Source organism: Prochlorococcus sp. MIT2309, assembly GCF_059772305.1.
In genome coordinates this window covers 1,433,697-1,491,367 of sequence record NZ_CM186282.1, presented here as the reverse complement: position 1 = coordinate 1,491,367, position 57,671 = coordinate 1,433,697, and the positions used below count along the sequence as shown (strand labels likewise).

The window sequence follows — 57,671 nt, the reverse complement described above, 5'->3', positions numbered from 1 at the left end:
TGAGAGAATTTGTAGTGATTTTAAAAGATGGATCTGTTCACCTAAAAAAACAAACTCACCAATGAAAGATCTTGAGCCTGAAGAAGCTGGGAAAATTCTTTTAAAAAGTATTTGGGAAAAAATACCAAAAAACATAAAAGTAAAGAGACTTGTTTTAACAGCCCCAGTTGAGACTTATCGTGAATATCGAAAATGGTTAGTCAATTCATGCTCTGAGCTTGAAGTTGATGAAATTGCATTAGTTGATGAACCAACAGCAGCCGCAATGGGTGCAGGACTCTTGCCAGGTTCAAAGTTATTGGTTGTTGATATTGGTGGAAGTACTATCGACATGTCTTTAGTAGCACTTGAGGGAGGTCAAGGCAAGGCTGAGCCAGTTGCTCAACTTTTGAGGTTCAATGGTAATGATTTATCAAATAAAACAAATCAAATTTTACGATGTGCAAAGGTTCTTGGGAAAGCAGGGGGTAAAATTGGGGGTCGAGATATTGATAGATGGATTCTTAATTACCTTTGCCCTGAATGCGAGGTAAATGAAACTTCTTTGAATGCTGCTGAAAGACTAAAATGCAAATTAAGCAATGATAATGAAAAAGAGTCCAAAGTTTTGTATGAAGAAATAAATATCGGTGACGATCAAGAAAACATTAGACTTCGTCTCTCGAGATTAGATCTGGAAACTTTATTAAAAGAAAAAGGATTAATTAAAACATTGAACTCACTTTTCAAGCACACTCTTGAGAGCGCAAGCGTAAATGGTTGCAGCCTTGAACAACTTGATAAAATTGTTCTTGTAGGCGGGGGGTCAAGAATACCACTTATCAGAAAATGGCTTCAGGATCAATGCAAGCCAGTTGAATTACTTTTACCTCCTTCAATTGAGGCTGTGGTAATTGGAGCACTCCATCTCACTCCTGGGGTAAAAATAAAAGACGTGCTTCAAAAAGGGGTTTATTTAAGATGTTGGGATCAAAAATATGATTTTCATCACTGGCACCCTCTTTTTATTGCAGGGCAACCCTGGCCGACTGCCAAACCGCTTGAAATTATCCTCGCAGCAAGTAAAAAGAATCAAGAGGAAATTGAATTAGTTACTGGAGAACCAAGCTTTATAGGCTCAAATGAAATAATCTATGTGAATGGTATTCCTACAATTAAGCCCGGCATAAACGAACCCACTATTGAAAAAAGGAATGAGAAGATTTCACACATAAAATTAAATCAACCAATAGATGCTGGGAAAGATTGTTTATGCCTTAATTTCTCAATTAATAATGATTGCGACTTAATCATTGAAGGAATAAACCTTATAGATAACTCAAAGATCGACAAAGTTAATTTGGGGTCCATTAGATGAAATCAATCCCAAGCAAAGATTATTTTCGAAGAAAGACTCCCTCCTCTCCATCAACTTCTCTTAATCTCATTTCTATACTCTCAGAACGACTTGTGGGAACAAATCTTCCGCAAAAATCAGGCTGTATTGGAACTTCCCTATGACCTCTATCAACCATTGTGAGTAAAAGAACTCTTTTAGCTCTTCCCCAAGACTGAAGAGCCTCAAGAGAAGCTCGGATGGTTCTACCAGTAAAAATTACGTCATCAACTAACAAAACATCACGATCATCAACATCCTCCGGTATTGATGTTTTTTGGCTAAATCTTGTCCCAACTCGGATAAGATCATCCCTATGAAAAGTGGGATCTAGGACCCCTGAAATGATTTTTTTATTTGTAATTTTTTCAAGCTGGTCTGATAGAGCTTTTGACAAATGAACTCCACGTGTAGGGATGCCAAGTATCAGAAGGCTCTCAAGATTTGAAATTTTCTCAAGAATTTGTGAGGCAAGCCTTTTCATTGTTAGTCCTACCTCCTCTTCAGAGAGAATCTCTATTCTTCTAGTATTATTTTTTTCAACCATCTCCTTTCAAAAAAGCGTTTGAGTAAACCAAAGGATAACTGAAAAACACGTTACATTTCATTCGCAAAAGCTAACGGATGTGCTGATAAATAGCCTCAATGCAAAAGAAGAAGTAATTTGATAGTTAAGAGTTTTTTTTAATAGAAAACAACCTCTTTAATGACAAAGAGTAATCCAGCGATTTCAATAAACTCCAATCAAGTTGCCCCAGTTGTTTTGGCAATACTTGATGGTTGGGGGCATAGAGATGAAACAGAGCACAATGCTGTTAAAAGTGCTGATACACCTGTAATGGATGCTTTATGGCATGCATATCCTCATACATTCATTGAAGCTAGTGGAGCATATGTTGGCCTCCCCGATGATCAGATGGGAAATTCTGAAGTTGGTCATCTAACTATTGGAGCAGGCAGAATTTTTCAACAAGAACTGGTAAGGATAAGCAATACAGTCAGGATGGGTCTTTTGGATCAAATTCAAGCACTAAAATCCATAATTTCATATTTAGAAAAAACTAAAGGCACTCTTCACATAGTGGGTTTATGTTCCGATGGTGGAGTACACAGTCACATCAATCATTTATGTGGACTTCTAGAGTGGGTAGCCTCTAATGGTCTGGAAAAAGTTTCTCTGCATGCAATTACTGACGGAAGAGACACACCTGCAAAAAGTGCAAGCAAATATTTAGATGTAATCGAGCAGACATTCAAATCAATAGGGATTGGTGAGTTAGCAAGTATCTGTGGAAGGTATTGGGCAATGGATCGTGACAATAGATGGGAGAGAACTTCCAAAGCCTACGAATTACTAACCAATCCAAAAATTCCAACCTCAAATGAATCTTGGAAAGATGTTTTGGAGACAAGTTACAAAAATGAAGTTACCGATGAATTTCTTGAACCCTTCAGGCTTTCTCATTCTTATCTAAAAGATGGAGATGGTTTGATAATGTTTAACTTCAGGCCTGATAGAGCTCGGCAATTAATTAAAGCAATCACTCTTGAGGATTTTGATGGTTTTGAGAGAAATCATCACCCAAAAATTAACACTGTAACTTTCACACAATATGAGTCAAATCTACCTGTAGAGATTGCTTTTCCACCCGAATCTCTTAATGATCTTCTTGGCCAAGTCGTTTCACAAAACGGATTGCTTCAATATAGAACTGCCGAAACAGAGAAATATCCCCATGTTACGTATTTTTTGAATGGGGGTATTGAAAAACCACTCCCTGGAGAAAAGAGGCATTTAGTTCCCTCCCCTAGAGTGGCCACCTATGATTTGCAGCCAGAGATGTCAGCAAAGGAGCTTACTGAAACATGTAAAAAGGCAATTGAGAATGGTATCTATTCACTTGTTGTAATCAATTTTGCTAATCCAGATATGGTTGGTCACACTGGGAACATGGATGCTGCTATGAAAGCCATTTCAACGGTTGATGAGTGCGTTGGTTCACTACTTGATTCAATAGGGAAAATGGGCGGAACCCTTCTTATTACAGCTGATCACGGTAATGCGGAACTTATGCAGGGAGAAGATGGTGAACCTTGGACTGCCCATACAACTAACCCTGTCCCGGTCATCCTCATAGAGGGTGAAAAAAGAAAATTAGAAGGTTATGGAAACGATATTCGATTACGCGAGGGTGGTGGGCTATCTGATTTGGCACCAACTTTGCTTCATTTATTGGGATTATCAAAACCCAACGCAATGACTGGTTCGTCGCTTATTAAGATTGCTGAAACACCAGCCATCCCCTCACGTGTACCGCAACACGCATGATTATTTATAATTGAATAATGGTAAATACAGTTCTTTCTTGGGTCTGGATAGCATCAGGTCTTTTTCTTATTTTGCTTGTTCTCCTCCATAGTCCAAAAGGCGATGGTATGGGTGGCCTGGCAGCTAGCGGCAGCTCCATGTTTTCAAGCGCCAGCAGCGCAGAATCAACTCTCAATAGAGCAACATGGATTTGCTTAACAACATTTCTAGTTCTTGCAGTAATTCTTAGTGCTGGTTGGCTTGATTGAAAATCCTACTTAAATTTATCTTAGGACTGAAGTCAATAATATACAAATCAATCTCAAGAATATAAGTTGACTAAAATATTATCTTTCTCCATAAATCATTAAAATACTTTCTGAAGTAATAATTTATATTTATCAATTAATTAAAACCCTTTAGCTTCTGAATAATTGTAATTTTATAAATGATTTAAATTAATAATTTATATTCAATATTCTTCAGTAATTGAACAATAAAAAAATAAAATAAAATTGAATTTTCATAGGGTCGATCAACTTTCATAGTTATTTTTTCTATGAGAAAACGTTATCAAAACAAATTCTTTAAAGTATTTTTTGTGGAAATAAGTAATAAAAAAGGACTGGGCGAAACCAGTCCTTTCTTGCAGTTAATAGGTGGATGATTACTTGATTAAATCAATAATCAAAATCACCGCCCATGCCGCCTCCAGGAGCGCCTGCAGCAGCATCTTTCTTTTCAGGCAAATCAGCCACTATGCATTCAGTTGTAAGAACCATCCCTGCTATTGAAGCAGCATTTTGAAGTCCTGATCTTGTAACTTTAGCGGGATCAACTATTCCAGCAGAAAGCATATCTACATACTCACCTGTCGCGGCGTTATACCCATCATTCATGGGTTTAGACTTGACATTCTCAGCAATAACAGCGCCATTTGCACCAGCATTTTCAGCAATTCGCATCAACGGTGATGTCAAAGCTGCTTCTACTATATTTGCGCCAATAAGCTCCTCACCATTGAGTGAATTTGATGACCATTTGTTTAGTTCGGGTGCCAAATGAGCAAGTGTTGTTCCACCACCTGGAACAATTCCCTCTTCTACGGCAGCTTTAGTTGCATTTATTGCATCCTCTAAACGAAGTTTTTTATCTTTCATTTCAGTTTCAGTTGCGGCACCCACTTTGACAACTGCAACTCCTCCAGCAAGTTTGGCCAAACGCTCCTGAAGTTTTTCTTTGTCATAAGTAGATTCTGTTTCATCCATTTGTTTCTTGATTTGCTCACATCTTGCGTTTACAGCAACTTCATTTCCTTCAGCAACAATCGTTGTATTGTCCTTATTGATGGTGATTCGTCTTGCTGTACCGAGCATTTCAAGTTGAGCATTTTCTAATTTCAGCCCTGCGTCTTCAGTTATCAACTGACCATTTGTAAGTACTGCCATATCCTCAAGCATGGCCTTTCTACGATCTCCAAATCCAGGGGCTTTAACAGCAGCAACATTTAATACTCCTCTAAGTCGGTTAACAACCAAAGTTGCAAGTGCTTCTTTTTCTATGTCTTCAGCAATTATCAAAAGGGGCTTGCCAGTTTTAGCAATCTGTTCCAAAACAGGAACTAAGTCCTGTACTAAGCCAATTTTTTTATCAGTTAGAAGAATGTAAGGCTCATCAAGAACTGCTTCCATCCTTTCAGTATCTGTTGCGAAGTATGGAGATATGTATCCTTTGTCGAATCTCATACCTTCGGTGACTTCAAGTTCGGTTGTCATTGATTTCCCTTCTTCAAGAGAAATAACACCCTCTTTACCAACCTTATCCATTGCATCAGCAATCATTTTACCAACTTCTTCATCATTTCCAGCAGCAATAGTTCCACATTGGGCGATTGCATTACTGTCGCTGATTGGTTTTGCATTTTCTTGTATTTTTTTAACCAAGAAATCTGCTGCTTTATCAATGCCTTTTTTAAGAGTTATTGCATTTGCACCTGCAGCAACATTCCTCAAACCTGCTTTAACCATTGCATGAGCCAAAACAGTTGCTGTTGTTGTCCCATCACCGGCAGCATCATTGGTTTTAGAGGCAGCCTGACGTATCAAGGCTACACCTGTATTTTCTATGTGATCCTCGAGCTCGATTTCCTTTGCGATAGTTACACCATCATTGATGATTTGAGGAGCACCGAATTTTTTTTCTAAAACCACATTGCGGCCTTTCGGGCCAAGTGTGACGGCTACAGATTCAGCCAAGATATCAATGCCACGCTCGAGTGCACGACGGGCTTGCTCGTTGTAAATAATTCGCTTAGCCATGGGGGGCGATTTGCTTAAGAAAGTGAGTGAATAGTGGGGGGGGGTCTACCAAATAATGGTAAGAATTAGGTCTAGTTAACGATTGCAAGGATGTCTTTTTCAGACAAAAGAACATATTCGTCGCCACCGATTTTTATATCAGTACCGGCGTATTTGCTGTAAAGAACCTTGTCTCCTACACCAACCTCGGGAGATTGGCGAGAACCATCATCGTTTCGTTTTCCAGGTCCAACCTGGGCAACTTCGCCAACCTGAGGTTTTTCTTTAGCAGTATCAGGGAGCAAAATCCCCCCTGATGTCTTCTCTTCAGATTCAGAGACTTTTACAAAAACACGGTCACCAAGAGGTTTAACAGTGGAGACGCTTAGAGATACAGCTGCCATGGATAAATGCAGAGGCAAGAACGGGGCGCAAATGCGCAACATAAGTTGAAGTTTGTAACTTCAACCGACGCCCCAACTTATTCGTCAAACCATATTGCCGACCATACTTTCACTGTGCGGTTGACCGAACCCGATACCAAATCATGCCGGCGGAATGGTATTGTTGCCCGGCTACTAATGAACGTGCGTTATCGCATGTTCTGTTCACAGTTTCTCACTAAGCTAAATGACCTCAGCTACCACCTCCGCAGGTACAAAGGGTGTTGTAAGACAAGTAATTGGTCCTGTTCTAGATGTTGAATTCCCAGCAGGAAAACTACCTAAAATTCTCAATGCACTTCGCATAGAAGGCAAAAATCCAGCTGGACAGGATGTTGCCCTTACCGCTGAGGTGCAGCAACTGTTAGGCGACCACAGAGTACGCGCTGTTGCAATGAGCAGTACGGACGGCCTTGTAAGAGGTATGGAGGCTGTAGACACCGGAGCTCCTATATCAGTCCCTGTTGGAGAAGCAACACTTGGAAGGATTTTTAACGTCCTAGGGGAGCCTGTAGACGAACAGGGGCCTGTTACGGATTCAACAACCTCTCCTATCCACAGACCAGCTCCAAGCCTTACTGACCTTGAAACAAAGCCAAAAGTATTTGAAACGGGAATTAAGGTTATTGACTTACTAGCTCCATATAGACAGGGAGGTAAAGTTGGCCTGTTTGGGGGGGCTGGCGTTGGAAAAACTGTTTTGATTCAGGAATTAATTAATAACATCGCAAAAGAACATGGCGGTGTATCCGTTTTTGGAGGAGTTGGAGAGCGAACTCGAGAAGGTAACGACCTTTATGAGGAATTCAAAGAATCCGGAGTGATTAATGCAGATGATCTTCCTCAATCAAAAGTCGCTTTATGCTTTGGTCAAATGAACGAGCCTCCTGGAGCTCGAATGAGAGTAGGCCTTTCTGCTTTGACCATGGCAGAGCATTTTAGAGATGTAAACAAGCAAGATGTTCTTCTTTTCATCGATAACATTTTTAGGTTCGTTCAAGCTGGATCAGAGGTTTCCGCTTTATTGGGCCGTATGCCTTCTGCTGTTGGATATCAACCGACACTTGGAACTGATGTTGGAGAACTTCAAGAGAGAATCACATCAACCCTAGAGGGCTCTATCACTTCCATTCAAGCCGTATATGTTCCTGCAGATGATTTAACAGACCCTGCGCCTGCTACAACTTTTGCTCATCTTGATGCAACAACTGTTCTTGCCAGAGCCCTTGCTGCTAAGGGAATTTATCCTGCTGTAGATCCACTTGACTCAACTAGCACAATGCTTCAGCCCTCAGTTGTTGGTGAAGAGCATTACAAAACTGCTAGAGCTGTGCAATCAACACTTCAGAGATATAAAGAGCTTCAAGACATCATTGCAATTCTTGGACTTGATGAGTTATCAGAAGATGATAGAAAAACAGTAGATAGAGCCAGAAAAATTGAGAAGTTCCTGTCTCAGCCTTTCTTCGTAGCTGAAATATTTACAGGTATGTCTGGTAAATACGTCAAACTCGAAGAGACCATTAAGGGATTTAACATGATTCTCTCTGGAGAATTGGACAATCTTCCTGAGCAAGCCTTCTATTTAGTTGGAAATATAGAAGAAGTTAAAGCAAAGGCTGAAAAAATTGCCTCCGAAGGCAGCAAGTAAAAATCAACAGTTTGTAATCAACCCACCCCCTACAAAATGCCACTTACATTAAGAGTGCTCGCTCCAGACAAAAGCGTATTTGATGGAACTGCTGATGAAGTCATTCTTCCCAGCACAACTGGCCTAGTTGGCATATTGCCTGGCCATATCGCAATGGTTACCGCTCTAGATATTGGCGTTTTAAGAGTATTTCAAAAGGGCAAGTGGGATTCCATCGCCCTTATGGGAGGCTTTGCAGAGGTTGAATCAAATGAAGTTACAGTGCTTGTCAATGGTGCTGAACTTGGGAGCCAAATTAACGCCGGTGATGCTGAGACTGATCTAGAAACGGCAAAAAACAATTATGGCAAATTTGAATCTGAAGGAAATTCCCCTGAAAAAGTAAAAGCTAAAGAAGTGCTCATAAAAGCCCAGGCAAGGCTTCAAGCGACTAAAAAAGATTGATAACTCTGGTTTACTCAATCACAACCATTTTTAAAGAAGATACTTTTAGGCAGTCCCGCAAAAAGTTACATCTGGAAATTTAACCTTGGCCTCCTCAAGTGTTTTTCCCTTGCCCTCTTCCTGCCAATAATTAATAACCTCAGTTGCCTTGTTAAGAACTTCTACGCGTTCATTATCTGTAATCCAACTCTTGTCTTCCAATTGTGTTTTTAGAGTCTCCCAAGCGTCCTCTCTAGGCCAGAAGAAATACGCTGTAAGTGGACTAGGCCCACCCCCGACTATTTGATCAACCGCTAAAGCAACATTGTCAGGAAGCCACAATATTTTCAACAGAAATCTCCCCTCATCAGCTTTCGGCGTATGTCCAGAGGGTACTCCGTCAGCATCTATTGTCGCAGTTGCAAGTGCAGCAGCCCCTCCTAGAACGCCTGGATTACCAGGCTTGGTTTTTTCTACTTCGGGGTTCTTTTGCAGCGCAGATCCCTGTTCAATTCCAGAAGGTGTGGATGGGGAAACATCATTTTGAACAGCACCAGACTCTTCAGAAACCATCATTTCCTGATTTCAACTAACTAACAACCAACTAACCTACCAGTCACCAGAGCAAAAAGGATACAAAATCATTGAACTCGCGAGGATTTCTTCTTTTCGACATAGATGGTGTAATAAGAGACGTCTCAGAGAGCTATAGACGCTCTATCCAAGAGACTGTCAATAAATTTACAAATGTGAGGCCATCTATTTATGAAATTGATCAATTGAAAAGTGAAGGTATCTGGAATAACGATTGGGATGCAAGCATTGAATTGATATCAAGAAGGCTCAAAACCAATGGCCAAACATTAGGCAAAGATATAAAAAGAGATGAAGTTATAAGAGTTTTTAATGAATTTTATTTTGGCAAGAACTCAGATTCCAAAAATCGAGGAAGCTGGGGAGGCTTAATTAAAAAAGAAACATTGCTTGTCGACAAAGAATTCTTCTCATTACTTTCTGAGAATGGTTTTAAATGGGGGTTCGTAAGCGGCGCAGAGAGGCATTCAGCTGTTTTCATTCTAGAAGACCGTATTGGGCTTAATAGTCCTCCTTTAATAGCCATGGGAGAGGCCCCAGAAAAGCCAGACCCAACTGGATTAATAAATTTAGCAAGTCAGCTAGCAGGTGAGCCACTGGGCGACAAAGTCCCGCTAATAGGATATTTAGGAGACACTGTTGCAGATGTACTAACAATCAAAAAAGCCAAAAAGCTTATTCCAAGTCAAAAATTTCTGAGCATTGGAGTGGCCCCTCCTCATTTGCATAAAAAAGAGCAAATTAAAAAAAGACAAGATTATGAAAAAAAGCTAAGAGAGATGGGAGCAGATTTAATCATCCCAAATACGAATGAAATCCTTAAGTATCTTGATAGTCTTGGCTAAATTTATGCATACAAAATCTATCTTTCCATTGCTTTAACAGACTTTAAGGCTCCTTTTGTTAAGATCTCAGGCTCACTATTAGTAATAGCAACATTATCCTCAATTCTTATACCAATACCTTTCCACTTATCTTCGATTTGCGGCTGATCTGGAGGGATTTCCAACCTATCACTCAAATAAATACCTGGTTCAACAGTTAAAACCATTCCTTCCTCAAGCATTATTGTTGCTTCGCCAAGTCTGCTTGCGCCCACATCATGAACATCTAGTCCAAGCCAATGTCCAGTTCTGTGCATGTAAATGTGTTGATAAGCTCCCTGCTCAATTATTGAATGTGGGTTTCCTCTCAACAAGCCTAATTCAACTAAACCCTCAACAAGGACTATCAAAGCCGCATTGTGAATGTCCTCAGCACTTTTACCAGGAATAGCAGAGTTTATTCCACTTTCTTGGGCTGCTAAAACTATCTCGTAAAGAGCTTTCTGCTCTGAAGAAAATTTTCCGTTTATTGGAAAGGTACGAGTGATATCTCCATTGTAATAATCGAAAAGTGAACATCCAGCATCTATAAGTAGCAAATCTCCATCTCTAAGTTTTGCTTTATTTGCCATGTAATGAAGAACACATGCATTGTCGCCACCAGCAATTATTGATCCATATGCCGGTCCTCTTGCTCCCTCTTTCAAAAAATGTTTTTCAATTAAACCCTGGATTTCGCGTTCATTCATGCCAGGAAACGTTGCAAATCTTGCTATTTCATGAGCCTCTGAGGATATTCTTGAGGCTTCTCGAACTCTCTCTAATTCAAATTTCTCCTTAACAAGTCTCATACGATGCAAAAAAGGACAAGGCGCTATTAAGGGAATTGTCGTTGATCTTCCTTTCTCAGCTTTATCAAGTCGTTGAGACCAAGTTCTTAAAACTATTTTTTCTATTGATGGATCATGTCGGCCAACTCGATATGCAATTCCCTCAGCATCAGCCAAATATTCTCCAATCAATTTTGGGAATTCATCTAATGAATGTGCCTTATCAGCCATAAAATTACTAACTGCTCCCAATTCTCCCCACCTAAAACCAGTCCAAACTTCGCTTGCAGGATCAGTCGGTTGGACAAAAAGCAAATATCTTTCACCAACTGGCTTAAAAGGAAGAAAAACTGCTATTGCATCAGGTTCATCAAATCCTGTTAGATACCAAAAATCACTATTTTGTCTAAAAGGGTACTCGCAATCTGCATGATGCCTAACCAGCGGAGCCGCAGGGATAATTGCCGCGAAGCCCTCAAGCATGCTCAAAAAATTTTCTCTGCGAGAGCTAAATATTTCAGGATTTTGCATGATTCCCCCTCTTCTAAATAAATTTAGGATGGCATTAGTTCAAACTTAGTGGAAAATAAAATAAGAGAAACTCAATCAAACTAAAAAAGAATTACGCATGAGTCAAAATCATCTTTTATTAGGACTGCTCATGCTGGTAGTAATAATCGGTTCAGCTTTATGCTCAGGAGTTGAAGCTGCTCTTTTAGCAGTCAATCCTCTTCGAGTTCATGAATTAACTGAAAAAACAAATTCAAACAAGGCGAAAATCCTCTCAAAACTTCGAAAAAAATTGGGAAGAACTCTTACAATAATAACTATCGCAAACAATATTTTTAATATTTTTGGAAGTTTAATGCTTGGTAGTTTGGCTGCATACGTATTTAAAAAAGGAGTCGCATTGCCAATTTTCTCAGCAGTATTAACTATTCTTATTCTACTGATTGGTGAAATTCTTCCGAAATCTATTGGGACTCGCCTTTCTCTTCGGATTTCACTCATTAGCGCTCCAATATTAAATATTTTAGGGTTAGTTATGCGCCCAATTGTTATTCCCCTTGAAAAGCTTTTACCTGTGATAAAGGCTGAAAATGAAATTACTACTGATGAAGAAGAAATACGCCAAATGGCAACTCTTGGATCACAAAAAGGTCAAATAGAGGCCGACGAAGCCGCAATGATATCTAAAGTTTTTCAACTCAATGATTTAACCGCCAGAGACCTTATGACCCCCAGAGTCGCTGCACCCACGCTTGATGGCAAAACAAGCCTTGAAAAGCTCAGGTCAACATTGATGGCTAATAATGATCATTGGTGGGTTGTTCTTGGCGAAAAAGTAGACAAAATAATAGGCGTAACAAGTAGAGAAAAACTTTTAACAGCTCTTCTTAAGGGACAATCACATTTAACACCTACAGATTTATGTGATTCTGTAGAATTTGTACCTGAAATGATTCGTATAGATCGCCTTCTAACATCCTTCGATGATAACAATAGTGGGATTAAAGTCGTTGTAGATGAATTTGGAGGATTTGTTGGAGTTATTGGAGCAGAAGCTGTCCTGGCGGTATTAGCAGGGTGGTGGAGGAAGTCAAGCTCATGATGTCCCCAATAGATCGGTGTAAATTATTTATATCCCGATGGAAAAAAAGTTTTTTTCTTAATAATCGTGAACAAAAGATTTTCAGTAAAAAATTAAATAAATTAAATAATCAAATTAGTCGTCTTAATCAAAGGCATTTTAAAGCTCATGTTTTTGGAAGAGTAGGTGTCGGAAAATCAAGCTTGCTTAATGCACTTGTTGGAAAAAATGCATTCAAAACCGATATTATTCATGGGAGTACATCAGTTAATCAATCAATAATTTGGGATCAACCTATTAACTGCCTTCACTCAATTGAACTAGTCGACACTCCAGGGATAGACGAGATAAAAAATGATAATAGGATTGACTTTAATAAAGAAAACTGGGAGGAATCTGATCTAATACTCTTTGTAATCGATAGTGATATTACTCAAAAAGAAATCGATGCTCTTGAATTCCTTGAGAAAAATGGGAAATCGATATTACTGATTTTGAATAGAAGTGATCAGTGGAAAAACGACGAATTAATTAGTATCAAAAAGTCTATCAAAAATAGACTACCTCTTCACATGAAGAATATATCAATTGAAGTAACAGCAGCAGCACCGTATAAAAATAAGCTTTTACCTGATGGAACAACCGATACTGTTGAGGTCTTTCCTCAAATTGAAACTCTTAGGAAAAATCTAATAGATCTTCTAAACACACAAGGTGAGCTTTTGTTAGCACAAAATACAATTATTGGAATACAGAGTTTTGACCATTCTTTAAAAGTAGAAAGATTAAAGAGAGGTAAACATCAAGCCCAAAGAGCCATAGGCAAATTTGCAGCAATAAAAGCATCTAGCGTTGCTATAAATCCAATTATGGCAGTTGATATGAGCGCAGGCCTAGCGTGTGATACTGCACTAATCATAGAATTAAGCAAGCTTTATGGGATGCAACTCAGGGGGCCAGCTGCTAGAGAACTTTTAAAACGAATAACTTTTAATAATGCTCTTTTAATAGCTGCACAAATAATTTTAACCTCATTACGTCACCTTCTTATCGTTGTTACACCAATCACAGGTGGTTTGAGCTTTTTATCTACAGGTCCAATAGCATTAATTCAGGCAGGTATAGCTGTACATACAACAAAAAAAACCGGAATACTAGCCGCGAAAGAAATCTTAAAAGTAAATCAAAAAAACTTACTTCAACCCTCATTGCTATTACATAAAAGAGTTATCCAACATTCAAGTTTTTCAAGTCAAACGTATAAATTTTTAGAATTCTTATCGAGTAGAGACAAAACAAAAGAAATCAAGAATTTATTCCCATGAAAGATAAATTTGATCAGATAGCACTTTTCGGGACTAGCGCAGACCCCCCGACCTGTGGGCACGAGGCTCTTCTAAGAGGGTTGCTAACCATGTTCCCAACAGTTGCAACATGGGCTAGTGACAACCCAATCAAACATCATGGTGAATCACTGAAAATAAGAGGGAGTCTATTGCATGCTCTGGTTAATGACATCAACAATTCGAATCTTATTTTTAGACAAGATTTAAGTAGTCCCTGGACAATATCAACATTAAACAAAGCTAGTGATTTGTGGCCAAAATCAAAATTTACTTTTGTAATTGGGAGTGATTTAATAATGGAGTTGCCAAATTGGTTAAGAGCTAAAGAGATTTTTCAAAGAGCAAAAATTGGTATTGCAGAAAGGAGCGGGTGGCCTATGGAAGAACGCTTTCTAAATGAAATCAAACGCCTTGGAGCAAAAATACAAATCTTACCACTAGAAATTCCTGCTTCATCTAGCTCAGCAATGAGAAAGAAAAATGAATTATCTCAAATACCAAAGGTTGTTAAGTCTATGTTATTAGATAAGCAACTTTACGGTATCAACAAGAAATACCTATGAAATTAGGTCTTGCACAAATCAATCCTCTAGTAGGTGATCTTTTTGGTAATGGAGAAAAAATTCTTCATTATTGCCTTAGAACCAATAAGGAAAATGGGGACATTGTCATCACACCTGAATTATCATTGTGGGGATATCCCCCCAAAGATCTTTTACTTGATAAAAATCGATTAAAACAACAGGATATAGTTCTCGAAAAAATCACCAAAGAACTTCACACAAAAGCTCCTGATCTCAAAGTTCTTATTGGTGTAATTGAAACGGCTCCAGATAATCAGCTCCCATTCTTATATAATTCTATTGTGTTGATTAATAATGGCGAATGGAAGGTAGTCGCTCGCAAACAATTACTACCTACTTATGATGTTTTTGATGAAAAAAGATATTTTCGTCCTGGGGATTCAACCAATACAATAAATATCGAAATAAATAACCAGAATTGGAAAATTGGATTGACAATTTGTGAAGATCTTTGGGTTGAAGAACAAATTCAAGGTCAGCGGACAATAGGGCCAGACCCCTTAAAACAATTTGAGAGAATTAATATCGATATTTTAATCAATCTATCAGCATCACCCTTTAGTCGTACGAAGGAATTAATGAGACATAAAATAGTTGCTGAAGCCGCCTCAAGAATTAAATGTCCAGTTGTCTATCTCAATCAAGTAGGGGCAAACGATGAGTTAATTTTTGATGGGGCAAGCTTTGTAATGAATAAACACAAAGAGATTATTGCCTTACTTCCTAAGTGTCAGGAACATCTCGAAGTTTGGGATACTTCACATAAACGAAAAGAAATTCAAAGAAAAAGTAGCAGGGATGAAGAGATTTTTTTAGCTTTGATTTTAGGTATTAAAGATTATTGTAATAAATGCGGTTTCAAAAGCGCTGTTTTAGGTTTAAGTGGTGGGATTGACTCAGCAATTGTGGCAACTTTAGCAACTGCAGCTTTAGGAGCAGATCAAGTTCATGCAATTCTTATGCCATCTCCTTGGAGTTCAAAAGGCTCAATAGTTGATGCGATTTCTCTTGCCGAGCGATTGGGGATAAGAAAAAAAACTATCCCAATAAATGACCTTATGAAAAATTTTGATACCGCTTTAAAAGATACATTAGGAGAGTTCCCAAAAGATTTAACTGCTGAAAATCTACAGTCGCGCATTCGTGGGACACTTCTAATGGCGATTGCCAATCAACAAAATCACTTACTTTTATCAACTGGTAATAAATCCGAATTGGCAATGGGTTACTGCACACTTTATGGCGACATGAATGGTGGCCTCTCAGTAATTGGGGACCTATACAAAACCTCAGTATTTAATTTGTGTAATTGGCTGGACAGTAAAGACTCAAGAGTATGTCGAAGCGAAGTCAATCTTCCATCAAATATAGAAATTATCGGTGAGGAGATTCGTAAAAAAGCACCAAGTGCTGAACTGAGAAAAGATCAACTTGATAGTGATTCTTTACCTCAATATGACCTTCTTGATCCAATCCTCAAAGACATAATGGAAAACCGACTGGATCATGATCAATTGATAAAAAAAGGCTATGAAAAAAGCTTGATCGATAAGATTAAAAATTCACTTAAAAAGTCTGAGTTCAAAAGAAAACAAGCGCCCCCACTCTTAAAAGTCAGTAATCAAGCTTTTGGGAGTGGTTGGAGACTCCCAATTGCTTCAAAATGAACTAAAAAAAGCTGACAAACAAGCACAAAAAGTGCACCCTAAAAAAAGTAGTTTCAACCCATGTCCACATCTGTCTTGTCTGCACCAATGTCCAGCATAGGTGTACCATCCGAAATTAAATCCGATGAATTAAGAGTTGCTCTCACCCCAGATGCAACAAAGGAACTTGTTTCTCAAGGGCTGGAAGTCTTAGTTCAAGAAGGTGCCGGGGATGGAGCTGGAATTGAAGATACTGCATTTGCAGCCGCTGGTGCCAAAATTGTCTCTAGGGAGGAAGCTTGGGCTGCTCATTTGGTTGTAAAAGTGAAGGAACCACAAGAAAGTGAATTTAAATTTTTAAGAGAGGACATGCTTTTATTTACTTACTTACATTTAGCTGCATATCCAAAAGTAGGCGAGGCCTTATTGAAAGCTGGAACGACAGCATTGGGATATGAGACGGTTCAACTTGAAAGTGGAGGTCTTCCTCTATTAGCACCAATGAGTGAGATCGCCGGTCGTCTTGCCGCACAGGTTGGGGCTCATTTACTTGAACGTCCCCAAGGCGGTAGAGGAGTGTTAATTGGTGGATGTACCGGAGTAAGACCTGCAAGAGTAATAGTTCTTGGAGCAGGAACGGTTGGATGGAATGCGGCAAGATTGGCATCAGCGATGGATGCTGAAGTAATGCTTTTAGATAGATCTCCTGAAAGACTTAGAAATTTAGAAGCCGATAGGAGGGGTAGATTGACGAGTGTTGTTAGTAGTAGAGGGCTTATAGAAAGATTAATCCCAACCGCAGATTTATTAATTGGAGCTGTTCTTTCTCCAGGTGATAGGGCTCCTACCCTTGTTGACGAAGAAATGGTCAAGCAAATGAGAACAAATTCAGTGATTGTTGATGTTGCAATAGATCAGGGTGGATGTGTTGCAACTAGCATTGAAACAACTCATACAAATCCAACAGTCAATATTCACGGTATACAGCATTATGCTGTAGGTAATATGCCTGGTGCCGTCCCTTTTACTTCAACAGAAGCACTTGTCAGCGTAACTCTTCCATATATTTTAGGTATTGCTGGACGGGGTCTAGAGGCTGCTGTAACAGAACGTCCTGAGTTACTCTCAGGTTTAAATACTATTAGAGGTTCTGTATGTCACCCAGGTGTTGCCAAAGCTCTTGGGATACCACCAAGACACCCTATGGCTTGTCTAAATTAAAATTATTAAATTCAAATCATTAGTTAATAATAAATATGTGGTGGTTGAAAATTAATTAAATTCTCAATGAATCGAAATTTATTCCCTCACGCAAAGAAATTATAATTCCTGCAGCCTCTATATAATTATTAACGCTTATATACTTATGCTGAGGGCAATTTTTACTCCCCACATCAAGGCCTAATTCTCGAAAACCGACATTTATTGCACTTCTATTTCTTACAGCTATCAAAGGTATCCCCTTCTCTATACAAGACAAAACTGCCGCCCCCCCTAAGGCACCATCAGGGACAACAATTCCACCAAGTTCCTCACAGGATATTAAAGATTTTTTTGAGTATTTATAAAAACTATTTTTGTCCAGTTCTGAAATATCAATCAAATCTGGTGCTCGACTTAACCCATTCAAGACACTGGGCAAAAAGGTATAACCTAATTCCTCCGCGGCCGCTCTTGGATCAATATTTACATCGATTTCCAAAGGCTCAACAGCAGGAGCGTGAGCACAAGGAATATTTAAATGTTTAACGAGCAAGTGACTTATCATGGCCTCTATCCCTGCTAGGAAATCAACTCCCTTACCTTTTCTATAGTCATCAAGAGATTGATTAGGGATATCAGAAGGGAATTGAGTAACAACAGCTATTGCACCAACTCCCATATTTTTAAGTTTTTCACCTGCTCTCAATAACTCGCTTGGCTCTTCTATATCTCCCCAACTTATTCCAGTATTTGATTGATATGTAGTGATATTTAATGGTTGCTCTGTCTGAATAATTGGACCAATATCAAGACCCAAAGTATACTTGCAAGCAGATATAACTTGTAAATGCCTTTGATATAAATGCGGCTCAATTCCTAAGTCGAAAAGTATACCTATTTTTTGTTGTCGTATAGGTTTCAACATGATTCTCCCCTGAGCAAATTGATCAAGAGAATATCCCTCAACATACTGAATTCTTTCATCATTCCAATAGAGCATTGCTCCATTCATCACATTTGGATGAGTAATTAAACAACCACTAGCAGCCGCAAGTAATCTTGCTGCTGGGATAGCATCACCAGCAAATCCCCCTATTTCGCACCCAATCCCTGTTGGTACAGTCATCAAAATGGGGAGAGGTTTATTATTCACAATTATGATTTAGTAAAAATTGTATTTATTTTTTGTTGTAAATTTTTTCTCCTAATAGGACAACACCTTCTATTTTTATAATATTTGAATTAATAAAAGTTATTGCCCAACGTAAAGGTTCTCCGTATTTATTCAATTCTTTTATAACTAAACTCCTTAACTTCATAGCAGAAAAATCAATTGGTCTGTTAATTTCCAGCTCTAATATTTGTAGTTTCACCATAAAAATATTTTTTATATCAATTTAAATTTCTTAAACTGATGAACCACCAACTACTTCAAGAATTTCCTGAGTAATTGCAGCTTGTCTTGCTTTGTTGTAGTCAAGAGTTAAGGTTTTAGCTAACTCTTTTGCATTATCACTGGCATTATTCATAGCCGTCATTCTGCTAGCAAGTTCCGAAGCAGCGGATTCTTGCAATGCCCTAAGAAGTTGATTTTGTAGGTAAAGAGGAAGCAGTGAGTTCAATAATTGTTCTGGACTTTGTTCAAAAACAATATCAGACGGCAACTTTGGTTGATCGTTCGAAGGAGCAGTATCTTTCTCTATTGTTAATTTACTATCTTTTGTTGTTAATCTGAAAATTTCATCGTCAGATTCAGCTATCCCCTGTGGGTCAAGAGGTAATAGAGTTTGAACAACTGGATTACAGCTAACAAGACTGATAAATTTCGTATAGATAACTTCGACTCTATCCGTAGACTCAGAAGTAAAATCAGCGAGAACTTCGCTTGTTATCGAACCAGCGTCTTTTGAGGTTGGGACTTGCTCAAGTTCCTTAAAAGTTGCTCTGATGTTGTATTGCGATGATCTGTTTTGAAAATATGTTATCGCCTTCTTTCCTATAAGTATTAAATCAGGATCGAAACCTTGTCCTTTTAATTCTGCATATCTAATTTCGGTTTTCTTAATGATATTTGCATTGTATCCCCCACACAATCCCCTATCAGCAGTAACGCCAACAATAGTAATTTTTTTAACTTCTCTTTTCTTGAGTAATGGTGCTTCTGCAGCTTCAAACTGCATCCTAGATTGAATATTCTCAAGAACTCTAGCCAATCGATCTGCAAAAGGGCGACTTTGCAAAACTTGTGCCTGCGCACGTCTAACCTTAGCTGCTGCGACTAGCCGCATAGCCTCGGTAATTTTACGCGTGTTCTTGACCGAAACAATTCGGTCACGTATTTCCTTTAAATTTGCCATGAAAGTGTCCTTCTAAAACTGAATTTAATGATCAAGCCGTGGCCAGCATCGAAGAGGTAACCTCTTTGATTGCATCTTTGAGCATTGCCTCGGATTCTTCGCTAAGGACTTTCTCAGAGAGAACCTTATCTATAAAGGATTGTTTATTAGTCTTCAAGTAGTCTCTTAATTCACGTGCAAACTTAGTTACATCATCTTCAGGCACATCATCAATTAATCCCTTAACACCTGAATAAACGATAGCTACTTGCTCTGCAAGATTAAGTGGTTCAAACTGAGCTTGTTTCAATAATTCTCTCAAACGTTTCCCTCTGCCAAGTTGTTTTTGAGTAGCCTCATCAAGATCTGAAGCAAACTGGGAGAACGCCGCAAGTTCATCAAACTGAGCAAGTTCAAGTTTCAAAGTTCCAGCAATTTTTTTAATTGCCTTAGTTTGAGCTGCTCCTCCAACACGGCTGACAGAAATTCCAACATTAATCGCTGGTCTCAATCCTGAATTGAAAAGGTCTGAACTTAAGAAAATCTGTCCATCTGTAATTGAAATCACATTTGTTGGAATATATGCAGAAACGTCCCCAGCTTGGGTCTCGATAATTGGAAGTGCTGTCATAGAACCACCCCCCATTGCATCGGATAACTTTGCTGCTCTCTCAAGTAAACGACTATGACAATAAAAAACATCCCCTGGATAAGCTTCACGTCCTGGTGGACGTCTCAAAAGTAAAGACATTTGTCTGTAAGCTTGTGCTTGCTTAGTCAAATCATCATAGATAACCAAAGTCGGCTTACCTTGATACATGAAGTGCTCAGCAATAGCAGCACCAGTGTAGGGAGCCAAATACTGTAATGCTGCTGCTTCTGATGCACTAGCACTAACAATTATTGTGTATTCCAAAGCGCCCTTCTCTCTTAAGACCTCAACTACATTTGCTACAGAAGCTGACTTTTGACCAACAGCAACATAAACACAAACAACATCTTGGCCTTTTTGATTGATTATCGTATCTATTGCTATTGCTGATTTACCAGTTTGGCGGTCTCCTATGATTAATTCTCTTTGCCCTCTACCAATAGGTATCATTGCATCAATGGAGGTAATACCAGTTTGCATAGGTTCGCAAACAGACTTCCTTTTAATAATTCCTGGGGCTATGGACTCAATTAGACGAGAATCCGTGGTAGCTATGTCTCCTTTTCCATCAATTGCCACACCAAGAGGACTGACTACACGTCCTAACATGGCTTCACCAACAGGTACTGAAGCAATCTTTCCAGTCGCTTTTACAGTACTTCCCTCTTGAACGCCAATACCTTCTCCCATTAAAACAACGCCTACATTGTCATCTTCAAGATTTAAGGCAATGCCTTCTGTTCCATCTTCAAATTCAACTAATTCTCCAGCCATAACTTTTTCAAGGCCATAGACTCGAGCAATACCGTCCCCAATTTGAAGAACAGTACCGACATTACTAACAGAAACTGATTTGTCGTAATCAGAAATTTGTTGCTTGAGGATTGAACTAATTTCGTCGGGGCGTATGGAAACCATGGAAGTAAAAGGGTGAGAGTAAAAAAAGAAGAATGTGGTGAAAGATTAGGAAACCTTAGCGATAGATAGGCCCAATCGACGAACCTGACCTGCCAAACTGGCGTCTATAACCTTAGAACCAACTTTCGCTATGAATCCTCCAATAAGAGATGGATCAACTTGCAAATTGAGTTCTAGGTTTTCAGTTCCAGCAATCCCTTTGATTTTTTCGAGAATTTGATTTTGCTGATCCTCATTTAAATCAGATGCCGAGGTAACAGTTGCAAGAGCTATGTTTCTTTGCTCTCGATAGAGCTCAAGGAAACGTTCAAGTACTGAATTTAGGAATCCAATTCGATTTCTATCTGCAAGTAATTTGAGCAGATTAAGAAAAGAAGGAGGTAATTCACTCGCAAAAAGTTTCTCAAGGGCAGCTTTTTTAGAGTCAACCTCCAGAACCGGAGAAGACATAGCATCTCGAAATTCAGGGCTTTGATTCCAAAGATCAATAATTGACTTAGATTGCTCTACCACCTCTTCAACTTCATTACGGCTTTCAGCAACTTGCAAAAAAGCCTCAGCATAGGGGGTGGTGATTGTGTTGAGTAATGGCATTAGTTATTACCCATATTGTTGATTGACTGAGTTAAAAACTCATCCTGAGTTTTCTTATCAAGCCTTCTTGGCAAGACTTCCAAAGCTTTATCTATCGCCATTTGAGCAGCTTCTCTGCGAAGTTGAGCACTAACACGGACAGCTTCAGCATTTAAATCCGCTACTGCCCCCTGCTTGATACGAGCCATTTCTTCAATGGTTCGTTTTTCACTTTCAAGGCGAATAGATTCAGCTCTTAATTTACAGTCACTTCTGATCTTTTCAGCCTTTTGCTCTGCTGAAGCTAACTCTTTTTGTGCTAACAAAAGTGAGTTAGTAGCTTCATCAAGACGGTCTTCAGCATCTTTTAGATCAGTCATGATTGCTGACCTTCGACGCTCTAAAATTCCGCCAAGAAAACCTGGAAGAAATTTATAGAGTCCAAAAATCACAACAGCCAGATTAAGTATGTTTGTCTCAAAAAGATTGAGATTAAGACCAAATCCTTCTGCAGCAAATGTAAATGGGAAAGTCATTTTGCTTCCAATAATCGGGACACGATCAACTCACCAAGCTGTTCTGAATCTGCTTTAAGTTGACTTAAAGCAGTATTTCTTTCAGCTTCGATTTCATCTCTTGCTTTTTCCCTTGAAGTATTTGCTTCAGAGGTAGCAAGTAATAGAGCTTCTTTATATAGGGCCTCAGAGTCATCTTCGGCTTCTTTGATTACTTTTTGCGCTGCCAGTCTCGCCTCTTTGAGTTGATTCTTGAGGTTTTGCTCAAGTTTCTCAACCTCTGCAATTTTCTCTCTGGCTTGTTTTCTAGAGGTCGTAACATATTCCTCACGTTCTTCAACTACTTTTCCAACTGGCTTGAAGAAAAGTGAATTGAGTATGAAAGTGAGAATAACCACTTGGATTGCCATTAATGGCAAAGTGGCATCGAAGTCAAAAAGACCTCCCTCACTAGCTCCAAAGAAAACCAAACTTGTCATTTAGCAGTGTGCGTAACGTAAAAGCAATCTATTAAAGGCTTGAAGCTGTTTTAAGGCTTCAATAAGTAAAAGAGTTTCTATTAACCAGCAAAAGGATTTGCAAATAGCAATACAAGTGCTACCACAAGGCCATAGATAGTTAAAGACTCCATAAAAGCGAAAGATAGAAGAAGTGTTCCTCTAATTTTGCCTTCAGCTTCAGGTTGACGAGCAATACCTTCAACTGCTCCTTGAGCAGCACTACCTTGGCCAATTCCTGGGCCAATTGCACCAAGGCCAACAGCCAAGCCAGCAGCAACAACAGAAGCAGCAGTAGTAATGGAATCCATGATTTGAAATAGAGAGATTTAATGCGCTTAGCGCGTGATCAGGTGGACCGGGAGTTTATACCTGCGCGGGGGACATTTCATAATTAATGAGATGGGCCCGTAGCATTTCGGACCTTCGCGCAGTGATTTTTTGCTAGTTGAGGGTCAAATCACTAACAAAAATGAGGCTTTTAGTGGTGTTCCTCTACAGCCTCACCTATGTAATAGGCAGCGAGAGTAGCAAAAATCAAAGCCTGAATAGCACTTGTGAACAGTCCCAAAAACATAACTGGCACTGGAAGCACAAGAGGTACAAGGAAAACTAGAACCGCTACGACTAATTCATCGGCAAGAATATTACCGAATAGACGGAAAGATAATGAAAGTGGTTTGGTAAAATCCTCAACAATTTTGAAAGGAAGCATTATTGGCGTCGGATAAACGTAATACTCGAAATACCTCAATCCCTTATTACTTAGACCTGCATAAAAGTAAGACAGTGAAACCAATAGAGCTAAAGCCACAGTTGTATTTATGTCTGCAGTTGGAGCACCAAGTTCACCACTGGGAAGTTTAATTATTCTCCAGGGAACTAATGCTCCTCCCCAGTTACTTACAAAAATAAACAGAAATAAAGTTCCAATGAAAGGCATCCAGTCTCTGTAAACCTTTTCACCTATTTGAGTTCTTGCGAGATCTCTTATGTAATCCCATAGAAACTCCAAAAGGTTCTGAACACCTTTTGGATCACGTTCCATTTTTTTTGTGCCAACTACCACCAGTGTCAACAAAGCACCTATGACAATCCAGGAAGTCATAAAAACCTGGCCGTGAATACTTATGTTTCCTATTTGCCAGTAGAGGTGTTTACCAACCTCTAATTCTGCAAAAGGTAATAAGAATGGAAATGAACCCATTGAGTGTTAAGAAAAAATTTGTCGGGAAACGACTGAGTTAATTAAGCCAAAGGAAATTGGCAGAGATTAAGTTTTCCCCAGCTAGCGCTTGAGTAAAAACTGAGCAATTAAGGCAGGCTTGTAGATAAAAAATCCCAATAGTGCAGGCAAAATTTCTAAAAGAGAGAATTTTGATGCCAAGAAAAAAAGCAATACTGGTACAAGCAGTTGAACCTTACTTACAGAGACCGAGCTTTTGCCTAATTTTCCAATACCTCGAGCAAGAAGCCGCAAGTAAAAGATTCCAGCAAAAGATCCAGTTAGAACACTTATGGAAGTTCGAAAATCAAAGAAGATCGCCGTGATCAATACAGCAAAAATTGCCATGATCAAAGTCAGTCTGTAAATCTGAAACTGCAGTTGCAGATAGTCATTTGATGAATCATCCCAAGGCATTGAAGATGGCTCAGCTTTCAAACTTGAACTGTTCAAATAGCCAGATTCCACAGAAGATGACAGAACATCATTGCCCTCAGAAGAGGTCAAAATTGTTGAATTAAGCTTCGGTGCTACCGGCAAATGAATAAAGTCTCTCTAAAGGCCCGCGAAATCTATCATGTAGAAGTAATAGCTGTACAGCTAATTTGCAAGAATTTTTCTCAGACCTAATTATTGATCCAACAGGCATGCCCAAAATGATGTGCTTGCCTGGCTTGGTTCATCAAATAAACACAGTAGTAAAATTGTTTAATTTTCTACAGATTTAAATTAACAAAAACTATTAATTCCATTAGCTCAGGCTCATATGATTTACGACAATTTATTTTTAAACATAGATTAAAGCTTGCTATTGGGAAATTTGACGCCTGAATAAAGAAAAATATTGTTTAGAAATTGGAAAATGATCTTTTAGAAAATGGCCATCAAAATAGAAAGAAAACCAATTGTTCTAAAAAGAATAAATTAAGAATAGATTTTTCTAAATCTTTTCAGAAAGATGTAAATGAGGCAAGTTTTTCTTGCTGGCCTGCAGAATCAAGATTGCTTTTGGGTCTTATTTTATTTTGGAGTATTGGAGGTATTTTTATTTTAGGTTCAGCAAGTTGGTGGGTAGCGATAAGAGAGATGGGGGACGGAGCTTTTTATATAAAAAGACAACTAATATGGTTAACTGCTAGTTCGGCAATCGTTTGGCTTGCTATTTCGACCAGTTTACGAAATTGGTTGAAATTATCAAGTTTATTTTTGATAATTGGATTAATAATGGTAGGAGCAACATCATTTATTGGAAGTACGATAAATGGTTCTACTCGTTGGTTAATATTGGGTCCTTTCCAAATTCAGCCTTCTGAATTGGTTAAACCTTTTTTAATCCTTCAAGCAGCAAATCTTTTTGGTTACTGGAGCCGAATTAATAATGAAAAAAAAATCTTTTGGATAACTATATTTGGTTCATTAATTGTATTAATAGTTAAACAACCAAATCTAAGTACAGCTGCTCTAACAGGAATACTTTTATGGATTATGGCATTTGCCTCTGGCCTAAACTTAAAAGGTCTTTTCGTATCAGCTTCATTAGGTTTAGCAATAGGAATAAATAGCATTCTTCGAAACGATTATCAAAAACTTAGGGTTTTATCATTTATGAACCCATGGCAAGATCCTCAGGGAAATGGTTATCAGTTAATTCAAAGTCTCTATGCGATTGGTTCTGGTGGATGGTTCGGAGAGGGCTATGGACTATCCACGCAAAAATTAAAATATTTACCAATCCAAAGTACCGATTTCATATATGCAGTTTTTGCAGAGGAATTTGGTTTCATAGGATCAATAATGCTTTTATTATTTTTAATGATTGTTGCATATATAGGCTTAAAAATATCTCTTAGATGCAAAAATAATTACAGCAAATTAATAGCAATTGGATGTAGCACAATGCTTGTTGGACAATCAATAATGCACATAGCCGTTGCTTCTGGTGTAATGCCCACAACAGGATTGCCCTTACCAATGGTCAGTTATGGGGGCAATTCACTCCTTTCGAGCCTTCTAATAGCAGGGCTTTTGATCAGATGCTCAATTGAATCAAGAGTTTCAGATGACGGTATCAAAATCAAAAAGAGGTGGAAAAGTAGATAAAATAATGAAAATTTTTATTTGGCAAGCCCACCCAATCAGATTAATTAATTGGAATTTTCAATTTCAGAGCTGGCTCAAAATAGTGAAATACTTCTTTCCGGAGCGTTAAATAAGCCTGGGATATTTACTTTTTCCCTTGTTTTTATTGCTGGACTATTAACAAGTCTGGGGCCATGTTCAATCTCGCTCCTCCCAATAACTGTTGCATATTTAGCTGGTTTCAAAGATGACCAATCACCATTAATCAGAAGTTTAAATTTTTGTGGTGGGATCGTATTAGCTTTGGTAATTCTCGGAAGCCTTAGTGGCTTTCTTGGGAACATTTTTGGACAAATACCAACAATTTTTGCAAAATTCGTTGCTTTGCTGGCAATTTTGATGGGCTTGAACTTAATTGGAGTATTAACTTTTCAACTCCCAAGTGGTCCAGATCCTGACAATTGGAGAAATAAAGTGCCTAAACCCCTTGCACCTATCACTACCGGCTTAGCATTTGGACTGGCTTCATCTCCTTGCACAACACCAGTTTTAGCGGTTTTACTTGGGTGGATAGCAAAAACGGGTAACCCAATAATTGGAATTTTTTTACTGGGCAGTTTTGGATTAGGGCAAGTTACTCCCTTGTTCATAGCAGGTTCAGCAGCAGCATCAATTCCAAAAATTCTTTCTTTAAGGCCAGCAGGGAGGTGGATACCAGTTATTAGCGGTACTGTATTGATTGTAATTGGTTTACTTAATCTATTATCAGAATGGATTTAGATTATGGCGGTAATTGAGAGACTAATACTTAAACTTTCTAGCCTAAAAGTAGCAATATTTCTATTAATAATAATAGCTATATGTAGCAGTATTGGTACAGCTATCCCACAAGGAGAATCACCTCAAATCATTATAGACAAGTATAATCTTAATCCATGGCTAGGTTATATAAATGGTGAGACTTTATTATTTTTAAAGCTTGATCATATTTATTCAAGTTTTTGGTTTATCGGCTTATTGATTTGGCTAGGATTTGCTCTAATGGCTTGCAGCTGGAGAAGACAAATACCAATATTAAAATCAGCACTTAAATGGATAGATTATAAATCAGAAAAACAAATTGATAAACTTCTTGTTTCTGAGAAAATTAATGTAAGTGATAATCCTTCAATTATTGATGAGTTATCAATTCACTTAAAAAATACAGGCTGGGAAATAAATAAAAAAAATAAACGTATTGCGGCTAGAAGAGGTGTTATAGGAAGAGTAGGTCCGCTATTAGTACATATTGGATTAATTTTATTAATGATTGGTTCTATTGTTGGAGTGTTAAGTGGAGAAAAAGTAGAGAGATTTATTTTACCGGGAAGATCAATAAAACTTATTGATCAAAGTGGTGATAATCAGTTAAAAATCAAATTAAAGGATTTTAAAATTATTAGAAATAGCAATGGCAACCCAGAACAATTTATTTCAAGCTTGATAATTAGTCAGCCAAATAGGGATGAAATGTATCAGGAGACCAGAGTTAATCACCCATTGAGGATAAGAGGTTTAACAATTTATCAAGCAGATTGGGCTCTATCTGCTCTGACTGTTCAATTGAATAACAGTCCAAAACTTAGATTTCCATTAAATAGAATTGAAGAACTAGGTGATGAAATATATGGTGTTCTCATACCAACTGACCCAGAAAATACAAACTATGTCTTACTGACTTTATCTAACGAAAATGGTCCAGTAAAAATCTTCAATAATGAAGGTAAACTTCTTGGTTCAGCATCTATTGGAGAAGAGTTCAATGAAATTGATAATGTATCCATAAAAATAACAGATGTTTTAAAAAGCAGTGGTTTACTAATTAAAAGAGATCCTGGGGTGCCTCTTGTTTACAGTGGATTTGCCGTAACTTTAATTGGAGGTATTCTAAGCATTATTGCAACTAAAAAAATCTGGATTTTACTCGATGAAGAAGAAAAAATATTATATATAGGTGGCGAAAGTAATAGAAACCCCTATGGCTTATATTTAGATCTTCCAAAATTAACTAAAGTCATTACCAACTTATAGAGCTTTTAATTTTTTTCACCATGGGTAACTGTGACCACCATATGAACATTCCCTCGGGGATTAAAATCAGCTTCAAGTAGCATCCAATTAGGTTTAGCTGCTTCCACTAAATCATCAAGGATTTTATTTGCAGCTTCTTCATGCGAGATTTTTTGATTTCTAAAACTATTTATATAAAGTTTTAAAGCCTTCAACTCAAGCACTTTCTTTCCTGGTTGATAGAAAAGACGTAATACAGCGAAATCTGGATAACCAGAGAAAGGGCATTGACATGTAAATTCTGGCAAATCAATTTTTATTTCGTAGTTCCTTATTAGATTTGGATTATCAAAACAAATTAGCTCTGAGTCTGCTATCAGCCTCTCTCCATAAAGGGGTTTTGATGTTTTTGGTGAATCCATGGTTATTGAAAAGGGCCTCCAAAAATTAAAAAAGTAGCAACCGCCACAACAAATATCTTCTTTAACTTGGTTAATAAGTGCAACATAAAAAGGTTTTTATGGACATTTCGCTATCTCACTCTTCTGAGGGAATACTTCTTCAACCCGAGAGTATTCATGGAATGCTCTGGCTTCAGACGCATTTTGAAGAAATTTATTGGGAAGCAATTGCCAATCACCAGGTAACGATTTCACTTGATTGCGTTTCTGAGTTAAGCAAGGATGCGGAAAGTGCTGGTCTTTCTGTAAATCTAATCACTGTAAGATCTTCAATAAATAGCTAGTTTGTAAAAGATCTACCTAGCTTTGGTACCCTCTACTTATTTAATTGCAATGAAAAAAATAGAGGCCATCATTAGGCCATTCAAACTTGAAGATGTAAAAGTTGCCCTTGTTAATGCGGGAATTGTAGGAATGACTGTCAGCGAAGTACGAGGTTTTGGCCGCCAAAAAGGTCAAGTCGAACGTTATCGAGGCTCCGAATTTACTGTCGAATTTCTTCAAAAACTAAAAATCGAGGTTGTGGTATCTGATTCAAACGTTGAAATGGTTCTCACAGCAATAGCTGAAGCAGCTAAAACGGGTGAAATCGGTGATGGAAAAGTTTTCATAACACCTGTAGATTCAGTAATGAGAATAAGAACTGGAGAAATTGATGAATCAGCTATTTAGTCATAGCAGAACGAACGATTTCTTTTATGTTGATTGAACTGTTCACCGCACCTGCACTTATCCACATCAAATACTCTTGATTTCCCGTTACTCCAGTAATTGGACTGGCTATCAACCCATTAATAACCCATCCTATAGAATTTATAAAACCAACTAACCCACATAAAACATCTTCATGAAGATGAGGGTCTTTTACAATTCCTCTTTTCCCAACTTTTTCCTTCCCAACCTCAAATTGTGGTTTAACGAGGATAACTCCCTCCGTGTTTTTTGAACTCAAAAAAGAAAATATTTTGGGCAGCACCAATTTCAGTGATATGAAAGATAGATCTGCTACAAAAAATTCAGGCTTTGGGTCCTTACTTAAAAATAATTCTTCAACTTTCAAATTTCTGATGTTGGTTCTTTCCTTGAGTATCACTCTGGGATCATTCCTTATCGCCCAGGCCGTCTGTCCGTAGCCAACATCAATTCCATAAACTTTTCTTGCACCTTTTTGCAACAAGCAATCTGTGAATCCACCAGTTGAGATTCCACAATCTAAGCAAACTTTCCCTTCAACACTAAGAGAAAAATAATCAAAAGCGGCGATTAATTTTTCGCCCCCACGAGAAACAAATCTAGGTGGTTTTTTGACTAGCAAAACAATATTTGGATCAATTTCCTTACCAGGCTTATCCAAAATCTCCCCATAAATTGTTTTCACTTTTCCTGCTCGGATTAATCGAATAGCCTGTTGCCGAGAATTTACGAGACCTTTCGTTAGCAAGTGAAGATCTAACCGTATTTTTTTAGTCATTTATTTATAAAAATAAACATGAAACCGAATAAAAACCGCGGAACTCAGAGAAATAAGAAAAGTTAGAAGAAGATTTAACCAACCCGCCCGAAAGGTCGTGTCCAAAAATCTGACAAACCTAACGGATCCCACAATGATCTCCAAAAATAGATCGAAGAAATTGGCATCATTGGTAGAGTCTCCAAAGATTCTGGCTCTTCTTCCGCCTGGAAGTTTCGCAACAATTGAAAATCAACCTAATGATTTACCCCCCTTCCAAGTAATTGTATGTAAGGGTGGTAGATGCTGGGTTCGGCAGCAATCATGGGGGAGATACGTTCACTGGGAAGTTCCTCACCATAGACTTAAGTCTGCATGAGCACGAACAACTAATATTTACTAATTACTATCCCGCGACCCATTGATTGATCGCTACACACTCCCAGAAATGGGCTCCATATGGACAGAAGAAGCCAAATTCAAAAGTTGGCTTGAAGTAGAAATTGCTGCATGCGAGGCAAACTTTCAGCTTGGAAAAATTCCAAATGAAGCATTAACTCAAATCAAAGAGAGAGCTGGTTTTACAACCAAAAGGATTCTGGAGATAGAAAATGAGGTGCGTCATGATGTAATAGCTTTTTTAACTAATGTAAATGAAAATGTGGGGGACGCAGGTCGTTACATACATGTGGGGATGACTAGTAGTGATGTTTTGGATACTGGGCTTGCTCTTCAATTAAGGGATTCAACAAAACTCCTAAAATCTGAAATCAAAAAGCTTGAGCAAGCAATCAGGGGTTTAGCCAAAGAACATAAAAGAACAGTTATGGTAGGTAGATCTCATGCGATTCATGGAGAACCAATTACCTTCGGATTTAAATTAGCTGGATGGTTAGCAGAGACAATCAGGAATTGCGAAAGACTTGATTCACTCGAGAAAGAAATATCCGTTGGTCAGATCAGTGGTGCTATGGGGACTTACGCAAATACTGATCCAAAGGTTGAAAAAATAACTTGCGAACTACTTGGCCTTGTTCCCGATACTGCTAGCACACAAATAATTTCAAGAGATAGACATGCAAATTACATCCAAACCCTTGCACTCATTGGATCATCACTCGATCGATTCTCTACGGAAATAAGAAACTTACAGAGAACAGATGTACTAGAGGTTGAGGAAAGCTTTCTTAAAGGTCAAAAAGGTAGTTCAGCCATGCCACACAAGCGAAATCCCATAAGAAGTGAGAGAGTTAGCGGATTGGCTAGGGTTCTCCGAGGTTATGTTGTAGCAGCGCTAGAAAATGTAGCTCTCTGGCATGAAAGAGATATTAGTCACAGTTCCATTGAAAGGATGATGTTCCCAGACACATCAATTTGTCTGCACTTCATGTTGAGAGAGATGACAGAAATAATACAAGGTTTAGGGGTTTATTCAGAGAACATGCTCAAAAATATGAACATCTATGGAGGAGTTATTTTTAGTCAAAGAGTTCTTCTTGCCCTTGTCGAAGCTGGTTTAAAAAGGGAAGAGGCCTACAAGTTAGTTCAAAAGCACGCTCATTCAGCATGGAATAAAAAAGATGGAAATTTCCGAAAAAGTATTGAAGGGGATCAAGAAATCAAAGAAAAACTCTCAACCGAACAACTCGCAAATTGTTTCTCTTCTGACCTTCATCAAGCAAATTTAGAAATCATATGGGCACGATTAGGTATTTAATATTTGACATTTCTAAGTACTTTGAGTTCAAATCAAGCTTTTAAACTTCTGTATGTTCTTTTACAGAGATGCCACATTATCATTACTGAATAAACTCAAAATAAATTATGCGCATAGAAAGAGACAGTTTAGGGAAAGTAGAGGTACCTGAGGACGCTCTTTGGGGCGCGCAAACACAAAGAGCTTTAATTAATTTCTCGATAAGTAATGATTTAATCCCTTTGACTTTGATCCATGCTCTAGCTGAAATAAAACAAGCTGCAGCTATCTCTAATTTTAAGCTAGGAGTTCTCAACGAAAAGAAAAAAGCTCTCATAGTCAACGCTGCGAAAGAGATCACAGAAGGTAATCACTCAAATCAATTTCCACTAAAAATCTGGCAAACGGGTAGCGGCACACAAACAAATATGAATATGAATGAGGTGATCAGTAATCTCGCTTCTTTAAAGGAAGGTCAATCCCTTGGTAGTCATAGACCTCTCCATCCCAATGATGATGTAAATATGTCTCAATCAACAAATGATATTTTTCCTTCCGCTATTCATATAGCGACAGTTAAAGAAATTAAAAAACGTCTTCTCCCTGAGTTAAAGCTACTTATAGAGTCATTTAATAGAAAAAGTCAAGACTGGGAAAATATCATCAAAATTGGTAGGACACATCTTCAAGATGCAGTTCCAATAACACTGGGGCAAGAGGCCTCAGCTTGGCATGAACAAATTCATGCATCCTATTTTCGAATATCATCTTCAATAGATGCTCTTTTCTCATTACCTATAGGAGGTACAGCAGTTGGTACTGGTTTGAATACTCCTGTCAATTTCGATAAAAAAGTAATTTCTGAATTATCGACTATTACAGAATTGCCATTTCAGGTTGCAAAAAATAAATTCGTATTAATGGCATCTCATGATGATTTAGTAAACATCATGACGCAATTAAAAGTTTTAGCTGTTTCTTTATTGAAAATTGCAAATGACATCCGTTTTCTCTCGTCTGGACCAAGAGCAGGAATTGGTGAACTTGAGCTCCCAAGCAACGAGCCAGGCAGCTCCATAATGCCAGGGAAAATCAATCCTACTCAATGTGAAGCAATGGCAATGGTATGTACGCAAGTAATTGCGTTAGACACCTCTGTTTCATTGGCTGGATGTGGTGGCCACCTTCAAATGAATTCATACAAACCACTAATTGGATTTAATATCCTCAAGAGTATCGAACTATTAAAAGATGCTTGTTATTGTTTTAGGACAAAAATGATTGATGGGATAAAGCCTAATCAAAAAAAAATGCGGCATGATTTAGAGCAATCTCTGATGCTTGTGACTGCTCTTTCTCCCAAAATTGGATACGAAAAAGCTTCACAAATTGCGCACCTAGCACATCAGGAAAACTTGAGCTTGAAGCAAGCTTGTTTAAACTTGAAGTATCTAAAAGAGGAAGAGTTTGATAAAATAGTCAATGTGGAAAATATGACTACCCCCAATAACCAAGGTTAATTACATTATTCAAGTCTCTCTGTAGCAGGATTATTATTGACCTTTTCTTTTTTTACCTTGAGAGCAATATCTTCTAATTCAGCTACAGGAAATCGGTTTATAGATTCAAGAGCGATTCGTGAGGTTTTTTTCAATTTATCTGTGACCAATTCGCAATAGGATATTTGAGATAATTGATCAACTGTCCTGCGCATTATTCTTACGATATCTCCCTCATCAAGAGACGTTCCATTAACTAAGTCGTTCCATTTGATACCTGAAGCCCAGGCTTCAACCAATCCCATTAGTTCTAGGTCCCACCAAATAGGAATATCAATATTAACTTTTTGTTGACTTTTCTTTAATTGCTTTCTGATACCTGAAAGACTAAAAAATACTTCTTCAGTGATTTCAGATGGACGAAAAACAGACCATAGATCTGGCCTGTTTAAATCTACACTAATTGATTCAATAACTGCCGCTAATTGTGATGGAGATAAGTTATCCAAATAACCACTCATCAATGTTAACCCTATCCATAATTCGTTATCTGCTCTTATAACTCCAACAGTTCTCCCCATTTCTGTTGCATCCTTGCCATCTAGGCAACCATATTCTTCTAAAATTTTAATCAGGGATAAAAATTTCTCCCAGTGATGATTGGCTTTATGATGAAGAAGTTGCTGTCTACTTATTAATTCAGTCTCTAATTGCTCAATCTGACGTTTGTGTTTTTTTAATTTTTTTCGATCCCCCCATTGATGGGCTGGCTGTTTTTCTAAATCATCCTCTAAAGTCTTTACAAGCTCCGATTGGCTTAGGACCTCTGATGCCAAATCATATTGAGGTGTAGTCATATCATATTTTTGAGCAATATTTCTTAAAAGTGAAGCAAGTTCTTCACTATCTTTGCCTCCATGACAAAGCTCCCCGGGCTTGTGTAAATTGACTTTTTCATATCGACTAACATCAATACAGGTTAAATCCGCATGTAAACTAACAACTGCATGACATGGCAACAAAATCCAAAGATTTTGATCTGTCAAACATAGAAGAAGAGGGAATTGGCCAGACCCAGAAATTTTTTCAATTATTATTGCGGGAGTTATTCGTCCATTTAATTGGGGTGCCTTTAGCGTTATCAGGGTTCCTAAGTTGGCAAACTGAAGAGCCGAAGTAAGCTCATTAGCTAGTGTTTCAGCTGATTGTTGTTTTAAGATTCGAAGTAAACGTCTTTCCTCTTTTAGATGTGCTCTTCTCTTTTCATATTTTTCAAACTCCTCCCAGGGGACATCAATAGTTGAGCTTCTCAATAAAATCAATTGATCTCTTAATTCATTGAGTTTATTTTCCTCCTCTTCAAGATCGAGGCTAGCAATATATCTGCCAAAGCTTCTATCTATCAATTGCCTACATTTCGATAGATTATGTCTCTGTAAAAGGTTTAAAACCATCCCATAGCTGGGAGTGAACTGGCTAATCAGAGGATCAGCAGGACTAATAGCAAGTTTTCCAGCCTCGTTAACTCCCTCAAATCGCGTTTGGACAGTCACTACAAACCCATTATCATCCAACCCTCTTCGTCCAGCACGTCCAGCCATCTGTAAAAATTCACTACCCATAAGAGGGCGATGTCCATTCTCAGTTCGCTTAGACAAAGTTGAAATTACTGTACTTCTCGCGGGCATATTCACTCCAGCGGCAAGAGTCTCAGTTGCGAAAACAACTTTTACTAAACCTTGTTGAAATAATTTTTCTATAAACTCTTTCCAGGCTGGAAGTACGCCAGCATGATGAGCAGCAATACCCTTCAGTAAAGCATCCAAATGCACGTCGTTTCTTATACCCTCAGGATTTTTTAGGCGATAGTTTCTCAAGTTGAGAGTAATAAGTTTTTTTTCCTCTTCAGTCACCAATGAGTTTACAGCTAACTCCTTGACAGCTCTATCACAACCTCTACGACTAAAAATAAAATAAATCGCTGGCAACATTTCTTTTGCGGCCATTTGAGATATGACAAAATTAATTGATGGGCATAGTGGCTGTATTGGACGGCCAATGCGACCTTTTTTTTTGTTGCCTTTGGGAGATCTCCAAACTTTATTATTTGAATGCAATCCTGTTCCTTGCTTATTTAAAAGTGGATGTAATCCTTTTGCACTGCAAAAATTAAATGTGAGCGGGACTGGGCGAAAATCGCTAGAAACTAAATCGGTAGGTCCGTGTACATTTTCAATCCAATCAGTTAATTGTCCTGCGTTTGCAACAGTTGCCGAAAGCGCAACAAACTGAATAGAAGATGGGCAATAAATAATTGATTCTTCCCAAACAGTTCCCCTTTGTGAGTCATTCATGTAGTGACATTCATCTAAAACGACTGTTTCCACATCACCGAGTAGGTCGTCGTCGTCATCAACTTCTGCATAAAGCATATTTCTGAAAATCTCTGTAGTCATTACTACCACCGAGGCTTCTCTATTTAGACTCAAATCACCTGTGAGAAGGCCGACATTTTCCTCCCCATATTGATGACGAAAATCTCTCAATTTTTGATTAGAGAGTGCCTTGAGAGGTGTTGTGTAAAAGACCTTTTTTTTGTGCAATATTGCTCTGTGAATGGCATACTCACCTATTAAAGTCTTTCCAGATCCTGTTGGAGCACTTACAACAACCGAATTGCCCCGATTAAGAGAATCAATCGCCTCCAATTGGAAATCATCCAAAGGAAATGGGAAAATTTCTTCTAGCGATAATTTATTTGGATTGAAATTATTTGATTTAATAAAATCATTACTGATGGCATTCATATTGTAATCTTATGCATTTTTTTAATTCAACCTATCCAATATATGCAGAGGAAGAAAGGTATGCGAATCTGGGGAAAGGACCACTAAGAAAAAAATTAGCTACATCATTAGGATGAAAAAAATTCCAAAGTATAGAAAAAGAAAAATTCGCACCCTAATACCAGGCAAAAAAATCGCAGAATTTTATAATTTTCCATTAACTGATCAATCAAAATCTCTTATTGATCTAGCAAGTAATGATTATTTAAATCTAAATAATCATCCTGCTTTAATAAAAGCCGCTTTCGAAACAAGCCTAGAGGAGGGTGTTGGAGCTGGCGGATCAAGATTAGTAACAGGTAGTCGTCCAATACACAAAAAACTTGAGGATGAATTGTCCCATTGGATTGGTCGAGAAAAGACGGTTTTGTTTCCCAGTGGATTTCAAGCCAATATTGCCGCTGTTTCAATTTTAGCAAATAGATATACTCCAGTTATTGCAGATAGACTAGTGCATAATTCTCTCCTAACAGGTATAAAAGTAAGTGGTGCAAAGTTAATAAGATTTAAACATAATGATTTAAATGATCTAGAAGGTTATTTAAAGAAATATAAAATAAAAGAACCTTTTAGATCGCCACTAGTTATTACTGAAAGTCTTTTTAGTATGGAAGGCACATCCCCAAACATAAAAGATTTAACTAAACTCTGCAAAAATTATAATGCAAGATTATTAATTGATGAAGCACATGCAATTGGCGTTTTGGGTGAAGACGGTAGAGGGCTATGCTATGGCGTTGAAATCCCTGGCTTAATTATTAGTGGAACTTTTGGTAAAGCTTTCGGCAGTGGGGGAGCTTTCATCGCAGGAAGTCTAAAATTTGGAGAGCAATTAATTCAAGAATGTGGAGCATTTAAGTACACGACTGCACTTGCACCTCCACTTTGCGCAGCAGCATTAGCTGCCCTCAGATTAATTAAAAGCAATAACTCCTGGCCATACCAATTACAAATAAAGTGCCGTGATTGGCGCAAGAGACTTCAACAGCATGGATGGAACATTACGGCTGGAATTGGTCCAATCATTCCAATTATTGTTGGTGATGATAAAAAAGCACTCATACTCCAAAACAAATTGGAACAAGATGGTCTTCTTTGCGTAGCGATAAGACCACCAACTGTCCCAGAAGGAAGCTCCAGACTAAGGTTGGTAGTTAGAAAAGATCTTCCTAAGATCACGCTGGATAAACTTATTGCTTGCCTGGAAAACCAATGAGAAAAATCATTGCAATGCATGGTTGGGGCGGGGACAGTAGTGAGTGGGATTTATGGAAGAAATACATGCAAAAATTCAGTTGGAGGTGGCAAAGCAATGAAAGAGGGTACGGCGAGATTAAACCCAAGGAATTCACTTGGGATGCCTCTGATCAAGATCCTTCAAATAAAAGGGCTATCATTGCCCACTCTCTTGGCTCACATTTGCTTGCACCCTTGACGTATGAAAGCGCAACTGATGTCATATTTTTTAGTAGTTTTGGAAAATTCAATCCTGTTGGTAAAGACGAAAGAATAACAAAAACAGCATTAAATGGAATGAAAAAAACCTTGGGCTCTAAAACAGAGAGCAGCATGCTTATAAACTTTTTTAAAAAGTCCCACTCCCCAAATAATTTTGAGCCTAAGCGTATGAAAATTTTTGACAAAAAAATAAGCCTAGAAGGCCGAAAAAAACTAATAAATGACTTGAATTTGTTAATTAATACCCAAGGCATACCTAAAGGAATTTCAAAAAATTCAAGGGTTTTAATAATTTATGGAAACAAAGATAAAATTGTTCCAAGTTCTGCTCAGAGATTATTTATACAAGAGCTGAGAAATTATTTATCATTCGACCCCCTTATCTGGAATATCCCAGATAAGGGGCATTCATTCTCAGATATTGAAGTAATTAAAAAAGTCAAAGATTGGCTTGAGTGTCAACTATGAAAAAAGATTGGCAAAATGAAATAACAAAAAATTTTAGTAATGCTGCAGAGCAATATGACAATCATGCAAGTCTTCAAAAATCGATAGTTAATGAGCTAGCAAGCTTATGCGCGCAACACTCAATTCCTAAAGGTATTTGGCTAGATCTTGGATCCGGAACTGGCTTTCTTGCAGAATCACTAGAGATACTTAACCCAACGCAAAAAATCATCAGAATAGATTCTTCGAAAGAGATGCTCAACCAACATGCAAGTTCAAGCATTACAAAAGTTTGGGACCTCAATGAGGGTCTACCGCCTTTGCCTGAATCCCCAAAATTAATCGTGTCTAGTTTTGCCATTCATTGGCTAATGGAGCCTGCTGTACGTATTAAAGAATGGTTCGAAAGTCTCTCTCCTGGTGGATTGATAGCAGTTTCCCTCCCAGTAAGAGGAAGTTTCCCGGAATGGCTTTCAGCTGCAAAGAAGGCTAATGTTCCTATCACTGCACTTGATCTTCCCACTGAAGAATCTTGTCTAAAGTATTTAAAAAGTACAAATTTAAAACATAATCAGATAATTACCTATACCCAAAAATCTAGCGATATCACTTCACTTCTCAAATCAATTGTTAATGTAGGCGCAAATAGTAGTAAAAAAAAATCACTTAGTGTTGGTGAATGGCGTCGATTACGGAGAGAATGGCTATCCGCTAAAAATGAAGACATATGTTTAACCTGGAAAATACAACTTCTTATTATTCAAAAATGAATAACAGCTATAAAAATATTGTCGTCTGTGGTACTGATACCGACATTGGTAAAACTATTGTAAGTGCACTATTGGTTGAGGGTTTAAAAGGAATTTACTGGAAACCAATCCAAAGTGGATTAGAGGATTTAAGTGATACACAAAGACTAGTTTCAATACTTAATCTTCCGAAGGAAAGGTATCTCCCTGAGATTTATAAACTCAAAGCACCTGTATCTCCGCATTGGTCTGCGGAAAAAGAGGGGATAGAAATCGATCAAAATTTATTAAATCTAAGCCCATCATCTTCCTCATTAATTATCGAATGTGCTGGAGGGTTAATGGTCCCCATTAATAGAAATTTCTTACAAATCGACCTGATCAAAAAGTGGGGTACACCAGTTGTGCTGGTAGCAAGATCAGGACTTGGTACATTAAATCACACCTTTTTAAGCATTGAAGCTCTTCGAAAAAGAGCTATACCGATACTTGGGATAATTTTAAATGGCGAGTTACACAAAGATAACCCAAAGACAATTGAAGAATTCAGCAAAATCAAAATTCTTGCACAGTTACCAGTGCTAAAAGATATTTCTCCAAGTACACTAAATTATTACTGGAAGAAATATAAACTTGGTGATAAGTTATATTTTTCGAGTTAAGTTCGAAGTAACTTTCTTGAAGCAATCGGACATCTACCAAATCGTAGTGAAACTTGCTTCAGGGCCGTGATTAGAGACCAACCGCCTCTGAGTAAATCTCTTGTCATCTTTATTTGAGATGGTGTCCATCCCTGGAGCTCTAAATTAACTCTTATGCTATTCCAAGCTCCCTCTGGGAAAACCTCTCTAAAATCTGTTCGGAATTGTCTGAATCTTTTGAAATTCGTTTGAGGTTTCAGAAAACGGTTTGAGACCTTTGAGGCATTTTTCGTAACCATGGGTAATCCCATCTCAATAAACTAAATATGGCAAAACAAAAAAATCAGCAAATCAATTGTCACGATACTCCAGCGAAAGTAGCAAGAGGTGAATGGAATGCGAATCTATGGCCTCCGTTTACACAAATCGCTTTATCCTCCCCACCTGAAAGAATAGAATCAGCAAAGGGAGCACTTCTTAATCGGGAAAATTCCCCCCCCCTAATAGATGCAATCAGTAGTTGGTGGGTAACACTCCATGGACATACAAATGAATACATCGCCGAAGCGATCTCAGCACAAGCAAAGGAGCTTGAGCAAGTTATTTTTGCTGACTTTACTCACCCCCAAGCAGAATTACTTGCCAAACGACTGAATGAGAAAACTGGTCTTGAACGTTTGTTTTTTTCTGATAATGGCTCTACCGCAGTTGAAGTTGCTCTGAAGATTGCATGCCAATGGTGGCATAATAAAGGAGAGAAAAGGAGCCAAATTATTGCATTTGAAGGCGCCTATCATGGCGATACTTTTGGAGCAATGGCTGTTGGTGAGAGAAATTTATTTAATGCCCCTTTTGAAAAATTACTTTTTCCAGTCGCAAGAGTCCCTTGGCCCGCGACCTGGTGGCAAGATGATGAAATTGAAAAAAAAGAGGACATAGCACTCAAACAACTTGAAAAGCTACTTGAAACTCCTACAGCAGCTGTGATTTTAGAGCCACTGGTTCAAGGGGCTGGAGGTATGGCAATGGTTAGATCAGAATTTTTGAGAAAAGTTGAAAAAAGAGTTCGCCAGAAAAAGACCCTTTTAATAGCTGATGAAGTCTTAACAGGTTTTGGAAGATGTGGAAATATATTTGCCTCAAAACGTGCCCAAATTTCACCTGATCTTATCTCACTATCAAAAGGTCTTACTGGTGGCTTCCTACCAATGGGCATCACAATGGCAAGCGAAAAAATTTATCAAGATTTTGTAGGAATAGATCCCAAACTAACTTTTTGGCATGGACATAGTTTTACTGCCAATCCACTTGGTTGTGCAGCGGCAAATGCAAGTTTAGATCTTCTAGAAAAATCTCCTGAGAAATATGAATCATTTGAATCTCGTCATTCCATATTGCTGGAGAATTTAGCAAAAAACTCTCAAATTATTAAGCCAAGAGTTTGCGGAACAATTGCAGCTTTTAATCTTGATTTTGAGGGACCAAAAGGATATTTAAATTCAATCGGAAAATCCTTAAAGTCCTACGCAATAGAAAATGGAGTATTCCTTAGACCACTTGGGGACGTTGTTTACTTCCTGCCTCCACTTTGTATCAATGACTCGGATCTAGAGAAATGCTACGCAGTTGTAAAACATTGGATTGATCAACTCTGATTAGGTGCTTTCATGGACCTTGAAAAAATGCACTTTCAACATCCTCCCTCGAGAGTCCATAGGGGAAGGTACATTGTTGTTGCTCACCATTTTTCTGCCATATAATTGAAATATTTTCGACTTCCATCTTTATCAAAGCAGACCAATAGGGCATAGACCATTCCCACAGACAAGGATTTTCAGAACTTTTTTTGGCGCCAATATCAATCAACCAATACTCAATTGATTCGAGGGAATGTTGATTTAATGGTGTTTCGCGTGGGGGTAATGAGTTCATCTCAATAAAAGTAATTATTTAGGAATTGGCAAACTAATAACCATGTCGGTCTTATCATTAACTCTTTACCTTGAGCCATTGCAAAGGCAACACCTAAGATCAAACTAACTAATAATGTCATACCTAAAAGTAACAAGGAGAACAACTCCCCTCCTGAGAAAGGCCTTCTCTCTCCAATTGCACTTTTATTATTTGATGAGTTTTTTATAAACGTATTTGTTCTTAATTTAAGCTCTTCGTTCAATAAGTTTATTTTTGCGAGTTCCAAATCATAAATTCTTCTTGAGTTTGGATCAGCCAGTAGTTCATAGGCCTCACAAACTTGTTGAAATTTATCCGCGGCTTCATCCTTGGGTAGGGAGGTTGTGTCTGGATGCAGTTCTTTACTTCTCTTTCGAAAAGCTTTTCGGAGAGCTTCTCCATCCGAAGAGGGAGCAACCCCCAGTAGTTCATAGTAGTTTCTTGAAAAAGTCAACACTTAAAAATCAAATATCGAGATAAGTAATGCAGAATTAACCTGCAGTCCTATAGATGTTCATAGCAACAACTCAAAAATCTCATATGTCTTTTATTACCAATGAGGGTATGACAAGTTCGCTTTTGTGGGATCAGTTGAACTGGGACCCTTCAGCGGATCAACTTACTAAATTTACCAAACTTCAGGGTTTACTGAAACACTGGAACAGTCTTACCAACCTAACCAAATTAATTGATGGGGGTGATTACTGGATAAACCAAGTGCTTGACAGCTTACTACCAATTATTGATAGCACCCAAAAAAACAATAATCCAGCTTCCTATGCTGATGTAGGAAGCGGCTGTGGATTCCCAGGATTAGCAGTTGCCATTGCACTTCCTTCGTCAAAGATTACTTTGATAGAGTCAAACCATAAAAAAGCTGAAATCCTAAAAATAATTTCAGATGAATTAGATCTAAAAAATAGGATTTCGATAATCAATCAGAGAGCAGAGATAGTTGGTCAAAATAACTCATTTCGAGGCAAATTCGACTTTGCAATGGCTAGAGCAGTTGGAAGCGCTCCGATTGTGGCGGAATATCTTATGCCACTTATAAATTCTGAAGGTCGTGCGATTCTCTACAGAGGTAAATGGTCACTAAATGATGAAAATGAGTTGAAACGGGCACTTAATCAACTAAACGGGAAAATTAAAAGCATTAAGAAATTTGATTTACCACAGAACAGAGGTCAAAGGCACCTGATCGAACTAACCCCAATAAATAAATGTCCTTCAAAATATCCCAGGTCAACAGGTATACCTAAAAAAAAGCCCCTTGGTAATTAGCAATCTGAAAGTCTTTTTTCATTCGCACCTGCCATTTTTTTGCGCAGTCTCCTTAAAATGAAAGGGATTTCATCTCTCCATGGGCTATCAGATAGAGCGTTTTTAAGGTTTTCTTCAGAAATCTGATTATCCAAGCAATCTGCATTAGAGCCAGGGAACCAATGCCCAGCGTTACCTAGTAGCCCATATCTTGCTTTGGCGTAGCCTTCTAAGCCCCAAGCTTCAACTAGATTATTCAACCATAATAAAACTTTTAAATTTATGTTACCTGGCATTATTTCCCAGTCTGGAAGCCCTTGATGCCAAGTCTCCATCCAAGACTTTCCCAGCGCATCTTCAGCAGCAGCATTCATTCGTTCAATAATCAAAGGGACTATTTCATTTGCATTGTCCAGAAAATTAATTGCTTGAAGATGCAAATCAAGATCCTCAACTCTTGACATGCCAACACTTATAGTGTGGACTCTTGGGTCACTGAGACAAAAAAGATCATTAAAAACAATTGGATGCAGTGGCGCGCACAAATTAACAAGTTTTTCAGAGGGAGAGTGAAGGTGACCTCCTTTGTCTGTGGGACTAATTATAAAAACCCCTAAATCAAAGTTTTTTGCGATTTCCAAAACAGGAGTATTTTCTTGTCTTATGAAATACCAATGCAAATTGACATAGTCAAATTGATTACTTTCAATTGCTTGGATAATTAAATCCTTTCTTCCATGGGTTGAGAAGCCTACATGACCAACAAAACCCTTTTTTTGCCAGCGTTTGACAACCTCCATGCATCCTCCTTTACATAGAGTCTGCTCTAGATGAACAGGAAGATTGATTCCATGAATTGATAAAAGGTCAATCTTTTTTTTCCCCAATTTAACGAAGCTCATTTCCAGCTCTCTCTCAAATTCTTTGGCATTAGAACTCGGCGGGATTTTTGTTTGCAAAATTCTTTTGGGATCATGAATCTTTTTCATCGCCCACCCAAGTTGAGTCTCGGAAGTGCCGTAATGGCGAGCAGTTTCAATATGATGCATTCCAACAGAAACCGAATGCCTTAAAATATCCTCTAGATTTTCTTGATTTTTTCTAGAAATTTCCTCAGTGGGAAGATCTTTCCAACTTTGCTGAAAACGCATTCCACCAACAGAAAGTATGGGGATATTAATTTCAGTTCTTCCAAATCTTCTTGTTGGTATGTAGGAATTTGTTGAGCAATTCATGGTTACTAAACCCAAGGAGGTAATCCTGGTGGACGAAAATCTTGTCTTTCAAGAAGCGAACGCAAATTATCTAAGTCCTCAAAATCAACCCATTGAATACAATCAACAGGGCAGGTATCAATAGCCTCCTGAATAAGTTCTGTACTATCTCCATCTTGGCGAAAAGCTCTTGCCCTTCCCAGATCTGGTTCCATTGCAAAAGTATTAGACGCAACACAGCTGCAATAAGTACATCCTATGCATTTTGATTCATCGACCCATACTGCTTTTGCCCTTAATTCTCCACCTAAAATCGGCTCAGCACCTGTAAAAAGTGATTCCTGGGAGGATTTTGCTTCAAATGCTGAAGAAGGATCAAAAGTCAATTTATGACTTTAAGCATCCCATCTTGTAACTACAAGTTCTATTGAACCGTCAACATTACTCTTTTGTTCTGAGATCTGGAAACCTTCATCAGCAGTTGCACTGAGAACTGCATTTAGGGCATATCTTTGGGTTAATTGGGCTAGAAATCTTTCAATTGGGATTGACTCTTTCCAAAGATCTAGATCGGTGACCAATTCATAAGAATCAGTATTTTTATTAAATCTGAACCCAAGTTCACAACCTTTTTCGGTTCTTACTGCTAATTCAGCTTGAACTGTTTGCCCTTGGTATCCCCTTACTACATTCTTTCCTTCTTGAGGGTTGTAACCTAGATCAGTTAAAGCCTTAAAAAGAGGATCTTTTTGACGTAATTGAGTTTTTACCGTGCTGAAGTGTGACATCAGTAGATTTTGGCAGGAATAGACTGAGATTGAACTTCTTCTTGCTTGTAAGCATCCGAAGTAAGTTTTCTTTGCTCAACGTTCCCTAGGGCAGATTCGAGCTTTTCTGTTAGCGCTAGGCAAGACTCTCCTATCACTCCTTCAACAGTCTCTTCTACAAATCCATCTTGGCGGATTGTGAACCTTAGAGTCCGTTGAGGCATGAATCGGACGAATAGCAGTGGCTTATGTTATAGCTAAGTTAGGTATATTTTCTGACCAGTTGTTACAACGATGTGTTTAAAACGTCAAAAATCAAATTATGTGCCCATCCTGAATTAATCCTCTAAAACGTTCTTGCACCTGGGGATTCTCAATTTGTTCAAGAGCAATTCTGGCTTCGTACCTCACAGAAGATTCATTATCATTTAGTAAAACTGTAATAATCTCTTCAACTATTTCCTCCTTTTTATCTTCCTTAAGATCTGAATAAAGCCTTCCAAGAGACCAAATACAATTACTTCTTACTCCAGGCTCCACATCAATTTTTAAACTTATCAAGAGTTCCTTAGCCGCAAATTCAGCTTTTTCAGGCGATCCACATGCAATTTCAGCAAGTGAGCTTGATGCCCATAGCCTTACCGCAGCAACATCTCGATGAAGGGAACGCACTAATGGCTCAAGGACTGGGGAATCAGAGTAATTTCCCAAGCTCCACGCAGTAGCTCTACGAACATAAGCGTTGCTGTCAAATTGCAAAATTCCTAAAAGAATATCCACCGCTCGAGGGCAAGGATTTCTACCCAAAGCATAAACAGCACTCATTCTCTCGACAGGACAAGGCTCTTGAAGAAGTGGAATAAGCAAAGGAAGAGCCCTGGGATCCCTATGCTCGCAAAAAACCCTTAAACCCTGGAGCCTTTCTTCATGACCAGACTGAAGCCATTTTAAGCCCTTTTCACAGTCTGCTGATGCCTTTATATCATCAGAAATATACTCATCTAGATCTATCTCATCAAGAGGGTCGCCAACAATTTCAGCAGCCAACTCTTTTGCCAATACATCAGGATCTATGGCTAAATTTGCCAAAGAGTCGGTTGAGTATTTTTCATTGGAATTAACCATGTCTGAATATTAGGATTCTTTTATCAATACTCAACTGATTGGTGCAGGTGCCATCATGTCACCAGGTAGCCAAATCCTTGCGCTTACAGCAAAAAAAGCTACGCCAAAAAGCAAAACAATTAGTACGGGAAGAATGGTTGATCTCAAAAAACTCATTGGTTTGTCTAAAAGATTAACTTTTAAGTTCGTGTTTGCGGCGTAATTGTCCGCATGCTGCATCTTGATCAAGCCCCCTGCTTGATCGAAAACTTACGGCAATATTCCGTTTTTGTAAATAATTTTTGAATTCCTCAATATCCTGTGAAGAAGGTCTTTGATAGCTTTCATCACCAATTGGATTGTAAGAAATTAAATTTACGTGGCTCTGAAAACCACCAATTAGTTGAGCCAATTGTGATGCATGCTCAATACTGTCGTTTAAATTCCCTAAAAGAATATATTCAAAACTAACTCGCCTCCCAGTTAGAGAAAAATATTTTTTGCAATCACTTAATAACTCTTCTATTCGATAACTTTTTGCCGATGGAATCAATTTCTCTCTTAATGATTGATTAGGAGCATGCAAACTTACAGCTAAGGTGAATTGAACATTTCCCAACTTATAATTTGCAACCTCAGCAAGTTTTATTATTGTCTGAGGAACTCCGACAGTGCTGACAGTTATTCGTCTTTGACCAATACCTAAATCACAATTTAAACACCTAATAGCATCAGTAACAGCTTCAATATTGAGAAGTGGTTCACCCATTCCCATAAAAACTACGTTTGTAGGCCTTCTACCAATAGCCTCATGAGCACTCAAAACTTGATCAACAATTTCATTTACACGTAAAGACCTCCTTAATCCATCTTTACCTGTGGCACAAAATGTACATTCCATTGGGCAGCCTACTTGGCTTGAAACGCAAACTGTCATTCGCTTCTGAGTAGGTATAGCGACTGTCTCAACAAATTCTTTATCTTCAGTGGAGAGTAGCAATTTAATTGTTGAATCCTTTGATATTGATCTTTTTACCTCTTTAAGCCTGCCTATCGAAACACCTTTGGCTTCCAAAAATGAAATCCATTGTTTTGGTAAAACAGTAATTTGATTTAAATCTTTAGCCCCCCTTTTATAAACCCAATCATAAATTTGTCGCCCCCTAAAGCCTTTTTCCCCTTCGTTAACAGCCCAAGTCTCAAGTTGCGATTTACTCAGTCCAAGCAAGGCATTTCTTGATGAGGTTGTTAATTGCTTCACCAAACCATGACTGCATGACCAAGCTTAAGCTCCAAAATTATCAATGCAATAAAACCTATCATTGCCCATCTTCCATTGATTTTTTCGGTGTGATTATGGAAACCGTAACGAGGAACTTTTCTTTTTGGAACAATAGGGGGTTCAAGCATTGAAATTTAAAGAATCTGGGCCAGAAAGATAATAAATTGCTGAAGACGCAAATGCGAGAGATCTATTACTCATCCGAGAGTAACCCCTCCTCTTGCAATCCCTCTAAAGCAATCGGATCTAATGACTGTTCATCGTTTGATTGCTCATCATCGGCAGGTCTGGCAAAAGCTGCAAAATTACTTGCTGAAGCATCAATCCCATGCCTAGATCTAGTCGCTTCAAGGTCTGCATCACTAGGGTCGTCCAAAACAGAAGTTAACTTCGCAACAGGAGAAGAGGGCATTTCTACAGTGTAATCAGGGCGCAGATTCTGCATGCGACGATAACCCGCAGGATCCTCAGCCAAAATGTCAGGATGAGGCCCAGCTTCTGCACTTAGTTCCTCAACAAAACCACTGAAACCTGTCCCGGCTGGTATCAGACGTCCAATAATTACATTTTCTTTAAGCCCTCTTAACCAGTCCGATTTACCTTCAATTGCAGCCTCTGTAAGAACACGAGTGGTCTCCTGGAATGACGCGGCAGATATAAAACTGTCCGTGTTAAGTGATGCTTTAGTTATTCCCAAAAGAACAGGGGTGAACTCAGCAGGTGCACTGCCGGTAATTGATATTGCTTGATTGGTATCCTCAACTTGCCTTAATTCAATGAGTTCTCCTGGGAGAAGAGTGGTATCACCTGCATCTTCAATTCGAACTTTACTCGTCATCTGACGAACAATAACCTCAATATGCTTATCATCAATAGCAACACCCTGAGATTTATATACATTTTGGACTTCATTTACCATTCTATGTTGCAGTTTTGCTATTGACTCCTGTGCCGCTTCAAGTAGGGGTTTCCTATCTCTTAAATCAGAAAAATAGCAATCCAACAATTCGTGAGGATTAACTGGCCCGTCAGTCAAAAATTCACCGGCGGATACCTCCTGACCATTCATAACCATGACATTTCTGCCAAGTAAAATTGGATATTCAGAGATTGAATCATCGCCTTCAATAACAGTAACTACTAATGATTCATCGTCATCTTCTTGCTTAATATCAACTATACCTGGTTTTCTACAAAGAATTGCTGAATCTCTTGGCCTTCGGGCTTCAAGAAGTTCTTCAATTCTTGGCAATCCCTGAACAATATCTCCAGTTTTTTGCCTTTCAAAAACAAGCAAAGCGAGTCCATCTCCTCTCTGAACTAACTCACCGTTTCTTACGTGAAGTACTGAATCAGGTGAGACCATATAGGGTCTTCCCAATCGCAATGTAACTTCTGAACTAGAGACACTCTCAACCTCGCCGCAACAATCAATTGTTTGATCTTTAGCCAGGAAATCGCCATCAACCACTCGATCACCAATTTTCACAAGAGGAGGTGAACTTGGTTTGAGCTTAATAGTATCTTCTTCACGCTCGACTATAAGTCGCCTTATAGGTTCTCCCTCCCCAACATCAGGGAATTGAACAATCCCCTTTTGTTTACACAGTATTTGAGTAGTAGCAACAACGTCGTTGGCACTTATTGCTTGGCAATCATTGACTTGTAATTCTGTATGCGTTGAGCCGTGACTGGAATCTGAGATAGTATCTCTTCTAACTAGGATGCTTTCAAGAATTACAAGATTTAGTCTGTCTGTTGATTTATCCTTCTTATCTTTAATCGATTCAACATCCACTGTCATCTGAGGGGTTGTTTCATGTGTTTCGAGGATTAGTTGTGTCTTTAAAAGTTCAATACCCTCAACTGATTTAATCAACTCACCGTCTTTGAAGGCTAACCTTTGAGTAGCTTTCAAACCCAAGGAGGGGCCCTTTGGTTGTTTCACATGCTCAAGATCTGGTAATTGAGCCTCATCAGGAATTAAATACTCCTCAACTGGTCTGAGCAGAAGCCCCTTGCCCTCAATTGTCTCAACGGATTGAACATATACTATTTCTTCAGTTTTTATTCCCTTGGCAATGTTCTCACCAGGATTAACGATTTGGCCATCACCTTCAAAACGCTCAAGAGCTTTTGAATCTTTACAAGGATGAAATTTACCGCTTCTTACGATAATCTCTCGCAAGATATCATTTTTCTGGGTAACCGTAACAATCCCAGAAGTCTGACTGAAGATATCTTTTACAACTTCAGTGCCAGCCTCTATCCACTGCTTGTCTTTTATCATAAGAAGAGAAATATCTTTGTTGATTTCATGAGTTTCCTGAGGGACCCAGAGCAATGCTCCACCTTTGCTCACCTCAAAACCATTCTTTGCAGAACGAGCTTTCTTGATTGCAAGTCCAGGAGAGTACTTAACTAGACCGCCAGTCTGTGTTCTAAACCGATCGTCTGACAATTCAGCAATAATCTCTCCATTTCCTATTTTGCTACCTGGAGCGGTGTTTAATCTATATCTGGTACCATCCTGAGCTTCCAAGGTCCAAAGTTCCCCAGCATGCGACGTCTCCTCAAGTAACTTAAAGTCTTTGAGCTTCATTGAAGTGGTCACTATTTGAACTTCTCTAGAATCACCAATTGAGTCTCTTAAGCGTACTTCTCCTCCAAACTCAGTCGCCTGGTTAGCTTCTGCTAAAACCTGTCCCTCTTTGACTTTTACATTACTAGAGACAACTGGTAAAGCATTAGGAGGCAAGTTGTAGACGTCTCCAGCTAAAACCCACAAGCGTCCTAGTCGCTGAGCTTTTAAAGTAATATTGCCTTGTCTATCAGTAACTTCTCTTGGTTGAATAACGTCTTCATATCTCACTTGACCCGCCAAGTCGCAAATAACATCTTTTGTTGCTTTTTCTACACTTTTCTTGACTGAACCGGCAGCGATTTGAGCAACAGTTACATCTGCTTGTATTTCCTGGCCATTCTCAACGAACAACAGTGAGCCAGTAGAAACATCAATCTTTTGGGATTTCGTATTCCCAGTGGCTTTTATAGTCAAAGTGAAATCCACTTCAGACTGTTGGGCCTCAACTCCATGAGGTGTCCGATAACCTCTCAATCGAGCTTTAGGACCGAATTCGACTTTACCAGCAACCTTTGATCTAACCACACCAGTTTCCGCGGTCGAGACTCCACCCGTATGGAAGGTTCTCATGGTCAATTGGGTACCAGGTTCTCCAATTGATTGAGCCGCAATAATTCCAACTGCCTCGCCAAGATCTACTAATTGATTGTGAGCCAAGGCCCATCCGTAACATTTTCTGCAAACAGATCGATTAGCTTCACAGGTCAAAGGAGATCGGACCATTACCGATTTTAGGTTTTCCTTCTCTAATTTTCTGGAGAGTTGAGGATCAATAGCAACATCTCTCTCTGCTAAAACCTCGCCATCCGATTTAGTGATTTGCTCGGCGGTCAATCGTCCAACAAGTCTATTCCCAAACTTTCCATCCTCGGACTTTACAAGAATTGCACGCGTAGTTCCACAATCCTCCTCCCTGACAATTACATCTTGAGCTACATCTACTAGTCTTCGTGTTAAGTAACCAGAATCAGCCGTCCTTAGTGCTGTATCTACTAGTCCTTTACGTGCTCCATACGAAGAAATAACATATTCAGTAACAGTGAGACCCTCTCTAAAGTTAGTGCGTATTGGCAAGTCAATGATTTCTCCTTGCGGATTAGCCATCAATCCTCTCATACCTACAAGTTGACGGACCTGAGACATATTTCCACGTGCCCCAGAATTTGCCATCATCCATACAGAATTCAATGGATCATTTTGATTGAAGTTTTTCTTCACTGCATCAACAAGTCTCTCATTCGTCTCTGTCCAAGTGTCTATAACTTTTGTATGTCTCTCAACTTCGGTTATTTCGCCTAGTCGATAACATTCCTCAGTTGCCGTTATTTGTGCCTCTGCTTGACCTAGAAGATCTTGCTTGGCCTCTGGAACTTTAAGATCATCTACTGAGATTGAAACAGCGGCCTGAGTTGCGTATTTAAAACCTAAATCTTTTAAGTTATCAGCCATCGCCGCAGTAGCTGCAGTGCCGTGATTTTTATAAGCCCAAGCAACTAATTGCTTTAAGCCTTTTTTATCAACTATCCTGTTCCGAAATGGTGGTGGTGTTTTTGATAAGGGTGGAGCTAAAAAAGCTTTTGCTGCTTTTTTAGAATTTTTAGATCCTTTTCTTGATCTTGTTGAAGACTTACGAGCTTTAGGTGTTTTAGCTGATGTCATTGGATTAAACCTTTAGTGAAGAGAGTAGTAAGAGAGAATTAAGCTGAAGCAACAGCATCGATAATTGTGTGATTCATTACAACACGTCCAACCGTTGTGAGAATAAACCTACTAATAAGAGAACCGTCTGCATCCTTACGATCTCGGCGAAGTGACCATTGCTCGATCATGGTCCCATCCTCAAGAGTTTTAGTTTCAATTGGCACTTCAAGTTCTTCTTCATCATCAACTTCCCCATTAAATCGAACCCATATCCACTCATGAAGATTTAACCTCTGATCATCAAATGCTTTTATTACATCTTCAAGAGAAGCATATGTGTGAGATCTATCTCCGAATTCTGGTTTTGATAAACCTGGTTGAAGTGCAGTTAAATAATATGATCCCAAAACCATGTCTTGCGAAGGAGTTACTATTGGATCTCCTGTAGCAGGAGACAAAATATTGTTACTTGCAAGCATCAGCATTCTAGCCTCCGTTTGAGATTCAATAGCTAGTGGTACATGCACAGCCATCTGGTCTCCATCAAAGTCAGCATTAAATGCTGGACAAACTAAAGGGTGAAGTTGAATAGCCCTCCCAGCAACTAATTTCGGTTCAAAAGCCTGAATTCCGAGACGGTGAAGTGTGGGGGCACGATTAAGAAGTATGGGATGTCCCTCTATAACCTCTTGAAGAACTTGCATAACCTCATCATCAGCACGCTGGATCAATTTCTTGGCAGCTTTAATATTATTGACGATATTTTGTCTGATTAACCTATGGATTACAAATGGTTGAAAAAGCTCAATGGCCATCTCCTTGGGAAGTCCACATTGATGCATTTTTAGTTTGGGACCAACAACTATTACTGATCTCCCTGAGTAGTCAACTCGTTTACCAAGAAGGTTTTGTCGGAAACGACCTTGTTTACCTTCAATAATGTCACTTAAAGATTTTAGTGGCCTACTATTTGCTCCTACTACAGTTCTGCCTCTTCTCCCATTATCTATGAGTGCATCAACTGCCTCTTGCAGCATCCTTTTCTCGTTCCTAACGATAATTTCTGGTGCAAGTATTTCCTGCAAACGTGCAAGTCTATTGTTTCTGTTAATTACACGTCTATATAAATCATTTAAATCAGAAGTTGCAAACCTACCACCATCCAATTGCACCATTGGTCTCAGATCTGGAGGTATAACTGGTATTGCATCAAGCACCATCCACTCAGGATTTGCCCCTGTAGCAATAAAATTGTCTATTACCCTCAATCTTTTTATTAATTTGGCTCTTTTTTGACCTTTGCTAGAAGCAATATCCTCTCTTAACTGCTCAGCGACCTCAGGCATATCGAGGTCTTCAAGTAATTGCTTAAGGGCTTCTGCACCAATGCCAACAACTGGCTCATTTTCTATGGTTGAATCTTCAGCATATATTTCATCCTCTACTTCAAGCCATTCATCCTCGGTCAATAATTGCTTGTATTTAAGATCTTTGTGATCACCAACATCTAAAACTACATAGCAATTGAAATATACTATTTGCTCGACATCCCTTAAGGGCATATCGAGCAAAATAGCGACATAACTTGGAATACCTTTTAAGTACCAAACATGTGAGACTGGCGCTGCTAGCTTGATGAAACCCATCCGGTGGCGTCTGACCCTGCTTTCTGTAACCTCAACTCCACATCTTTCACAAACTATTCCACGATGCCTCACTCTTTTATATTTCCCACAATGACATTCCCAATCCTTTGATGGTCCAAAAATCTTTTCACAAAATAGGCCATCCATTTCCGGCTTCAATGTTCGGTAATTAATAGTCTCTGGTTTTGTCACTTCACCAACCACCTGACCATTGGGGAGGGTTCTTTGCCCCCAATCCATTATTCTTTGAGGCGAGGCCAAGGTTATCTTGACGTAATCAAAGTGGTTTTCTGTTCGAAGATTGCTTGAGGTCATGGGAAATTAAAAATTACTTGGGGCGGGGAAACATGAATTATCTAGTCATCGTCGTAATCAGTTACTCCCAGTGATTCATATGTTGGCCTACTTGGTGTGCTCCTGCGAGGATTAACATCTTGCATAAGGTCAACCTCTTTCCCATCATCTGTATAAACTCCGATATCGAGACCCAAAGACTGTAGTTCTCTCATCAGAACCTTGAAAGATTCGGGAGTTCCGGGCCTAGGAATGGGCTTACCTTTAACAATTGCATTAAGGGCTTCATTTCTTCCTTGCATATCATCAGATTTTACAGTCAAAAGTTCTTGAAGAGTATAGGCAGCTCCATAAGCCTCAAGAGCCCATACCTCCATTTCTCCTAATCGTTGACCACCCTGCTGAGCCTTACCTCCAAGAGGTTGTTGAGTTACTAATGAATAAGGACCTGTTGAGCGAGCGTGAATTTTATCGTCTACTAGATGTACCAATTTTAAAAAGTGCGAATACCCAACTGCAACAGGCTGATCAAAAGCCTGTCCCGTTCGACCATCTCTTAAAAGAAGTTTTCCAGGATCATCTGGATTATAAACCCATTCTTTACCAGGCTGCTTTGCAGCCTCTTTCAAATAAGCCTGAACTGTTTGTTGTGATTTCTCAGCGCCGTACATTTCGTCAAAAGGCACAACTTTGACGCGACAATCTAAATTTGCGGCAGCCCAGCCCATTAATAATTCAAAAACCTGTCCTACGTTCATACGACTTGGGACACCAAGCGGATTTAGAACTATGTCTACTGGTGTTCCATCAGGGAGGTAGGGCATATCCTCCCTAGGCAATATTCGGCTTATAATGCCTTTATTGCCATGCCGACCTGCCATTTTATCTCCTACTTGAATTTTTCTTCTTTGTGCCACGTAACATCTAACTACCATGTTTGCACCTGGTGGCAATTCATCTCCTTGCTCTCGCGTATAGATGCGAACGTCTACTACCCGTCCTCTCTCAGTACTAGGAACTCTTAACGAGTTATCTCTAACATCACGTGCTTTCTCACCAAATATTGCTCTAAGTAGCTTTTCCTCTGGTGGCTGATCAGACTCGCCTTTTGGTGTAACTTTTCCAACTAAAATATCTCCACTTTCGACAAAAGCACCAATTCTAATAATTCCCATCTCGTCAAGGTTACCTAAATTTTCTTCCGAAACGTTAGGTATCTCTCTTGTTATCTCCTCTGGGCCAAGTTTCGTTTGTCTAGCCTCTATCTCATATTTCTCGATGTGAACAGACGTATAGAGATCATCTTTAACTAACCTTTCGCTAACCAAAATTGCATCTTCATAGTTGTATCCTTCCCAAGGCATATATGCGATTAACACATTTTGTCCAAGAGCTATTTCTCCCCCTTCGCAGGCTGAACCATCAGCTAAAACTTGTCCAACAATCACCAAATCACCATTAGAAACAATAGGTCTTTGATTAAGGCATGTATCTTGATTAGAACGTTGATACTTTTGTAAATAATGTGTGTGGTCAATTCCCTCATCGTCTCTAACTACAATTGCGGTTGCATCCACAAAAACAACTTTTCCGTTAACTTTCGAAATTGGAACCATTCCTGAATCTCTTGCCACCTGCGTCTCCAAGCCTGTTCCAACTAATGGTCTCTCAGGTCTTAACAATGGCACTGCCTGACGTTGCATATTGGAGCCCATTAAGGCTCTGTTTGCATCATCATGCTCAACAAAAGGTATTAATGATGTAGCTACCGAAATAACTTGCACAGGTGAAAGTTGTACATAATCAACTTGTTCAGGTGGGACTTTTTCAAAATCCTGTCTATATCTGACAGGAATTAAATCAGCAATAATTTTTCCATCACTGTCAGTAGCAACATCTCCAGGAGCAACTCTACATTCGTCCTCTAGATCTGCAGAGAGATAGATAGGGTCTCCCTTTTTGATAACAACCCCTTTTTCGACTTTCCAGAAAGGAGTTTCTACAAAACCATAATCATTAACTCTTGCATGAGTAGCCAAAGAATTAATCAAACCAGCGTTTGGTCCTTCTGGAGTTTCGATAGGGCAAAGTCGGCCGTAATGCGAGGGATGAATATCACGAACAGCAAAACCTGCTCTCTCTCTTGTTAAACCACCTGGTCCAAGAGCAGAGATTCGGCGTTTGTGGGTTAACTCAGCCAATGGATTTGTTTGATCCATAAATTGACTTAACTGACTTGAACCAAAAAATTCCTTTATTGCTGCCACTAATGGTTTTGGATTAACCAACTGCGCTGGAGTTAAAGAATCTGTCTCACCAACGGTCATTCTTTCTTTAATTATTCTCTCAAGTCGGTTTAATCCAACCCTCACTTGATTTTGCAACAATTCTCCGACAGACCTAACTCTCCTATTACCTAAATGATCAATATCATCGAGAGAGGCACCACCAACATCTAATTCTAAATTGATTAAATAATCAAGCGTTGAAAGTACATCCTCATGAGTCAAAGTTCTGACGTTGTCAGGGATTGTCAGCCTCAATTTTTTGTTAATTTTGTATCTGCCAACTCTTCCAAGGTCATAACGTTTTGGATCAAAAAATCTACTCTGCAATAGTTGTTGACCGCCACTTACCGAGGGTGGTTCGCCTGGGCGCAGCTTTTTGTATAACTCAAGTAGGGCTTGATCTTCCGAGCTAATTCCCTCTTCGTTAGCAGAATCTATTGACTTTTGGTAATACTCAGGATGGCGAAGTTTATCGATTACATCATTATCTGAGAGTCCCATGGCTCTCATGAGAACATGCGCATTAATTTTTCGTGTTTTATCTACTCGAACATGTAGCAGATCATTTTTATCTGTTTCAAACTTCAACCAAGCCCCACGATTTGGAATAACACTTGCGTTGTAAGTTCTCCGACCATTTTTATCTTGTTCATCTTTAAAATAAACACCGGGACTACGAACAATTTGGTTAACAATTACTCTCTCAGCACCATTAATTATAAAAGTCCCTCTTTCTGTCATCAGAGGAAGCTCACCTATAAATACCTCTTGCTCCTTAATCTCGCCACTTTCTTTGTTAACCAGCCGACAAGTTACATACATCTGGGAGGCAAAAGTAGCGTCTCTTCTTTTTGCTTCTTCAACATCATGCCTTGGGCGTTTAAGTCTATATTCGTTACCTACGAAATGCAGCTCAAGCTTGCCTGTGTAATCAGCAATTGGAGAAAAGCTCTCCAATTCTTCAATCAGACCCTTCTCGAGAAACCATTTAAAACTAGCCCTCTGAACCTCGACCAAATCTGGCAGGTATGTGACTGTCTTTGCTACCTGAATCGCGCTACTGCTCATGCGAAAACCTTAAGTAGATAAGAGGGTTTACTTTCTGACCAAGTTTCTAATTCAAGGGGCTGATTACTTCGAGCCTATCTGAACCAATCTTGAGATTTCTTTTCAGCTTCAGAAGATGAAGACGATCAGAAAAACCAAGTAATTGAAGTCGATAAGTTCACTAAATCAAAAATCCTTGAAAAATGAGTGCCCAGCAAATGAGCACAAACAAACTAGGCCAATTCCCAATTGTACACCGGCGAAACAATTATTTCCAATCGAAAATTTTGATATCAAGGTAAATTAAATAATTTTCTAGCATTGGAAGTTGTTTTTTCTGCAACCGATTCAAGTGATTCCCCTCTCAATTTAGCAATCGCGGCTGCTACTTTCCTGACATTTGCGGGCTCATTTCTTTTCCCTCTAAGGGGGACTGGTGAAAGAAATGGGCAATCAGTCTCAACTAAATATCGATCGGAGGGTACTTCAGCTGCGCAGTCATGTATCTGAGCTGCCTTAGGAAAAGTAACTGTGCCGCTAAAACTTATGTAAAAACCCAAACTTAGGAACTTTTCCATTTCCATTCTTGTCCCCCCCCAACAATGCATTACACCGCGAGGACAAATATTTTTATCTTTAAAATTAGAAAGAACTTTGAACATCTCTTCTGCTGCATTTCGGCAATGGATGATTACGGGAAGTTCTAAATCAAAAGCTATTGAAAGTTGGGGCCTCAGAATTTCCAATTGTTCATCGAGATTATCATCTTTGAATAAATCCAGACCAAGTTCACCAATAGCTACAACCCGCGAATCAGAAATAGCAGCCTCTCTCAAAATCTCTGGTGTGTTATCACTCCAATTCTCAGTATCAAGTGGATGACAACCAACCGCATAACGCAATTCAGGGAAACGATCAGCCAAAGCGCGAATAGAACTAATTTCGGAAGGCTCTACACATGCGTGTAGAAGACTGACTACACCAGCCTCTCTCCATCGCAAAGCTGTTTCGTCAAGGTCGCTTTGAAAATTTTCGAAAACAATATGACAATGACTGTCAATGAGGTTGATTTCTGTCACTTGTTTTTGCCGCAAAGAAAACGCAACCCCAAAATTTAAGTATTAAGAGGGTTTTTCGGAACCAATAGCTTTTTTGTGAGCCAAGCTGAGTCTTGCTTTCTGATTCGCAGCATTATTTTTGTGCATGACTCCTCTTTTAACAGCTTTATCGATTTTACTAAAAGCTTCGTTAATATTTTTTTGAAGTGAAAGGCTGGCGCTGTCACTTTTTTCAGAAGCGTATGAATCACATGCAATAAAAAA

The 57,671-nt window shown here is 38.8% G+C and carries 59 protein-coding genes (2 of these 59 cut by a window edge); 25 read left to right on the top strand and 34 right to left on the bottom strand.

Annotated features, from left to right (window positions below):
* A protein-coding gene (locus AC6EJA_RS08075) for an Hsp70 family protein (RefSeq protein WP_498502144.1) crosses the window boundary here: on the top strand, positions 1-1,357 show its 3' portion. Its footprint begins 257 nt before the window's first position; the window shows 1,357 of its 1,614 coding nt (coding positions 258-1,614); its start codon lies off the left edge, out of view; it ends in the stop codon at positions 1,355-1,357.
* A 19-nt stretch (positions 1,358-1,376) separates the two neighbouring features.
* Here the strand turns inward: AC6EJA_RS08075 and pyrR are convergent, their stop codons facing one another.
* Positions 1,377-1,922, bottom strand: a complete 546-nt coding sequence (gene pyrR / locus AC6EJA_RS08070; RefSeq protein WP_498502143.1) for a bifunctional pyr operon transcriptional regulator/uracil phosphoribosyltransferase PyrR — start codon at positions 1,920-1,922, stop codon at positions 1,377-1,379.
* 159 nt (positions 1,923-2,081) lie between these two features.
* Between pyrR and gpmI the strand changes: the two genes are divergently transcribed.
* Together gpmI and secG are read left to right on the top strand one after the other, a co-directional pair.
* Entirely contained in the window at positions 2,082-3,704 is a 1,623-nt protein-coding gene (gene gpmI, locus AC6EJA_RS08065; RefSeq protein WP_498502142.1) for a 2,3-bisphosphoglycerate-independent phosphoglycerate mutase, read from the top strand.
* Positions 3,705-3,721: 17 nt separating this feature from the next.
* On the top strand, positions 3,722-3,952 hold the full coding sequence (gene secG / locus AC6EJA_RS08060; RefSeq protein WP_498502141.1) for a preprotein translocase subunit SecG: 231 nt from the start codon (positions 3,722-3,724) through the stop codon (positions 3,950-3,952).
* Positions 3,953-4,363: 411 nt separating this feature from the next.
* Here the strand turns inward: secG and groL are convergent, their stop codons facing one another.
* Both groL and groES read right to left on the bottom strand, forming a co-directional pair.
* The gene (gene groL / locus AC6EJA_RS08055) at positions 4,364-6,001 is read right to left on the bottom strand and encodes a chaperonin GroEL (RefSeq protein WP_498502140.1); all 1,638 of its coding nucleotides are present in this window, start codon (positions 5,999-6,001) and stop codon (positions 4,364-4,366) included.
* 71 nt (positions 6,002-6,072) lie between these two features.
* Positions 6,073-6,384 (bottom strand): co-chaperone GroES, encoded by a 312-nt coding sequence (gene groES, locus AC6EJA_RS08050; RefSeq protein WP_498503580.1) that lies wholly within the window; start codon positions 6,382-6,384, stop codon positions 6,073-6,075.
* 226 nt (positions 6,385-6,610) lie between these two features.
* On the opposite strand from groES, the gene atpD reads away from it, so the two are divergent.
* Together atpD and atpC are read left to right on the top strand one after the other, a co-directional pair.
* Complete coding sequence (atpD, locus tag AC6EJA_RS08045) at positions 6,611-8,074, top strand: F0F1 ATP synthase subunit beta (protein WP_498502139.1); 1,464 nt, start codon at positions 6,611-6,613, stop codon at positions 8,072-8,074.
* Positions 8,075-8,110: 36 nt separating this feature from the next.
* Positions 8,111-8,518 (top strand): ATP synthase F1 subunit epsilon, encoded by a 408-nt coding sequence (gene atpC, locus AC6EJA_RS08040; protein WP_498502138.1) that lies wholly within the window; start codon positions 8,111-8,113, stop codon positions 8,516-8,518.
* Between the two features lie 45 nt (positions 8,519-8,563).
* Here the strand turns inward: atpC and AC6EJA_RS08035 are convergent, their stop codons facing one another.
* A complete protein-coding gene (locus AC6EJA_RS08035; RefSeq protein ID WP_498502137.1) occupies positions 8,564-9,073 on the bottom strand; it encodes a 30S ribosomal protein PSRP-3 in 510 nt (169 codons plus the stop codon).
* A 68-nt stretch (positions 9,074-9,141) separates the two neighbouring features.
* Here AC6EJA_RS08035 and AC6EJA_RS08030 point away from each other — a divergent pair, with 68 nt between their 5' ends.
* A complete protein-coding gene (locus tag AC6EJA_RS08030) occupies positions 9,142-9,936 on the top strand; it encodes a TIGR01548 family HAD-type hydrolase (RefSeq protein ID WP_498502136.1) in 795 nt (264 codons plus the stop codon).
* A gap of 17 nt (positions 9,937-9,953) precedes the next feature.
* Here the strand turns inward: AC6EJA_RS08030 and AC6EJA_RS08025 are convergent, their stop codons facing one another.
* A complete protein-coding gene (locus AC6EJA_RS08025) occupies positions 9,954-11,276 on the bottom strand; it encodes an aminopeptidase P N-terminal domain-containing protein (protein ID WP_498502135.1) in 1,323 nt (440 codons plus the stop codon).
* A gap of 97 nt (positions 11,277-11,373) precedes the next feature.
* Here AC6EJA_RS08025 and AC6EJA_RS08020 point away from each other — a divergent pair, with 97 nt between their 5' ends.
* The 5 genes from AC6EJA_RS08020 to ald are packed head-to-tail and all read left to right on the top strand — an operon-like array spanning position 11,374 to position 17,133.
* Positions 11,374-12,357, top strand: coding sequence for a CNNM domain-containing protein (locus tag AC6EJA_RS08020; protein WP_498502134.1), 984 nt, complete (start codon positions 11,374-11,376; stop codon positions 12,355-12,357).
* On the top strand, positions 12,357-13,661 hold the full coding sequence (locus AC6EJA_RS08015; RefSeq protein ID WP_498502133.1) for a GTP-binding protein: 1,305 nt from the start codon (positions 12,357-12,359) through the stop codon (positions 13,659-13,661). The genes AC6EJA_RS08020 and AC6EJA_RS08015 overlap by 1 nt, the downstream gene beginning before the upstream one ends.
* Positions 13,658-14,245, top strand: coding sequence for a nicotinate-nucleotide adenylyltransferase (locus AC6EJA_RS08010; RefSeq protein WP_498502132.1), 588 nt, complete (start codon positions 13,658-13,660; stop codon positions 14,243-14,245). The genes AC6EJA_RS08015 and AC6EJA_RS08010 overlap by 4 nt, the downstream gene beginning before the upstream one ends.
* On the top strand, positions 14,242-15,933 hold the full coding sequence (locus AC6EJA_RS08005; RefSeq protein ID WP_498502131.1) for an NAD+ synthase: 1,692 nt from the start codon (positions 14,242-14,244) through the stop codon (positions 15,931-15,933). The genes AC6EJA_RS08010 and AC6EJA_RS08005 overlap by 4 nt, the downstream gene beginning before the upstream one ends.
* Positions 15,934-15,993: 60 nt before the next feature.
* A complete protein-coding gene (gene ald / locus AC6EJA_RS08000; protein WP_498502130.1) occupies positions 15,994-17,133 on the top strand; it encodes an alanine dehydrogenase in 1,140 nt (379 codons plus the stop codon).
* Between the two features lie 55 nt (positions 17,134-17,188).
* Here the strand turns inward: ald and AC6EJA_RS07995 are convergent, their stop codons facing one another.
* From AC6EJA_RS07995 to AC6EJA_RS07950, 10 genes are all read right to left on the bottom strand, one after another.
* Positions 17,189-18,241 (bottom strand): DUF3326 domain-containing protein, encoded by a 1,053-nt coding sequence (locus AC6EJA_RS07995; protein WP_498502129.1) that lies wholly within the window; start codon positions 18,239-18,241, stop codon positions 17,189-17,191.
* Between the two features lie 52 nt (positions 18,242-18,293).
* Positions 18,294-18,491, bottom strand: coding sequence for a DUF8621 family protein (locus AC6EJA_RS07990; RefSeq protein ID WP_498502128.1), 198 nt, complete (start codon positions 18,489-18,491; stop codon positions 18,294-18,296).
* A gap of 30 nt (positions 18,492-18,521) precedes the next feature.
* Entirely contained in the window at positions 18,522-19,472 is a 951-nt protein-coding gene (locus AC6EJA_RS07985) for a F0F1 ATP synthase subunit gamma (RefSeq protein WP_498502127.1), read from the bottom strand.
* 31 nt (positions 19,473-19,503) lie between these two features.
* Positions 19,504-21,021 (bottom strand): F0F1 ATP synthase subunit alpha, encoded by a 1,518-nt coding sequence (gene atpA, locus AC6EJA_RS07980; RefSeq protein ID WP_498502126.1) that lies wholly within the window; start codon positions 21,019-21,021, stop codon positions 19,504-19,506.
* A 45-nt stretch (positions 21,022-21,066) separates the two neighbouring features.
* Positions 21,067-21,615, bottom strand: coding sequence for an ATP synthase F1 subunit delta (gene atpH, locus AC6EJA_RS07975; RefSeq protein ID WP_498502125.1), 549 nt, complete (start codon positions 21,613-21,615; stop codon positions 21,067-21,069).
* A complete protein-coding gene (locus AC6EJA_RS07970) occupies positions 21,615-22,130 on the bottom strand; it encodes a F0F1 ATP synthase subunit B (RefSeq protein WP_498502124.1) in 516 nt (171 codons plus the stop codon). Before AC6EJA_RS07970 ends, atpH begins: the two co-directional genes overlap by 1 nt.
* Positions 22,127-22,588, bottom strand: a complete 462-nt coding sequence (locus AC6EJA_RS07965) for a F0F1 ATP synthase subunit B' (RefSeq protein ID WP_498502123.1) — start codon at positions 22,586-22,588, stop codon at positions 22,127-22,129. The genes AC6EJA_RS07970 and AC6EJA_RS07965 overlap by 4 nt, the downstream gene beginning before the upstream one ends.
* Before the next feature lie 80 nt (positions 22,589-22,668).
* Positions 22,669-22,917 (bottom strand): ATP synthase F0 subunit C, encoded by a 249-nt coding sequence (atpE, locus tag AC6EJA_RS07960; protein ID WP_011125758.1) that lies wholly within the window; start codon positions 22,915-22,917, stop codon positions 22,669-22,671.
* Between the two features lie 170 nt (positions 22,918-23,087).
* Positions 23,088-23,813: a F0F1 ATP synthase subunit A gene (gene atpB, locus AC6EJA_RS07955; RefSeq protein ID WP_498502122.1), complete on the bottom strand. Its 726-nt coding sequence runs from the start codon at positions 23,811-23,813 to the stop codon at positions 23,088-23,090.
* Between the two features lie 81 nt (positions 23,814-23,894).
* Positions 23,895-24,371, bottom strand: coding sequence for an ATP synthase subunit I (locus AC6EJA_RS07950; RefSeq protein ID WP_498502121.1), 477 nt, complete (start codon positions 24,369-24,371; stop codon positions 23,895-23,897).
* Positions 24,372-24,761: 390 nt separating this feature from the next.
* Between AC6EJA_RS07950 and AC6EJA_RS07945 the strand changes: the two genes are divergently transcribed.
* Genes AC6EJA_RS07945 through AC6EJA_RS07935 form a run of 3 tightly spaced genes read left to right on the top strand, consistent with a single transcriptional unit; the run spans position 24,762 to position 27,980 of the window.
* The gene (locus tag AC6EJA_RS07945; RefSeq protein ID WP_498503579.1) at positions 24,762-25,931 is read left to right on the top strand and encodes an FtsW/RodA/SpoVE family cell cycle protein; all 1,170 of its coding nucleotides are present in this window, start codon (positions 24,762-24,764) and stop codon (positions 25,929-25,931) included.
* A gap of 48 nt (positions 25,932-25,979) precedes the next feature.
* Positions 25,980-26,690 (top strand): cytochrome c biogenesis CcdA family protein, encoded by a 711-nt coding sequence (locus AC6EJA_RS07940; RefSeq protein WP_498502120.1) that lies wholly within the window; start codon positions 25,980-25,982, stop codon positions 26,688-26,690.
* A 3-nt stretch (positions 26,691-26,693) separates the two neighbouring features.
* Entirely contained in the window at positions 26,694-27,980 is a 1,287-nt protein-coding gene (locus AC6EJA_RS07935; protein ID WP_498502119.1) for a cytochrome c biogenesis ResB family protein, read from the top strand.
* Positions 27,981-27,985: 5 nt separating this feature from the next.
* Here the strand turns inward: AC6EJA_RS07935 and queF are convergent, their stop codons facing one another.
* Complete coding sequence (gene queF, locus AC6EJA_RS07930) at positions 27,986-28,381, bottom strand: preQ(1) synthase (RefSeq protein WP_498502118.1); 396 nt, start codon at positions 28,379-28,381, stop codon at positions 27,986-27,988.
* A gap of 98 nt (positions 28,382-28,479) precedes the next feature.
* Here queF and AC6EJA_RS07925 point away from each other — a divergent pair, with 98 nt between their 5' ends.
* Both AC6EJA_RS07925 and AC6EJA_RS07920 read left to right on the top strand, forming a co-directional pair.
* A complete protein-coding gene (locus tag AC6EJA_RS07925; RefSeq protein ID WP_498502117.1) occupies positions 28,480-28,704 on the top strand; it encodes a hypothetical protein in 225 nt (74 codons plus the stop codon).
* 49 nt (positions 28,705-28,753) lie between these two features.
* Entirely contained in the window at positions 28,754-29,092 is a 339-nt protein-coding gene (locus AC6EJA_RS07920; RefSeq protein ID WP_498502116.1) for a P-II family nitrogen regulator, read from the top strand.
* On the opposite strand, the gene AC6EJA_RS07915 is transcribed toward AC6EJA_RS07920, so the two are convergent.
* Complete coding sequence (locus AC6EJA_RS07915; RefSeq protein ID WP_498502115.1) at positions 29,085-29,891, bottom strand: TlyA family RNA methyltransferase; 807 nt, start codon at positions 29,889-29,891, stop codon at positions 29,085-29,087. The two genes, AC6EJA_RS07920 and AC6EJA_RS07915, sit on opposite strands and share 8 nt — an antisense overlap.
* A 97-nt stretch (positions 29,892-29,988) precedes the next feature.
* Here AC6EJA_RS07915 and AC6EJA_RS07910 point away from each other — a divergent pair, with 97 nt between their 5' ends.
* From AC6EJA_RS07910 to AC6EJA_RS07900, 3 genes are all read left to right on the top strand, one after another.
* Positions 29,989-30,249: a hypothetical protein gene (locus AC6EJA_RS07910; protein WP_498502114.1), complete on the top strand. Its 261-nt coding sequence runs from the start codon at positions 29,989-29,991 to the stop codon at positions 30,247-30,249.
* 42 nt (positions 30,250-30,291) lie between these two features.
* Positions 30,292-31,587 (top strand): adenylosuccinate lyase, encoded by a 1,296-nt coding sequence (gene purB / locus AC6EJA_RS07905; protein WP_498502113.1) that lies wholly within the window; start codon positions 30,292-30,294, stop codon positions 31,585-31,587.
* A 107-nt stretch (positions 31,588-31,694) separates the two neighbouring features.
* Positions 31,695-33,086, top strand: coding sequence for a class II fumarate hydratase (locus AC6EJA_RS07900; RefSeq protein WP_498502112.1), 1,392 nt, complete (start codon positions 31,695-31,697; stop codon positions 33,084-33,086).
* A 5-nt stretch (positions 33,087-33,091) separates the two neighbouring features.
* Here AC6EJA_RS07900 and AC6EJA_RS07895 read toward each other — a convergent pair whose 3' ends face one another.
* Positions 33,092-35,872 carry a DEAD/DEAH box helicase gene (locus AC6EJA_RS07895; RefSeq protein ID WP_498502111.1) on the bottom strand — a complete coding sequence of 927 codons (2,781 nt, stop codon included), beginning with the start codon at positions 35,870-35,872 and terminating at the stop codon, positions 33,092-33,094.
* Between the two features lie 112 nt (positions 35,873-35,984).
* On the opposite strand from AC6EJA_RS07895, the gene AC6EJA_RS07890 reads away from it, so the two are divergent.
* From AC6EJA_RS07890 to bioD, 4 genes are read left to right on the top strand one after another with little or no spacing between them, the layout of a single operon-like run.
* On the top strand, positions 35,985-37,127 hold the full coding sequence (locus AC6EJA_RS07890; protein WP_498502110.1) for an aminotransferase class I/II-fold pyridoxal phosphate-dependent enzyme: 1,143 nt from the start codon (positions 35,985-35,987) through the stop codon (positions 37,125-37,127).
* Positions 37,124-37,837: a hypothetical protein gene (locus AC6EJA_RS07885; protein ID WP_498502109.1), complete on the top strand. Its 714-nt coding sequence runs from the start codon at positions 37,124-37,126 to the stop codon at positions 37,835-37,837. Before AC6EJA_RS07890 ends, AC6EJA_RS07885 begins: the two co-directional genes overlap by 4 nt.
* Positions 37,834-38,586, top strand: coding sequence for a methyltransferase domain-containing protein (locus tag AC6EJA_RS07880; protein WP_498502108.1), 753 nt, complete (start codon positions 37,834-37,836; stop codon positions 38,584-38,586). The genes AC6EJA_RS07885 and AC6EJA_RS07880 overlap by 4 nt, the downstream gene beginning before the upstream one ends.
* Positions 38,583-39,227 carry a dethiobiotin synthase gene (gene bioD, locus AC6EJA_RS07875; RefSeq protein ID WP_498502107.1) on the top strand — a complete coding sequence of 215 codons (645 nt, stop codon included), beginning with the start codon at positions 38,583-38,585 and terminating at the stop codon, positions 39,225-39,227. Before AC6EJA_RS07880 ends, bioD begins: the two co-directional genes overlap by 4 nt.
* Here bioD and AC6EJA_RS07870 read toward each other — a convergent pair.
* The gene (locus AC6EJA_RS07870) at positions 39,224-39,505 is read right to left on the bottom strand and encodes a hypothetical protein (RefSeq protein ID WP_498502106.1); all 282 of its coding nucleotides are present in this window, start codon (positions 39,503-39,505) and stop codon (positions 39,224-39,226) included. The two genes, bioD and AC6EJA_RS07870, sit on opposite strands and share 4 nt — an antisense overlap.
* A 27-nt stretch (positions 39,506-39,532) precedes the next feature.
* On the opposite strand from AC6EJA_RS07870, the gene bioA reads away from it, so the two are divergent.
* A complete protein-coding gene (gene bioA, locus AC6EJA_RS07865) occupies positions 39,533-40,861 on the top strand; it encodes an adenosylmethionine--8-amino-7-oxononanoate transaminase (protein ID WP_498502105.1) in 1,329 nt (442 codons plus the stop codon).
* Positions 40,862-40,871: 10 nt separating this feature from the next.
* Here bioA and AC6EJA_RS07860 read toward each other — a convergent pair whose 3' ends face one another.
* A complete protein-coding gene (locus AC6EJA_RS07860) occupies positions 40,872-41,138 on the bottom strand; it encodes a DUF3143 domain-containing protein (RefSeq protein WP_498502104.1) in 267 nt (88 codons plus the stop codon).
* A gap of 1 nt (position 41,139) precedes the next feature.
* Positions 41,140-41,613 carry a J domain-containing protein gene (locus tag AC6EJA_RS07855; protein WP_498502103.1) on the bottom strand — a complete coding sequence of 158 codons (474 nt, stop codon included), beginning with the start codon at positions 41,611-41,613 and terminating at the stop codon, positions 41,140-41,142.
* Positions 41,614-41,723: 110 nt separating this feature from the next.
* Here AC6EJA_RS07855 and rsmG point away from each other — a divergent pair, with 110 nt between their 5' ends.
* Positions 41,724-42,443 carry a 16S rRNA (guanine(527)-N(7))-methyltransferase RsmG gene (rsmG, locus tag AC6EJA_RS07850; RefSeq protein WP_498502102.1) on the top strand — a complete coding sequence of 240 codons (720 nt, stop codon included), beginning with the start codon at positions 41,724-41,726 and terminating at the stop codon, positions 42,441-42,443.
* On the opposite strand, the gene AC6EJA_RS07845 is transcribed toward rsmG, so the two are convergent.
* From AC6EJA_RS07845 to rpsT, 13 genes are all read right to left on the bottom strand, one after another.
* On the bottom strand, positions 42,440-43,657 hold the full coding sequence (locus tag AC6EJA_RS07845; protein WP_498502101.1) for an aldo/keto reductase: 1,218 nt from the start codon (positions 43,655-43,657) through the stop codon (positions 42,440-42,442). The two genes, rsmG and AC6EJA_RS07845, sit on opposite strands and share 4 nt — an antisense overlap.
* 5 nt (positions 43,658-43,662) lie before the next feature.
* A complete protein-coding gene (locus AC6EJA_RS07840; RefSeq protein WP_498502100.1) occupies positions 43,663-44,022 on the bottom strand; it encodes a ferredoxin in 360 nt (119 codons plus the stop codon).
* Between the two features lie 9 nt (positions 44,023-44,031).
* Complete coding sequence (locus tag AC6EJA_RS07835) at positions 44,032-44,424, bottom strand: DUF1257 domain-containing protein (RefSeq protein ID WP_498502099.1); 393 nt, start codon at positions 44,422-44,424, stop codon at positions 44,032-44,034.
* Positions 44,424-44,627 (bottom strand): DUF2997 domain-containing protein, encoded by a 204-nt coding sequence (locus AC6EJA_RS07830; protein ID WP_498502098.1) that lies wholly within the window; start codon positions 44,625-44,627, stop codon positions 44,424-44,426. The genes AC6EJA_RS07835 and AC6EJA_RS07830 overlap by 1 nt, the downstream gene beginning before the upstream one ends.
* A 91-nt stretch (positions 44,628-44,718) precedes the next feature.
* Complete coding sequence (locus AC6EJA_RS07825) at positions 44,719-45,528, bottom strand: HEAT repeat domain-containing protein (protein ID WP_498502097.1); 810 nt, start codon at positions 45,526-45,528, stop codon at positions 44,719-44,721.
* 30 nt (positions 45,529-45,558) lie between these two features.
* Positions 45,559-45,684 (bottom strand): DUF8624 family small hydrophobic protein, encoded by a 126-nt coding sequence (locus AC6EJA_RS07820; protein ID WP_498502096.1) that lies wholly within the window; start codon positions 45,682-45,684, stop codon positions 45,559-45,561.
* A gap of 16 nt (positions 45,685-45,700) precedes the next feature.
* Positions 45,701-46,768: a dual-specificity RNA methyltransferase RlmN gene (rlmN, locus tag AC6EJA_RS07815; RefSeq protein ID WP_498502095.1), complete on the bottom strand. Its 1,068-nt coding sequence runs from the start codon at positions 46,766-46,768 to the stop codon at positions 45,701-45,703.
* A complete protein-coding gene (locus tag AC6EJA_RS07810; protein WP_498502094.1) occupies positions 46,765-46,917 on the bottom strand; it encodes a CAB/ELIP/HLIP family chlorophyll-binding protein in 153 nt (50 codons plus the stop codon). The genes rlmN and AC6EJA_RS07810 overlap by 4 nt, the downstream gene beginning before the upstream one ends.
* Positions 46,918-46,982: 65 nt before the next feature.
* Positions 46,983-51,092: a DNA-directed RNA polymerase subunit beta' gene (locus AC6EJA_RS07805; protein WP_498502093.1), complete on the bottom strand. Its 4,110-nt coding sequence runs from the start codon at positions 51,090-51,092 to the stop codon at positions 46,983-46,985.
* Positions 51,093-51,130: 38 nt separating this feature from the next.
* Positions 51,131-53,035, bottom strand: coding sequence for a DNA-directed RNA polymerase subunit gamma (locus AC6EJA_RS07800; protein ID WP_498502092.1), 1,905 nt, complete (start codon positions 53,033-53,035; stop codon positions 51,131-51,133).
* A 41-nt stretch (positions 53,036-53,076) separates the two neighbouring features.
* Entirely contained in the window at positions 53,077-56,370 is a 3,294-nt protein-coding gene (rpoB, locus tag AC6EJA_RS07795) for a DNA-directed RNA polymerase subunit beta (RefSeq protein WP_498502091.1), read from the bottom strand.
* A gap of 272 nt (positions 56,371-56,642) precedes the next feature.
* Positions 56,643-57,428, bottom strand: coding sequence for a TatD family hydrolase (locus AC6EJA_RS07790; RefSeq protein WP_498502090.1), 786 nt, complete (start codon positions 57,426-57,428; stop codon positions 56,643-56,645).
* 42 nt (positions 57,429-57,470) lie between these two features.
* Positions 57,471-57,671, bottom strand: the 3' portion of a protein-coding gene (gene rpsT / locus AC6EJA_RS07785) for a 30S ribosomal protein S20 (protein ID WP_498502089.1). The gene runs 102 nt beyond the window's last position; 201 of the gene's 303 nt are visible here — the last part of the coding sequence; the start codon falls outside the window, past its right edge; the stop codon is at positions 57,471-57,473.

Bases quoted from the DNA above. Each gene is read 5' to 3' on its own strand.
- rsmG (WP_498502102.1), top strand. From the start codon at position 41,724: ATGACAAGTTCGCTTTTGTGGGATCAGTTGAACTGGGACCCTTCAGCG.
- secG (WP_498502141.1), top strand. From the start codon at position 3,722: ATGGTAAATACAGTTCTTTCTTGGGTCTGGATAGCATCAGGTCTTTTT.
- bioA (WP_498502105.1), top strand. From the start codon at position 39,533: ATGGCAAAACAAAAAAATCAGCAAATCAATTGTCACGATACTCCAGCG.
- AC6EJA_RS07820 (WP_498502096.1), bottom strand. From the start codon at position 45,684: ATGAGTTTTTTGAGATCAACCATTCTTCCCGTACTAATTGTTTTGCTT.
- AC6EJA_RS08015 (WP_498502133.1), top strand. From the start codon at position 12,357: ATGTCCCCAATAGATCGGTGTAAATTATTTATATCCCGATGGAAAAAA.
- AC6EJA_RS07880 (WP_498502108.1), top strand. From the start codon at position 37,834: ATGAAAAAAGATTGGCAAAATGAAATAACAAAAAATTTTAGTAATGCT.
- AC6EJA_RS08005 (WP_498502131.1), top strand. From the start codon at position 14,242: ATGAAATTAGGTCTTGCACAAATCAATCCTCTAGTAGGTGATCTTTTT.
- AC6EJA_RS07830 (WP_498502098.1), bottom strand. From the start codon at position 44,627: ATGCCTCAACGGACTCTAAGGTTCACAATCCGCCAAGATGGATTTGTA.
- rpoB (WP_498502091.1), bottom strand. From the start codon at position 56,370: ATGAGCAGTAGCGCGATTCAGGTAGCAAAGACAGTCACATACCTGCCA.
- AC6EJA_RS07800 (WP_498502092.1), bottom strand. From the start codon at position 53,035: ATGACCTCAAGCAATCTTCGAACAGAAAACCACTTTGATTACGTCAAG.
- atpD (WP_498502139.1), top strand. From the start codon at position 6,611: ATGACCTCAGCTACCACCTCCGCAGGTACAAAGGGTGTTGTAAGACAA.
- AC6EJA_RS07925 (WP_498502117.1), top strand. From the start codon at position 28,480: ATGGACATTTCGCTATCTCACTCTTCTGAGGGAATACTTCTTCAACCC.
- groES (WP_498503580.1), bottom strand. From the start codon at position 6,384: ATGGCAGCTGTATCTCTAAGCGTCTCCACTGTTAAACCTCTTGGTGAC.
- AC6EJA_RS07915 (WP_498502115.1), bottom strand. From the start codon at position 29,891: ATGACTAAAAAAATACGGTTAGATCTTCACTTGCTAACGAAAGGTCTC.
- AC6EJA_RS07935 (WP_498502119.1), top strand. From the start codon at position 26,694: ATGGCGGTAATTGAGAGACTAATACTTAAACTTTCTAGCCTAAAAGTA.
- AC6EJA_RS07970 (WP_498502124.1), bottom strand. From the start codon at position 22,130: ATGACTTTCCCATTTACATTTGCTGCAGAAGGATTTGGTCTTAATCTC.
- AC6EJA_RS08035 (WP_498502137.1), bottom strand. From the start codon at position 9,073: ATGATGGTTTCTGAAGAGTCTGGTGCTGTTCAAAATGATGTTTCCCCA.
- pyrR (WP_498502143.1), bottom strand. From the start codon at position 1,922: ATGGTTGAAAAAAATAATACTAGAAGAATAGAGATTCTCTCTGAAGAG.
- AC6EJA_RS07870 (WP_498502106.1), bottom strand. From the start codon at position 39,505: ATGGTTACGAAAAATGCCTCAAAGGTCTCAAACCGTTTTCTGAAACCT.
- AC6EJA_RS07885 (WP_498502109.1), top strand. From the start codon at position 37,124: ATGAGAAAAATCATTGCAATGCATGGTTGGGGCGGGGACAGTAGTGAG.
- AC6EJA_RS07895 (WP_498502111.1), bottom strand. From the start codon at position 35,872: ATGAATGCCATCAGTAATGATTTTATTAAATCAAATAATTTCAATCCA.
- AC6EJA_RS07990 (WP_498502128.1), bottom strand. From the start codon at position 18,491: ATGGTGAAACTACAAATATTAGAGCTGGAAATTAACAGACCAATTGAT.
- atpC (WP_498502138.1), top strand. From the start codon at position 8,111: ATGCCACTTACATTAAGAGTGCTCGCTCCAGACAAAAGCGTATTTGAT.
- AC6EJA_RS08025 (WP_498502135.1), bottom strand. From the start codon at position 11,276: ATGCAAAATCCTGAAATATTTAGCTCTCGCAGAGAAAATTTTTTGAGC.
- AC6EJA_RS08020 (WP_498502134.1), top strand. From the start codon at position 11,374: ATGAGTCAAAATCATCTTTTATTAGGACTGCTCATGCTGGTAGTAATA.
- AC6EJA_RS08010 (WP_498502132.1), top strand. From the start codon at position 13,658: ATGAAAGATAAATTTGATCAGATAGCACTTTTCGGGACTAGCGCAGAC.
- bioD (WP_498502107.1), top strand. From the start codon at position 38,583: ATGAATAACAGCTATAAAAATATTGTCGTCTGTGGTACTGATACCGAC.
- atpH (WP_498502125.1), bottom strand. From the start codon at position 21,615: ATGCCATTACTCAACACAATCACCACCCCCTATGCTGAGGCTTTTTTG.
- ald (WP_498502130.1), top strand. From the start codon at position 15,994: ATGTCCACATCTGTCTTGTCTGCACCAATGTCCAGCATAGGTGTACCA.
- AC6EJA_RS07835 (WP_498502099.1), bottom strand. From the start codon at position 44,424: ATGTCACACTTCAGCACGGTAAAAACTCAATTACGTCAAAAAGATCCT.
- AC6EJA_RS07845 (WP_498502101.1), bottom strand. From the start codon at position 43,657: ATGAATTGCTCAACAAATTCCTACATACCAACAAGAAGATTTGGAAGA.
- AC6EJA_RS07890 (WP_498502110.1), top strand. From the start codon at position 35,985: ATGAAAAAAATTCCAAAGTATAGAAAAAGAAAAATTCGCACCCTAATA.
- atpB (WP_498502122.1), bottom strand. From the start codon at position 23,813: ATGGGTTCATTTCCATTCTTATTACCTTTTGCAGAATTAGAGGTTGGT.
- AC6EJA_RS07805 (WP_498502093.1), bottom strand. From the start codon at position 51,092: ATGACATCAGCTAAAACACCTAAAGCTCGTAAGTCTTCAACAAGATCA.
- AC6EJA_RS07965 (WP_498502123.1), bottom strand. From the start codon at position 22,588: ATGACAAGTTTGGTTTTCTTTGGAGCTAGTGAGGGAGGTCTTTTTGAC.
- gpmI (WP_498502142.1), top strand. From the start codon at position 2,082: ATGACAAAGAGTAATCCAGCGATTTCAATAAACTCCAATCAAGTTGCC.
- AC6EJA_RS07900 (WP_498502112.1), top strand. From the start codon at position 31,695: ATGCGCATAGAAAGAGACAGTTTAGGGAAAGTAGAGGTACCTGAGGAC.
- AC6EJA_RS07825 (WP_498502097.1), bottom strand. From the start codon at position 45,528: ATGGTTAATTCCAATGAAAAATACTCAACCGACTCTTTGGCAAATTTA.
- AC6EJA_RS07810 (WP_498502094.1), bottom strand. From the start codon at position 46,917: ATGCTTGAACCCCCTATTGTTCCAAAAAGAAAAGTTCCTCGTTACGGT.
- AC6EJA_RS07860 (WP_498502104.1), bottom strand. From the start codon at position 41,138: ATGAACTCATTACCCCCACGCGAAACACCATTAAATCAACATTCCCTC.
- groL (WP_498502140.1), bottom strand. From the start codon at position 6,001: ATGGCTAAGCGAATTATTTACAACGAGCAAGCCCGTCGTGCACTCGAG.
- atpA (WP_498502126.1), bottom strand. From the start codon at position 21,021: ATGGTTTCCATACGCCCCGACGAAATTAGTTCAATCCTCAAGCAACAA.
- AC6EJA_RS07985 (WP_498502127.1), bottom strand. From the start codon at position 19,472: ATGGCAAATTTAAAGGAAATACGTGACCGAATTGTTTCGGTCAAGAAC.
- AC6EJA_RS07995 (WP_498502129.1), bottom strand. From the start codon at position 18,241: ATGACTGTACCAACAGGGATTGGGTGCGAAATAGGGGGATTTGCTGGT.
- atpE (WP_011125758.1), bottom strand. From the start codon at position 22,917: ATGGATTCCATTACTACTGCTGCTTCTGTTGTTGCTGCTGGCTTGGCT.
- queF (WP_498502118.1), bottom strand. From the start codon at position 28,381: ATGGATTCACCAAAAACATCAAAACCCCTTTATGGAGAGAGGCTGATA.
- AC6EJA_RS07920 (WP_498502116.1), top strand. From the start codon at position 28,754: ATGAAAAAAATAGAGGCCATCATTAGGCCATTCAAACTTGAAGATGTA.